The 57671-nt window shown below is 67.4% G+C and carries 41 protein-coding genes and 1 rRNA gene (1 of these 42 running past the window's edge); 14 read left to right on the forward strand and 28 right to left on the reverse strand.

Annotated elements, in window-relative coordinates:
- From DMC61_RS39480 to DMC61_RS39495, 4 genes are all read right to left on the reverse strand, one after another.
- A 16S ribosomal RNA gene (locus DMC61_RS39480) occupies window positions 1-123 on the reverse strand; the annotation flags it as partial.
- A 396-nt stretch (window positions 124-519) separates the two neighbouring features.
- Window positions 520-2082 carry an amidase gene (locus DMC61_RS39485; RefSeq protein WP_125695545.1) on the reverse strand — a complete coding sequence of 521 codons (1563 nt, stop codon included), beginning with the start codon at window positions 2080-2082 and terminating at the stop codon, window positions 520-522.
- Window positions 2083-2096: 14 nt separating this feature from the next.
- A complete protein-coding gene (glnA, locus tag DMC61_RS39490; RefSeq protein WP_016331613.1) occupies window positions 2097-3440 on the reverse strand; it encodes a type I glutamate--ammonia ligase in 1344 nt (447 codons plus the stop codon).
- Between the two features lie 68 nt (window positions 3441-3508).
- Window positions 3509-4774 (reverse strand): MFS transporter, encoded by a 1266-nt coding sequence (locus tag DMC61_RS39495; protein WP_125695599.1) that lies wholly within the window; start codon window positions 4772-4774, stop codon window positions 3509-3511.
- Between the two features lie 89 nt (window positions 4775-4863).
- On the opposite strand from DMC61_RS39495, the gene DMC61_RS39500 reads away from it, so the two are divergent.
- The gene (locus DMC61_RS39500) at window positions 4864-5532 is read left to right on the forward strand and encodes an LppX_LprAFG lipoprotein (protein WP_125695546.1); all 669 of its coding nucleotides are present in this window, start codon (window positions 4864-4866) and stop codon (window positions 5530-5532) included.
- Between the two features lie 21 nt (window positions 5533-5553).
- On the opposite strand, the gene DMC61_RS39505 is transcribed toward DMC61_RS39500, so the two are convergent.
- Window positions 5554-7098, reverse strand: a complete 1545-nt coding sequence (locus tag DMC61_RS39505; RefSeq protein ID WP_125695547.1) for an alpha/beta hydrolase — start codon at window positions 7096-7098, stop codon at window positions 5554-5556.
- A gap of 52 nt (window positions 7099-7150) precedes the next feature.
- Window positions 7151-8722 (reverse strand): alpha/beta hydrolase, encoded by a 1572-nt coding sequence (locus DMC61_RS39510; protein WP_199750220.1) that lies wholly within the window; start codon window positions 8720-8722, stop codon window positions 7151-7153.
- 149 nt (window positions 8723-8871) lie between these two features.
- On the opposite strand from DMC61_RS39510, the gene secA2 reads away from it, so the two are divergent.
- Window positions 8872-11199, forward strand: coding sequence for an accessory Sec system translocase SecA2 (gene secA2, locus DMC61_RS39515; protein WP_125695548.1), 2328 nt, complete (start codon window positions 8872-8874; stop codon window positions 11197-11199).
- Window positions 11200-11348: 149 nt separating this feature from the next.
- A complete protein-coding gene (locus DMC61_RS39520; RefSeq protein WP_125695549.1) occupies window positions 11349-13106 on the forward strand; it encodes an NAD+ synthase in 1758 nt (585 codons plus the stop codon).
- Here the strand turns inward: DMC61_RS39520 and DMC61_RS39525 are convergent.
- Entirely contained in the window at window positions 13077-13703 is a 627-nt protein-coding gene (locus DMC61_RS39525) for a VOC family protein (RefSeq protein WP_125695550.1), read from the reverse strand. The genes DMC61_RS39520 and DMC61_RS39525 overlap by 30 nt on opposite strands.
- A 90-nt stretch (window positions 13704-13793) precedes the next feature.
- On the opposite strand from DMC61_RS39525, the gene DMC61_RS39530 reads away from it, so the two are divergent.
- The gene (locus DMC61_RS39530) at window positions 13794-14330 is read left to right on the forward strand and encodes a methylated-DNA--[protein]-cysteine S-methyltransferase (RefSeq protein WP_125695551.1); all 537 of its coding nucleotides are present in this window, start codon (window positions 13794-13796) and stop codon (window positions 14328-14330) included.
- A gap of 12 nt (window positions 14331-14342) precedes the next feature.
- Here the strand turns inward: DMC61_RS39530 and DMC61_RS39535 are convergent, their stop codons facing one another.
- Together DMC61_RS39535 and lysX are read right to left on the reverse strand one after the other, a co-directional pair.
- A complete protein-coding gene (locus DMC61_RS39535) occupies window positions 14343-14930 on the reverse strand; it encodes a DinB family protein (protein WP_125695552.1) in 588 nt (195 codons plus the stop codon).
- A 94-nt stretch (window positions 14931-15024) separates the two neighbouring features.
- Entirely contained in the window at window positions 15025-18342 is a 3318-nt protein-coding gene (gene lysX, locus DMC61_RS39540; RefSeq protein WP_125695553.1) for a bifunctional lysylphosphatidylglycerol synthetase/lysine--tRNA ligase LysX, read from the reverse strand.
- 244 nt (window positions 18343-18586) lie between these two features.
- Here lysX and panB point away from each other — a divergent pair, with 244 nt between their 5' ends.
- Window positions 18587-19462 (forward strand): 3-methyl-2-oxobutanoate hydroxymethyltransferase, encoded by an 876-nt coding sequence (panB, locus tag DMC61_RS39545; RefSeq protein WP_063276161.1) that lies wholly within the window; start codon window positions 18587-18589, stop codon window positions 19460-19462.
- Window positions 19463-19564: 102 nt separating this feature from the next.
- On the opposite strand, the gene DMC61_RS39550 is transcribed toward panB, so the two are convergent.
- Window positions 19565-20104 carry a PadR family transcriptional regulator gene (locus DMC61_RS39550; RefSeq protein WP_125695554.1) on the reverse strand — a complete coding sequence of 180 codons (540 nt, stop codon included), beginning with the start codon at window positions 20102-20104 and terminating at the stop codon, window positions 19565-19567.
- Between the two features lie 77 nt (window positions 20105-20181).
- Between DMC61_RS39550 and DMC61_RS39555 the strand changes: the two genes are divergently transcribed.
- The 3 genes from DMC61_RS39555 (at window position 20182) to pip (ending at window position 23456) form a co-directional block, all read left to right on the forward strand.
- Window positions 20182-21306, forward strand: a complete 1125-nt coding sequence (locus tag DMC61_RS39555; RefSeq protein WP_125695555.1) for a serine hydrolase — start codon at window positions 20182-20184, stop codon at window positions 21304-21306.
- A gap of 126 nt (window positions 21307-21432) precedes the next feature.
- Window positions 21433-22407, forward strand: coding sequence for a right-handed parallel beta-helix repeat-containing protein (locus tag DMC61_RS39560; protein WP_125695556.1), 975 nt, complete (start codon window positions 21433-21435; stop codon window positions 22405-22407).
- A gap of 89 nt (window positions 22408-22496) precedes the next feature.
- Entirely contained in the window at window positions 22497-23456 is a 960-nt protein-coding gene (gene pip / locus DMC61_RS39565; protein WP_125695557.1) for a prolyl aminopeptidase, read from the forward strand.
- A 123-nt stretch (window positions 23457-23579) separates the two neighbouring features.
- Here the strand turns inward: pip and DMC61_RS39570 are convergent, their stop codons facing one another.
- From DMC61_RS39570 to DMC61_RS39590, 5 genes are all read right to left on the reverse strand, one after another.
- Entirely contained in the window at window positions 23580-23921 is a 342-nt protein-coding gene (locus tag DMC61_RS39570) for a hypothetical protein (protein ID WP_125695558.1), read from the reverse strand.
- A gap of 344 nt (window positions 23922-24265) precedes the next feature.
- Window positions 24266-24751, reverse strand: a complete 486-nt coding sequence (locus DMC61_RS39575) for a hypothetical protein (protein WP_125695559.1) — start codon at window positions 24749-24751, stop codon at window positions 24266-24268.
- Window positions 24752-24789: 38 nt separating this feature from the next.
- Entirely contained in the window at window positions 24790-25356 is a 567-nt protein-coding gene (locus DMC61_RS42180; protein WP_158634168.1) for a polymorphic toxin-type HINT domain-containing protein, read from the reverse strand.
- 315 nt (window positions 25357-25671) lie between these two features.
- Window positions 25672-25902 (reverse strand): hypothetical protein, encoded by a 231-nt coding sequence (locus DMC61_RS39585; protein ID WP_125695561.1) that lies wholly within the window; start codon window positions 25900-25902, stop codon window positions 25672-25674.
- A gap of 35 nt (window positions 25903-25937) precedes the next feature.
- Window positions 25938-35435, reverse strand: a complete 9498-nt coding sequence (locus DMC61_RS39590; protein WP_158634169.1) for a polymorphic toxin-type HINT domain-containing protein — start codon at window positions 35433-35435, stop codon at window positions 25938-25940.
- Between the two features lie 470 nt (window positions 35436-35905).
- Here DMC61_RS39590 and DMC61_RS39595 point away from each other — a divergent pair, with 470 nt between their 5' ends.
- Complete coding sequence (locus tag DMC61_RS39595) at window positions 35906-38893, forward strand: PQQ-dependent sugar dehydrogenase (RefSeq protein ID WP_125695563.1); 2988 nt, start codon at window positions 35906-35908, stop codon at window positions 38891-38893.
- Between the two features lie 55 nt (window positions 38894-38948).
- On the opposite strand, the gene DMC61_RS39600 is transcribed toward DMC61_RS39595, so the two are convergent.
- The 5 genes from DMC61_RS39600 to DMC61_RS39620 all read right to left on the reverse strand — a co-directional run bounded on the left by DMC61_RS39600 (window position 38949) and on the right by DMC61_RS39620 (window position 44493).
- A complete protein-coding gene (locus DMC61_RS39600) occupies window positions 38949-39755 on the reverse strand; it encodes an ABC transporter permease (RefSeq protein ID WP_016331598.1) in 807 nt (268 codons plus the stop codon).
- 9 nt (window positions 39756-39764) lie between these two features.
- Complete coding sequence (locus DMC61_RS39605) at window positions 39765-40649, reverse strand: ABC transporter permease (protein WP_125695564.1); 885 nt, start codon at window positions 40647-40649, stop codon at window positions 39765-39767.
- 73 nt (window positions 40650-40722) lie between these two features.
- Window positions 40723-41928: an ABC transporter substrate-binding protein gene (locus DMC61_RS39610; protein WP_016331596.1), complete on the reverse strand. Its 1206-nt coding sequence runs from the start codon at window positions 41926-41928 to the stop codon at window positions 40723-40725.
- Window positions 41929-41956: 28 nt separating this feature from the next.
- Complete coding sequence (locus tag DMC61_RS39615) at window positions 41957-43051, reverse strand: ABC transporter ATP-binding protein (protein WP_370456452.1); 1095 nt, start codon at window positions 43049-43051, stop codon at window positions 41957-41959.
- Between the two features lie 20 nt (window positions 43052-43071).
- Window positions 43072-44493, reverse strand: a complete 1422-nt coding sequence (locus tag DMC61_RS39620; RefSeq protein WP_125695566.1) for a gamma-aminobutyraldehyde dehydrogenase — start codon at window positions 44491-44493, stop codon at window positions 43072-43074.
- Window positions 44494-44651: 158 nt separating this feature from the next.
- On the opposite strand from DMC61_RS39620, the gene DMC61_RS39625 reads away from it, so the two are divergent.
- Both DMC61_RS39625 and DMC61_RS39630 read left to right on the forward strand, forming a co-directional pair.
- Window positions 44652-45395, forward strand: a complete 744-nt coding sequence (locus DMC61_RS39625) for a FadR/GntR family transcriptional regulator (protein ID WP_125695567.1) — start codon at window positions 44652-44654, stop codon at window positions 45393-45395.
- Window positions 45396-45427: 32 nt separating this feature from the next.
- Window positions 45428-46162: a cache domain-containing protein gene (locus tag DMC61_RS39630; RefSeq protein WP_125695568.1), complete on the forward strand. Its 735-nt coding sequence runs from the start codon at window positions 45428-45430 to the stop codon at window positions 46160-46162.
- Here the strand turns inward: DMC61_RS39630 and DMC61_RS39635 are convergent.
- Window positions 46146-47615: a PucR family transcriptional regulator gene (locus DMC61_RS39635; protein WP_199750216.1), complete on the reverse strand. Its 1470-nt coding sequence runs from the start codon at window positions 47613-47615 to the stop codon at window positions 46146-46148. The two genes, DMC61_RS39630 and DMC61_RS39635, sit on opposite strands and share 17 nt — an antisense overlap.
- A gap of 110 nt (window positions 47616-47725) precedes the next feature.
- Between DMC61_RS39635 and gabT the strand changes: the two genes are divergently transcribed.
- On the forward strand, window positions 47726-49057 hold the full coding sequence (gene gabT / locus DMC61_RS39640) for a 4-aminobutyrate--2-oxoglutarate transaminase (RefSeq protein ID WP_199750217.1): 1332 nt from the start codon (window positions 47726-47728) through the stop codon (window positions 49055-49057).
- Window positions 49054-50484 carry an aldehyde dehydrogenase family protein gene (locus DMC61_RS39645; RefSeq protein ID WP_125695571.1) on the forward strand — a complete coding sequence of 477 codons (1431 nt, stop codon included), beginning with the start codon at window positions 49054-49056 and terminating at the stop codon, window positions 50482-50484. Before gabT ends, DMC61_RS39645 begins: the two co-directional genes overlap by 4 nt.
- 40 nt (window positions 50485-50524) lie before the next feature.
- Here the strand turns inward: DMC61_RS39645 and DMC61_RS39650 are convergent, their stop codons facing one another.
- Window positions 50525-51286, reverse strand: a complete 762-nt coding sequence (locus DMC61_RS39650) for a helical backbone metal receptor (protein ID WP_125695572.1) — start codon at window positions 51284-51286, stop codon at window positions 50525-50527.
- Window positions 51283-52692 (reverse strand): RNB domain-containing ribonuclease, encoded by a 1410-nt coding sequence (locus DMC61_RS39655; protein WP_125695601.1) that lies wholly within the window; start codon window positions 52690-52692, stop codon window positions 51283-51285. Before DMC61_RS39655 ends, DMC61_RS39650 begins: the two co-directional genes overlap by 4 nt.
- A gap of 134 nt (window positions 52693-52826) precedes the next feature.
- Here DMC61_RS39655 and DMC61_RS39660 point away from each other — a divergent pair, with 134 nt between their 5' ends.
- On the forward strand, window positions 52827-53792 hold the full coding sequence (locus DMC61_RS39660; protein WP_125695573.1) for an AAA family ATPase: 966 nt from the start codon (window positions 52827-52829) through the stop codon (window positions 53790-53792).
- 109 nt (window positions 53793-53901) lie between these two features.
- Here the strand turns inward: DMC61_RS39660 and DMC61_RS39665 are convergent, their stop codons facing one another.
- The 5 genes from DMC61_RS39665 to DMC61_RS39685 all read right to left on the reverse strand — a co-directional run.
- Complete coding sequence (locus DMC61_RS39665; protein WP_016331585.1) at window positions 53902-54099, reverse strand: hypothetical protein; 198 nt, start codon at window positions 54097-54099, stop codon at window positions 53902-53904.
- 34 nt (window positions 54100-54133) lie between these two features.
- On the reverse strand, window positions 54134-55225 hold the full coding sequence (locus DMC61_RS39670) for a hypothetical protein (RefSeq protein ID WP_125695574.1): 1092 nt from the start codon (window positions 55223-55225) through the stop codon (window positions 54134-54136).
- Window positions 55226-55327: 102 nt separating this feature from the next.
- Window positions 55328-56326: a C40 family peptidase gene (locus tag DMC61_RS39675; protein ID WP_016331583.1), complete on the reverse strand. Its 999-nt coding sequence runs from the start codon at window positions 56324-56326 to the stop codon at window positions 55328-55330.
- Between the two features lie 4 nt (window positions 56327-56330).
- Window positions 56331-56927 carry a hypothetical protein gene (locus DMC61_RS39680; protein WP_016331582.1) on the reverse strand — a complete coding sequence of 199 codons (597 nt, stop codon included), beginning with the start codon at window positions 56925-56927 and terminating at the stop codon, window positions 56331-56333.
- 3 nt (window positions 56928-56930) lie between these two features.
- On the reverse strand, window positions 56931-57671 hold the end of the coding sequence (locus DMC61_RS39685; RefSeq protein ID WP_125695575.1) for a magnesium transporter. It continues 1425 nt past the right edge of the window; only the last 741 of its 2166 coding nucleotides appear in the window; its start codon lies off the right edge, out of view — the gene reads right to left on this strand; it ends in the stop codon at window positions 56931-56933.

Below are 57671 nucleotides of genomic sequence, written 5' to 3' on the forward strand. Positions count from 1 at the left end.
TTGCCCACGTGTTACTCACCCGTTCGCCACTAATCCCCGGCCGAAACCGGATCATCGTTCGACTTGCATGTGTTAAGCACGCCGCCAGCGTTCGTCCTGAGCCAGGATCAAACTCTCCAACAATGTCTTCGAATTCAATCGAGGCAATTTAATGCTCTCAAAGGAACCTCTTACGAGGTTTCAATACATAAGCTCTACTGGCTTAGTTCACTAGCACACTGTTGAGTTCTCAAGCAACACGCTTTGCTTCAAGCGATATTCACAAGCTTTTGGTCGAGCATGCCGAATCCTACGGTCTTAGTCGTAGGGGGTCGGCGGCCGCTCGTGGGCCGACGCTGAACGTTACCTGGTCCGGTTCGCGGTGTCAACCCGCTCGGCCCTGGTTCCTGACCTCGGGGCTTTCGGCCCCGGCGGCCCGGTGTTCCTGGCGACGAAGAGAAGATTACATGCCCCGGAACCCCCCGAAAACAGGGGGGTCACTTAACGACATCGCCGCAGGTCAGCCGGTACAAACCCCCGTCATCCGACGGTCTTCAGGTAGCGAGGCGGTTCGCGGGCGGGGACGACGCGTTCGAAGTCGGCCGCGTAGGCGAGCACTCGGGCGTCCGCCCACTGCCCCGCCATGAACGAAACCCCGACCGGGAGCTCGCCGACGAAACCGGCCGGCACGGTCACAGCGGGGTAGCCCGAGACCGCGGCCGGCGTCGACGACGGGATCACGTCGTTGTCGCCGGTCTTGCAATCGGTCTTCCAAGCGGGCGGGTTAGTGGGCGCGGCGATGGCGTCGAGGCGGTACTTCGCGAGGGTCTCGTCGATCGAGCGTTTCGCCAGATCGGTGAGCTCGCGGCGGTTGGCCTGATAGGTGGGATCGGACGGACTGGGCGCGACGAGTGCCTGTTCGAAGAGTTCCTGTCCGGCGAAGCAGGTCTGCTCCAGCGGGTCGGACCGGTTGTAGGCGATCAGCGCGGCGAGGTCGCGCGGGCCTTCGGGGCGCGTGGCCAGGTAGCGATCGATGTCGCGGTGGAACTCGGTGAGCAGGGCCGGGAACTCCAGTTCGCCGAGCCTCGCCTGGTACGGCGGCGTCACCTCGACGACTTCAGCCCCCGCCTTGGCCAGCGAGTTCTTGGTCTTCGTCATCACGGCTTCGACGTCCGGCCCGAGGACCGGCAGACGCCAGAGCCCGATCCGGGAGCCCTTCAGCACGCCGGGTCGGAGGTGCGCGGCGTAGTCGGTCGGCTGGTTCGGCGGGTACGTGCCGGTGACGGGGTCGCTCGGGTCGCGGCCCTGGAGCGCGGACAGCGTCAGCGCGACGTCGACGACGTGCCTGGCCATCGGGCCGGCGGTGTCCTGCTCGGCCGAGATCGGCACCACGCCGGTGCGGCTGACCAGGCCGAGGCTCGGTTTGTGCCCCACTGTCGCGGTCATCCCCGCCGGGCAGACGATCGAGCCGTCGGTCTCACTGCCGATCGCCACCTGGGCGAGTGAAGCGGCGACACCCGCGGCGGATCCGGCGGACGACCCACACGGGTTGCGGTCGAGCACGTACGGGTTGTTCGTCTGCCCACCTACGCCCGACCACCCGGAAGTGGGTTTGGCGGCGCGGAAGTTCGCCCACTCCGACAGGTTCGCCTTGCCGAGGACGACCGCGCCCGCGTCGCGCAGACGGCGGATCAGGGTCGCGTCCTTCGCGGGCTTGCTGCGCAGTGCGCGCGACCCCGCCGTCGTCTGCTGGGAGCGGGTGTCGACGTTGTCCTTCACGAGGACCGGGATGCCGTCCAGCGGTCCTCGGGTCTTGCCGGCACGGCGCCTGACGTCGCTCTCCGCGGCCTGCGCGATCGCGGCCGGGTTGACCGCGATGACCGCGTTCACCTTCCGGTCGACCTTGTGGATGCGGTCGAGATAAGCCGAGGTCAGGCCGACGGCGGTCAGCCGTCCGGAGGACATCCGGGCCTGGAGCGCGGGGATGTCGGCGGCGTCGAGATCGAGTGGTTTTCCGGCGGCCGACGCCGCTGGTGCGGCGCTTGCCACGAGGGTCGCGGCGACCAGCGCCGTCAGAACTCCGAACACCGGCCGCCGCACCATCAGGTCTCCTTCGTCTAGAGAACCGGAAGTAGGGTCCGCAGCTCGTACGGGGTCACCGCGCTGCGGTAGTTATCCCATTCAACACGTTTGTTGCGCAGGAAGAAGTCGTAAACGTGCTCTCCGAGCGCTTCGGGCAGAAGTTCCGATTTTTCCATCTCCGCCAGCGCCTCCCCGAGGTTCTGCGGGAGCTGGGCGTATCCGGCCGCGCGGCGCTCGGCGTCCGACAACTGCCAGATGTTGTCCTCGGCGGGCGGCGGGAGCTCGTAGCCCTTCTCGATGCCCTTGAGACCGGCGGCCAGGATGACCGAGTACGCCAGATAGGGGTTGCACGCGGAGTCAAGCGTGCGGATCTCTACGCGGCGTGACGACGCCTTGCCCGGCGAGTACATCGGCACCCTGACCAGCGCGGAGCGGTTGGCGCGGCCCCACGAAACAGTCGTCGGGGCCTCGCTGCCGCTGATCAGCCGCTTGTAGGAGTTCACCCACTGGTTGGTGACGGCCGAGATCTCCTTCGCGTGGTGCAGCAGCCCCGCAACGAAGGCCTTGCCCGTCGCGGACAACTCGTACGGGTCTTCCGCGTCGTAGAAGGCGTTGCGATCGCCCTCGAACAGGCTCACGTGCGTGTGCATGCCGGAACCCGGCTGGTCGGTGAAGGGTTTCGGCATGAAGGTCGCGCGGACCCCCTGGGTGAGGGCGACCTCCTTGACCACGTAACGGAAGGTCATCACGTTGTCGGCCATGGTCAGCGCGTCGGCGTACCGGAGGTCGATCTCCTGCTGGCCGGGCGCGCCCTCATGGTGGCTGAACTCGACCGAGATCCCCATCGCCTCGAGCGTCTCGATGGCGTGGCGGCGGAAGTGCGTCGCGGTCGCGTGGCTGGCCTGGTCGAAGTAGCCGCCGTTGTCCGCGGGCTCGGGCTCGCTGCCGTCGTCGGGCAGGTTGGAGAGCAGGAAGAACTCGATTTCGGGGTGGACATAACAGGTGAAGCCCGCTTCGCCCGCCTTCGAGAGCTGCCTGCGAAGGACGTGCCGGGGATCCGCCCAGGACGGGGAGCCGTCCGGCATCGCGATGTCGCAGAACATGCGCGCCGAGTACGGGCCGCCGTCAGGCGTCTCCCACGGCAGGACCTGGAACGTGGCCGGATCGGGCTTCGCGACCATGTCGGACTCGTAGACGCGTGCGAATCCTTCGATGGCCGATCCGTCGAAGCCGATGCCCTCGCTGAAGGCGCCCTCGAGTTCGGCGGGCGCCACCGCGACGGACTTGAGAAACCCCAGCACATCCGTGAACCAGAGCCTGACGAAACGGATGTCGCGCTCTTCCAAGGTACGGAGCACGAACTCCTGCTGGCGATCCATGGCCGCACCCTAACGAGAACGTGTTAACGACATGTTTCGCGACGCGCCGATCGACCGGAAGTGGTGGTTCACCCCACGAGGACCGGCTCGGGCTTGGCCGCCTTGGTGATCGACAGCGAGGCGACCGAAGCGATCACAGCGAGGCTCGCGGCGATGTACCAAGCGAGCGCGTAGCTGCCCGAGGAATCGCGGATCGCGCCCGCACCGAAGGCCGCGAGACCGGCGCCGAGCTGGTGGCTGGCGAAGACCCAGCCGAAGACGATCGGCCCGGCGGCGCCGTATTGCCGGACACAGAGCGCGACGGTGGGCGGAACCGTCGCCACCCAGTCGAGGCCGTAGAAGATGATGAACGCCCACATGCTCGGTTCCACCGTTCCGCTCAGCAGCTGTGGGAGCAGGGCGAGCGAAACGCCGCGAAGAGCGTAGTAGACGCCGAGCAGGATCCGGGGATCGACGCGGTCGGTGAGCCAGCCCGAGGCGATCGTGCCGACGACGTCGAAGATGCCGACGAGGGCGAGCAGGCCGGCGGCGGTCGTCTGCGGCATGCCGTGGTCGTGCGCCGCAGGCACGAAGTGCGTGCTGACCAGGCCGTTCGTCGTGGCGCCACAGATCGCGAAGCCGACGGCGAGCAGCCAGAACGTCCTCGTGCGGGCTGCCGAGCCCAAGACCGAAAGCGCGCGCCGGACGGAACCACCCGTGCGAGTGGCAGGGGCGACTTCGCCGGGCTCCGCGCCGTAAGCGGTCATTCCGATATCGGACGGGTGATCGCGGACCACCAGGAGGACGACGGGGACGACGGCCAGCTCGGCGATGGCGATGACGAGCGATGCCGTCCGCCAGCCCTCGTCGACGGCGAGGTTCGCCACGATCGGCAGGAAGATCAGCTGGCCGGTGGCGCCCGCCGCGGTGAGGACGCCGGTGACGACGCCGCGGCTGCGGACGAACCAGCGTGCGGCGACGGTGGCGGCGAAACTCATCGCCATCGAGCCGGTGCCGACGCCGACCAGGACTCCCCAGCAGAGGATAAGCTGCCAGCTCGCGTTCATGAACACCGTGCCGCCCGCGCCGATCGCGACGACGAACAACGCCGTCGAAGCGACGCGTCGCATGCCGAAGCGCTCCATGAGAGCCGCTGCGAAGGGCGAGAAGAGTCCGTAGAGGACGAGGTTCACGGAGACGGCCGAAGCGATCGTCGCGCGCGACCAGCCGAACTCGTTGTGAAGCGGGTCGATGAGCACGCCCGGGGCCGCGCGGAAACCGGCGGCGGCGAGCAGGGCGATGAACGCGGCGGCGGCGACGAACCACGCGCGGTGGAGACGGGTCTCGGTTTGCACGGGTACAGCGTCATCGGCGGCGGCGTCCGGCGAAAGCGGCCGGAAGGACACTATGCGCAAGATTCGGGCCATGGCCATAGGCTCTGCCCATGCGCTGCCGTCACCTCGTGCCGGCGCTGCTGCTCACGCTCGGGCTCATCGGCGGTTGCGCGGGGTCTCCCCCGCTGCCGCCTGCCCAGGACTACGTGAGCGCGGCGGCCGACTCCCTCGTCTCGTTGCGCAGCGTGCGGTTCACGCTCGGGGTGAACGGGGTCGTCACCGGGTTGCCGGTGCGCGCGCTCGATGGCGAGATCAGCCTCGACGGTGGCGCGGTCGGCAAGGCCGATCTGCAGGACGACTTCGAACGGGTGAAGGTCGACTACCGGCTGTCCGGCTCGGAGATCACGCTCCGTGGGCCTGGTGGGGAACGGGTGATTCCGGCTTCGGCGGCGTACACGCCTGAAGCGATGCTCGGACCTGAAGGCGGGCTTCGGCGGCTGCTGACCGGGGCGACCGAGTTGCGGGGCGAGCGGTGGGAGCGGGTGCAGGACACCGAGTCGTTCCGGATCGCCGCGAAGGTGCCAGCCGCGGTGATCGGCGGGATCGTGCCGGAGATCAAGTCGGACGTGTTCGTGAAGCTGTGGATTTCGAGGGACGAGCCGCGGCGGCTGGTGCGGGTGTGGTTGCAGGTGCCGCCGACGAAGCCGGAGGAGTTCGCGGTGATGTTGGAGCTGGCGTTGACCAGGCATAACGCGGTGGTCGTGGGGGCCGGGCGGTAGCAAAGGTCCCTTGCTCCCCCGCTAGGAGCAGCGGGTGTCGGGCGCGGGCAGGTCGCCCTCGATCAAGTAGGCGCGGCCGGCGCTGTCGACGCACTCGTTGCCGTCGAGGAAGACGGTGTGCTGCGCGCCCTCGAACGTGAGCAAAGCTCCCTTGAGGTCCCGCGCCAGGTTCACACCGGACGCGTACGGGGTCGCCGGATCGTCGGTGGTTGAGATGACCAGGGGCCGCGGCAGGCCGTCGACGTCCGGTTTGTGCACCTCCGACGTTGCGGGCACCGGCCACACCGAACAGATGTCCAGTTCGCTCATGTCCGGGGTGCCGCCGGTCAGGAACGGCGCGCCCTGCAGCATCCGCTGGTGAGCGTCGTCGATGACGCGTCTGTCGGCGATCCGCGTGCTGTCGACACAACGGACGGCGAAGTACACGTCGAGGATGCCGGTGTACCGGCCGTCCGACTCGCGGCCGTAGTAGTTGTCGGCCAGCGCGACCAGCGTCTTGCCACTTCCCCGCTTGAGCTCCGTGAACCCGTCGTTGAGGAATTTCCACGCGTCCTGCGAGTACAGCGCGGCGCTGGTGCCGGTGATGGCGTCCTCGAACGAGAGCTTGCGGGTCCCCGCGGGTACCGAGGCGGTGATCCTCGGCTGGACCAGGTCCTGGAACGCCTTCGTCATCGCACCCGCGTCACGGCCGAGCGCGCAGTCCGCGCGAGCGGCACACCACTTGCCGAATTCGGTGAACGTGTTCTGGAAGCCCGCCATCTGCGTGACCAGCGATTCGGCGGTGTCGAGTTCGGGATCGACCGCGCCGTCGAGGAGCAGCGCCCGCACCTTGTCCGGGTAGGCCTCGGCGTAGGCAGTCCCGATCTGCGTGCCGTACGAAAACCCCAGGTAGGTGAGCTTCTCGTCGCCCAAGGCCGAGCGGAGGACGTCGAGATCGCGGACGACGTCCCTGGTCCCGATGTTGGCGAGCAGGTCTTTGCCGTGCTTTGTGCGCTCGGCACACTTCGCGGCGTACGTCCTGGCGTCGGCGAGTTGCTTCGCGACCCCGGCGGGTGTCGAGTCGCTTTCCGAATCTTCCGCGCGATCCGCGTCGCGTTCGGCATCGGTGAGGCAGACGAGCTTCGGCTCGCTGGTCCCGACCCCACGCGGATCGAATCCGACGATGTCGAAGCGCTCGGCCAGCGCGGCCGCGGGCCGGGACTTCGCGATCCGCGCCGCGGCCGAGACGCCCGAGCCGCCGGGGCCACCCGGATTGAGCACGAGGGAGCCGATCCGTTTGCCGGCATTCTTCGTCTTGTGCCGGAGGACTCCGAGGGAGATCGTCTCGCCGTCCGGCTTCAGGTAGTTGAGCGGCACGGTGAGCTTCGCGCAGTCGAACGCCTTGTCCTCGAAGCACGCGCCCCACGCCAGCTTCTGCTCGGCGAACTTCTCGAGCGCCTTCGGGTCCGGAGCAGGCGACGCCGTGCTGGTCGGCGACACCGTCGGCGCGGGCTGTGGCTGCTGCGTCGTGCAGGAGGCGACCAGCACGGCGACGACGAGCACGGCCGGGACGCGGCGAAGGCTCATCTCGCGATCTTCGCAGCGTCCCGGCCGTTCATGGCCCTTCACGCCGAACTCGTTACTTGGCGGCGCAGCGCGTGCCCTCGTCCGGCAGGGCGCCGTTCACCAGGTAATCGATGCCGATCTGGTCGACACACGAGACGCCCTGGAGGAACACCGTGTGCTGATTGCCCTCGAATGTGAGCAAAGCTCCCTTGATCGCTTTCGCGAGGTTGACGCCCGCCTGATACGGGGTCGCCGGGTCATTCGTCGTCGAGATGACCAGCGTCTTCGGCAGGCCCTCGACGTTCGGCTGATGCGGCTCCGAGGTGTTCGGCACCGGCCAGAAGGCGCAGGAGTCGCGCGCGGCTCCGTCCGGCTTGCCGTCGTCGAGGAACGGCGCCGCCTGCGCGTACCGCTTCTGCGCGTCGAGGATCTTCGCCGGATCGGTGACCCGGGGGTCGTCGACGCAGCGGATCGCGACGAAGGCGTCCTGCGTCGTCCCGTAGCGGCCGTCGGCGCCGCGCTCGTTGTAGAGGTCGGCCAGTTTTTCCAGGCCGCCGCCGCGCTGGCGCTTCAGGTCGTTGAGCGCGGTGTTCAGCGGTTCCCAGAGATCTTCCTGGTAGAGGGCCTGTATCACGCCCGTCGTCGCGTCCTCGTACGACAGTTTCCGGCCGTCGCCGACCGGCACCGGGAAGTCGATCAGGGGCCGCACCAGGTCCTGGAACGCCTTCGTCGCGCCGGCGGCGTCGCGCCCCAGCGCGCAGTCCTCACGCGCGGCGCACCAGTTCGAGAACTCCCCGAACGCCTTGCCGAAGCCCTGCCCCTGCGCGACCAGCGACTCCACCGCGTCCTGCTCCGGGTCGACGGCCCCGTCGAGCACCAGCGCGCGGACGTTCGCCGGGAAGGCCTCGGCGTAGGCGGACCCGATCCGCGTCCCGTAGGAGTAGCCGAGGTAGCTCAGCTTCGGCTCGCCGAGGACCGAACGCAGGATGTCCATGTCCTTGACGACGTCACGCGTACCCAGGTTGGCGAGCATCGCGGCGCCGTGTTCGGTCCGTTCGGCACACTTCGCCGCGAAGTCCTGGGACTCGGTCTCCTGCTTTTTCACTCCCTCGGGTGACCCATCGGTCTCGCTGTCGTCCGCGCGGTCCGCGTCGCGTTCGGCGTCGGTCAGGCAACGGACCTGCGGCTGGCTCGCGCCGATGCCGCGCGGGTCGAAACCGACCATGTCGAAGCGTTTGCCCAGCTCGTTCGTCGCCGTCCGGGAGGCGAGACCGGCCGCGGCCTGCATGCCGGAGGCGCCGGGGCCACCGGGGTTGACCACGAGCGCCCCAATCCTTTCGTCGGTATCCAGCGCCTTCCGGCGCAGCAGGCCGAGCGTGATCGAGTCGCCTTCGGGCTTCGCGTAGTCGAGCGGGACGGTGAGCCGGGCGCACTGTGCGTCCTTCACCCGAAACGCCGCTTTCGCGTCATCGGATGTCGCGTAGGGTGCACAGTCGGCCCAGGTCAGGCTCTGTCCGTAGAACTTTTCGAGTCCGGCGGGCACCGGTCCGGTCGGAGCGTGCGACTCGGTGGCCGGAGGCGGCGGCTGGGTTCTACCCTCTCCCGACGAGCACGCGGCGACGGTGACCGCGAGCAGGCCGGACAGCGTGATCGCGGCGAATCGACGGGCACGGGACCTGGCGCTGACATGAGTGGACACGGTTGGATCGTGCCATCGGCCATGGAACTCGGCCGCACCACCACTGCGTTGGTGATACGGGTGCGGACGGCAGAAGAACAGACGGGAGCACAGGGGTGGCAGCACTGATCAGCCGGGTGAGCAAGAAGCTGCGCCGGATCATCCAGCGGCCGGGCAGCGTCGAACTGACCCGCTACGAGGCGCTGCTGCCGGCCATCGAGAAGCTCGAGCCCGAGTTGGAGAAGCTTTCCGACGAGGAGCTGACAGAGCGGGCCGGCAAGCTTCGGGACGCCGCTTCCTTCGGCAACGACCAGCTGATCGAGGTCTGCGCGCTCGGTCGCGAGGCCGCGCGGCGGGCGCTCGGCGAGCGTGCCTTCGACGTCCAGTTGCTGGGCACGATGGGCCTGCTCAGCGGGCATATCGTGCAGATGGAGACCGGTGAGGGCAAGACGCTGGCGGGTGCGCTGGCCGGCGCCGGGTACGCCCTGCGCGGGAAGCACGTCCACGTCGTCACGGTGAACGACTACCTCGCCCGGCGTGACGCGGAGTGGATGGGCCCGATCTACGCCCTGCTCGGTGTCTCCGTCGGCTGGGTCGAGCCCGCGCACTCCCGCGACGAGCGCCGCGAGGCGTACGCGAAGGAGGTCACGTACGGCGCCGTCAGCGAGATCGGCTTCGACGTGCTCCGCGACCGCCTGGTGACCCGCGAAGAGGACCTCGTCCAGCGCGAGCCCGAGGTGGCGATCGTCGACGAGGCGGACTCCGTGCTGGTCGACGAGGCCCGCGTGCCGCTGGTGATGGCCGGCTCGATCGACCACACCGACGCCGACGAAGAGGTCGCGAACATCGTCCGGCGGCTGCGGCTCGGGCTCCACTACGAGACCGACGCCGACGGCCGCAACGCCTGGCTGACCAAGGCCGGCGCTTCGGTGGTCGAGAAGGCCCTCGGCGACGACATCAACCTCTACGACGAGACGGGCTCGGACCGGCTGCCCGCGGTGAACGTGGCGCTGCACGCGCACGCGCTGCTCACCCGCGACGTCGACTACCTCGTGCGCGACGGCAAGGTGCAGCTGATCAACGCCGCGCGCGGCCGCGTCGCAGAACTTCAGCGCTGGCCGGACGGTCTCCAGGCCGCCGTCGAAGCGAAGGAGCAGGTCAAGGCGACCGACCGGGGCGAGATCCTCGACTCGATCACCGTGCAGGCGCTGCTCGCGCGCTACCCCGAGGTCGCGGGCATGACCGGTACCGCGGTCGCGGTCGCCGAGCAGCTGCGCGAGTTCTACAAGCTCGAGGTCGCGGTCATCCCGCCGAACACGCCGAACATCCGTGAAGACCAGGAAGACCGGATCTTCGGGTCGCCGTCGCAGAAGCTGCGCGCGATCGAGGAGGAGATCCGGCGGGTGCACGAGAGCGGGCGGCCGATCCTGGTCGGCACCCAGGACGTCGCCGAATCCGAGGAGCTGGCCGAGAAGCTGGCGAAGGTCGACCTCGAATGCGTCGTGCTCAACGCGCGCAACGACGCCGAGGAAGCCGCGATCATCGCCGACGCCGGCAAGAAGGGCGCGGTCACCGTCTCGACCCAGATGGCGGGCCGGGGTACCGACATCCGGCTGGGCGGCAAGGACGGCGACGGCCGCGACGAGGTCGTCGAGCTGGGTGGCCTGCACGTGATCGGCACCGCCCGGTACCCGTCGAGCAGGCTGGACGGCCAGCTGCGCGGCCGGTCCGGACGGCAGGGTGACCCGGGCAGCGCGGTGTTCTTCGCCAGCCTGAACGACGAGCTCGTGCTGTCGAACGCGCCGGACATCCCCGAGGGCATCAGCTCGGACGTGGGCAGCGGCGAGATCGTCGACCCGGCGGCGTTGCGGCAGATCAACCACGCGCAGCGCGTCGCCGAGGGTGTCGACCTGGAGATCCACCGGAACACCTGGCGCTACACGCGGCTGATCGAGCGGCAGCGCGGCGAGCTGCTGGAGCACCGGGACAAGGTGCTGCGGACGGCGCACGCGGCGGAGGTGCTGGAGAAGGCGCACCCGGAGAAGTTCAAGGAACTTTCGGAGAAGGTCGACGACGAGGCCCGCGTCGAGCAGCTGTGCCGCGAGGTGCTGTTGTTCCACATCGACCAGCTGTGGTCGGACCACCTGGCGTTCCTGACCGACGTGCGGGAGAGCATCCACCTGCGGGCGCTGGCGCGGGAGACGCCGATCGACGAGTTCCACCGCGCGGCGATCCCCGAGTTCCACAAGATCATCCCGGAGGCGGCCGAGCGGGCGGCGAAGACGCTCGAGGAGGCCGAGATCACCGACGACGGGATCGACCTCGGTGACGCTGGGGTGCGGCGGGCGAACACAACGTGGACCTACCTGGTGCACGACAACCCGTTCGACTCCGACTTCGAGCAGACCATCAAGAAGGTCCGGAGCATGATCAAGCGCAAGTAGCGCGCGGGGAGCGGGGGACCTTTGCTACCACTCTCTTCCGGCGAGTGGTAGCAAAGGTCCCCCGCTCTCTTTTCGCGACGGGCGCACCCGGGTGGGCGATTCGGCACATCCGGTCGTCCCCGCGGGCGCCGGTGGGTGAGAATGTCGGCATGCCGCAACTGCGCATCGCACTGGCCCAGGTCAACACCACCGTCGGCGACCTCGAAGGCAACGCCGAACTCACCGTCGAGTGGACTCGCAAGGCCGCCGAAGCAGGCGCCCACATCGTCGTCTTCCCGGAGATGTCCCTCACCGGTTACCCCGTCGAGGACCTCTCCCTCCGCCCGACCTTCGCCTCCGCCTCGAAGCAGATGGTCGAAGCCCTCGCCAAGCGGCTCGAAGACGCCGGCTGTGGCGAGGTGCTCACCTACATCGGCTACCTCGACCTGGACGAGACCGGCCCGCGCGACGCGGCCGCCGCGCTGTACCGCGGTGAAGTGGTCGCCCGCCAGTTCAAGCACCACCTGCCCAACTACGGCGTCTTCGACGAGCACCGCTGGTTCAAGCCGGGCCAGGAGCTCGAGGTCGTCCGCTTCCACGGTGTCGACGTCGGCATGGTGATCTGCGAGGACGTCTGGCAGGACGGCGGCCCGATCTCCGCGCTGGGCAAGGCCGGGGTCGACCTCGTGGTCGCGCCCAACGCTTCGCCTTACGAGCGCGCGAAGGACGACATCCGCCTGCCGCTCATCGCCCGCCGCGCGGCCGAGGCCGGGGCGCCGCTGGTGTACACGAACCAGATCGGCGGCCAGGACGACCTCGTCTTCGACGGCGACTCGATCGTGGTCGGCGCGGACGGCCGGTTGCTGGCGCGCGCGCCCCAGTTCGTCGAGCACCTGCTCGTCGTCGACACGGACCTCGTCGCCGGGGGGCACACCGCCGAGGGCGAGTTCGAAGGCCTGCGGGTCAAGCGCCGCGTGCTCAGCGAAGACACGGTCCCGGCGTACACCCCGAGCACCGAGTCCGCGATCAGCGAGCCGCTGTCGGACGAAGCCGAGGTGTGGCACGCGCTCGTCGTCGGTCTGCGCGACTACGTGCACAAGAACGGCTTCTCGTCGGTGACCTTCGGGTTCTCGGGCGGCATCGACTCGGCGGTGGTGGCGGCGCTGGCCGCCGACGCGTTGGGCGGCGACAACGTCTACGGCGTTTCGATGCCTTCGGAGTACTCCTCGGAGCACTCGAAGGGCGACGCCGAAGACCTCGCCCGCCGGATCGGCGCGCACTACCGCGTCGAACCGATCGCGGACATGGTCAAGGTCTACGTCGAGCAGCTTCAGCTGACCGGGCTCGCCGAGGAGAACATCCAAGCCCGTGTCCGCGGCATGCTGCTGATGGCGCTGTCCAACCAGGACGGTCACCTGGTGCTGGCGACCGGCAACAAGACCGAACTCGCCGTCGGCTACTCGACGATCTACGGCGACGCCGTCGGGGCCTTCGCGCCGATCAAGGACCTCTTCAAGACGCACGTCTGGCACTTGGCCAAGTGGCGCAACAAGGAAGCCGAGAAGAACGGCGAAACCCCGCCGATCCCGGAGAATTCGATCACCAAGCCGCCGTCGGCGGAGTTGCGCCCTGGCCAGCTGGACAGCGACTCGCTGCCCGACTACCTGATGCTCGACGACATCCTCGACGACTACATCGAGGGCGACCGCGGCTACGTCGACCTGGTCGACGCGGGCTTCGAGCCGGAGACCATCGACCGCGTGGTGCGGATGGTCGACAAGGCCGAATACAAGCGCCGCCAGTACCCGCCGGGCACCAAGATCACGTTCAAGGCGTTCGGGCGGGACCGGCGGCTGCCGATGACGAACGGCTGGCGGGAGGGCACCGTCGTGACCCGCTCAGCTCAGCGCGACCTGCTTCCCGGCTGAGTTCGTCAGCACGGCCACCAGGCCGGGCTTCGTGTCGCGCCGGACGAGCATGTCCATCCCGAGCGCGCGGACCGCGGCTTCGACCGCGGCCGGCTCGGGGTGGACACCGGTGACCATGAGCAGCGGGATCGACGGGAGCCCCCGCGTCGTCGGATGCGGGGTGCTCCCCCAGTCGATGAGGAAGGGCGCGAGCCCGTCGAGGCCGCCCGCACCGGTGAGGCGCCAGGCCAGCAGTTCGCCGTCGTCGGTGGTCCGTGACATCTCGGACGCTTCGCCCGGGTCGTAACCGCGTCGGCGTGCCTCCGCGATCGCCTCGTCGATGCCGTCCACACGCGCTGCCCAGGTGATCAGGGCGGGAGCGATCAGCTCGTCGATGCCGAACGGACGCGGCCCGATGTGCTCCGGCTGATCCGGGTCGGGACCGACCACCTCGAGGTAGGCACCGGCGCCCAGGTCGGCCAGGTAGTTGGCCGTACCGAAACCGACATGCCTTCCGCCGCGTACCGGCGTGACGCCGGTCAGCTCGGCGACGCGCTCGACGGCCTCTTCGAGGTCCGGCCCGGCGTAGACGAGGTGATCAAGCACGAGGTCGCTCATGTCCATACTCCTACCGCAGCGAAGGCTCCGGCGGCACCGCGGCCTGGCGATGGATCCGAAACTGTCGGACCGCTCTCGTACCCTGGGCTCATGACGGCACCGGGCTACTCCGTGTTCGGCACCGCGATCGGCGACTGCGGCATCGCGTGGAGCGAACGCGGGGTCGTCGCGGTTCAGCTCCCCGAGGGCAGTGAAGAGAAGACGAGGGCGCGACTGACCGCGCGCCTTCCCCACGCGACCGAATCCACACCGCCGGAGGAGATCCAGCGCGCGATCGACGGGATCGTCTCGTTGATGGACGGCAAGCGCACGGACCTCACCGGCGTCGAACTCGACTACGAAGGAGTACCGGACTTCCACCACCGCGTGTACGAATTCATCCGCACGATCCCCGCGGGCAAGACGCTGACCTACGGCGACATCGCGAACATCCTCGGCATGCCCGGCGGCGCGCAGGCCGTGGGGCAGGCGATGGGCCGGAACCCGGTCCCGATCATCGTGCCGTGCCATCGCGTGCTTGCTGCCGGCGGCAAGGACGGCGGCTTCTCCGCGCGCGGAGGGGTCGCCACCAAGCGCCGGATGCTGGTCATCGAAGGCGCTTTGGCGGACGAACCGACCTTGTTCTGATCGCTGTGGGCTCTAGTCGCTCTGACCCGGCGACCAGGGCTTGAGCCACGGCGTCTCCGGCCAGCCTTCCGCGGCGGCCATCAACGGGATCGCCGTCGCGCCGTCGATGTGCTCGCGGATGATGTCGGCGTGCCCGGCGTGCCGCGCGGTCTCCTCGATGAGGTGGAGCAGCACCCAGCGGACCGACCACGCGTCGACGTCCTTCGGGTACCAAGGCACGCCCTTCGGCACCGGGACCGGCTGGCCGAGGTCGGCGATGTCCGCGATGACGTCCGAGGTACGGCGGGCGACTTCGTCGTAACGCGCGAAGACGTCGTCGAGTGTCTCGCCGTCAGCCATCACGTAGCCGGCTTCGTACTCCTTCATGGCCTCGTCCATCGGCTTCGAGGGCTTCTGAAGGAGGATGTCGATCCAGCCGTCTTCGGTGAGCGCGGTGTGTTTGATCAGGCCGCCGACGCTCAGTGAGCTTCTGGTCGGGACGGCTCTGGCCTGTTCTTCGGTGAGGCCGTGCGCGGCGATGCGCAGGACGTGACGCTGCTGCTCGAGATACGCGAGGAGTCCTTCGCGCTCGTCGGCGACCGGGGGAACGTTTCCAGCCATGGTGGCTCCTTCCGTTGGAAGGGGATCATGACACCCGGCACCGGCTTCCTGGGGCGATTCGGCCAGGAAGGGAGCAAGGGACCTTTGCTACCACTTACCCCTGCGGACGCACGAACGGGAACAGCACCGTCTGCCGGATCGACGCCCCGGTCAGCATCATCAGCAGCCGGTCGACGCCGATGCCGAGCCCACCGGTCGGCGGCATGCCGTGTTCGAGCGCGAGCAGGAAGTCCTCGTCCAGCTCCATCGCCTCGACGTCGCCGCTCGCGGCGCGCAGCGACTGGGCCTCCAGCCGCCGTCGCTGCTCAAGCGGATCGGTCAGCTCGGTGTAGGCCGTGCCGACCTCGGAGCCGAACGCGATCAGGTCCCAGCGCTCGGCCAGCCGCGGGTCCACGCGATGTTGCCGGGTCAGCGGCGAAACGTCGGTCGGGTAGTCGGTGTAGAAGGTCGGCAGCACCGTCGCGCCTTCGACCAAGTGCTCGTGTGCCTTCAGCACGAGATCGCCGTGCCCGGCGTCCTCGTTCACCGGCACCCCGGCCGCGCGGCACAGCCGCTGGAGTTCGGCGACGGAGGTGCTCGCGTCGATCTTCTCCCCGAGCGCCGCCGAGACGGCTTCGTGCACCGGGATCACCGGCCAGTCACCGGAGATGTCGTACTCGACGACCTTCCCGTCCGGCCCCGGGCGGCGGACCACCTGCGCGCCGTACGCGGCCTCCGCGGCGCACTGCACGAGTTCGCGCGTCAAGGTCCGCATGGTGTTGTAGTCGGCATACGCCTGATATGCCTCCAGCATGGTGAATTCGGGGTTGTGCGTCGCGTCGACACCCTCGTTGCGGAAGTTCCGGTTCAGTTCGAAAACGCGCTCGACGCCCGCCACGCAAAGCCGCTTCAGGTAGAGCTCGGGCGCGATCCGCAGATACATCCGCATGTCGTAGGCGTTGATATGCGTGATGAACGGGCGCGCGTTGGCGCCGCCGTGCACGGTCTGCAGCATCGGCGTCTCGACTTCGAGGTAGTCGCCCTGATGCAGCCGCTCCCGCACCGCGCGCACGACGGTCGAGCGCATCCGCAGCATCGCCGTCGAGTCCGGGTTCACCGCGAGGTCCAGGTACCGCTGCCGCACCCGCGTCTCCGGGTCGGTGAGGCCTTTTCGCTTGTCCGGCAACGGATGCAGACTCTTGGCCGTCACGGTCCATTCGTCGACGAGCACGGAAAGCTCACCGCGCCGCGACGTCACGACCTGCCCGCTCACGCCGACATGGTCACCTAGGTCGATGCCTCGCCGCCAGCCGCCGAGGTCGAGAACGGAGGCGTCGAGCATCAGCTGGATCTCGCCACTGAAATCCTTGACCCGCGCGAAACAGAGCCCACCGAGGTTGCGCATCGCGAGCACCCGGCCCGCGACGCGGACCCGATGACCGGTGTGGGTATCCGGGCTCAGATCACCGAACTTCGAAACGACGTCACCGAGCAGATCCTCCCGGGCGAAACCGACCGGGTAGGGGTCGATTCCGGCTTCTCGCAAGCGGTCCAGCTTCGCCATCCGCACCCGGACCTGGTCGGGGCGTCGCACCTGTTTCGGTGCGGGAGTGGCCGCGTTCGCTTCGATGCGGTGGACTTCGGCGACGAATTCCTCGGTGACCGTCTCCAGTTTGAGCGCCCGCCCCGATCGTCCTGTCGGGACGAAACCTTCGAGCGCGCCGGCGACGATACCGACCCGCGGCAACCGCCGAGCCGAGGAATAGCACAGGAAGCGCGGCTCCCAGTCGGGCCCGTACTTGGCATTGGACCGGTAAAGCGATTCCAGCTGGAAGAACCGTGACGCCATGCTGAGCACGCCGCGCCAGGCGCGCAGCACCGGGCCCGCGCCGATCCGCTCCCCCTCGGAGAAGACCGCGCGGAACATCGCGAAGTTCAGCGAAATCCGTTGCGCGCCAAGGTGGGAACTCGCCGCGACGACCTCGGCGACCATGTACTCGTTGAGCCCGTTCTCGGCGTCGCGGTCGCGCCGCATCAGGTCGAGCGACAGGCCGCGACGGCCCCACGGCACGAACGACAGCATGCCGCGAAGCTCGCCCTTGGCGTCGTACGCCTCCACCATCACGCTGCGGCCGTCGCTCGGGTCACCGAGCCTGCCGAGCGCCATCGAGAACCCACGCTCGGTCTCCGCGCCGCGCCACTGCTGCGCGTGCAGCAACAGCCCGGCCATTTCGTCGGCCGGGATTTCGCTGTGCCGTCGGACTTTCGTGCTGTATCCGGCCCGTTCGATCCGTTTGACCGCTTGCCGGACCGAGCGACGTTCCGGCCCGGCGAGGCTGAAGTCGCGGACGTCGAGGACGGCTTCGTCGCCGATTTCCAGCGCGCGCAGACCCGCGTCGGCGTAGACCTTCGCACCGCGTTCGCTCGCGCCGAGCACGCCGGGCGTCCAGCCGTAGGTGCGTGCCTCGTTCAACCAGGCGCGGACCGCGTCGGGCCAGGAGTCGGGATCACCGATGGGATCCGCGCTGGCGACGCTGGTGCCCGCGAGCACACGGTAGGCCACGGCGGCGCGGCCGTTCGGCGAGAAGACGACGCTCTTCTCGCGCCTGGTGGCGAAATAGCCGAGAGAGTCGTCTTCGCCGTGTTCGGCCAGAAGACGGCGTACGCGCAGTTCTTCCTCGTCTGTCCTCAAGCGACGGCTGCGCACTCCGCGGAAGAGCGTGTACAACGCCGCCGTCGCGACGGCCGTCGCGCTGAGGTCGAGCACGAGGTCGAGCCACGCGGGCCCCTCGCCGATCCCGACCCGGCGCAGCTGGATGTTCTCCCCGGTCGTGTGGTTGACGACCCAGGCGAACCGCGCCCAGGTGTCGGCGAGACGGCCGGGGAAGGCTTCGCTCAAGCCCCAGCCGACGAGAATGACCGCGGCCAGGCCGCCGAAGAGCACCGTGAGACCGTCGCGCCAGGCTCCAGGCGCGAGCCGGGCGGGGAACGCGGGCCGCAGGATCCAGAGGAACGCGATCATCCCGATCGAGATCAGGTCGGCGATGGCCAGCACCCACACCTGGTGCGGAATGTGCCGGACCTGCCACGGGCCCAGTTTCAGCAATTCGGGCCACCAAAGCAGGGCTGCTTGGAAGGCCAGCGTCACCGCCAGGCCGCCGACCTGGAACAGCAGGAGCGTGTAGAGGGCCGCACGTTTGCGGCGGCGGAGCGCGGCGCCGAGGACGACGAGCAGCAGGACGATCACGAGACTCGCGTTCGTCGGGATGCTCAAGGCCGAGAAGGCGATGTCACCCGTCCTGAGCACCGGCCCCTTCACGCCGCCGGCGAGCAGGAGGATCACCGAGAACACGGCCGCGAGCTGCACGAGGGTGGCGACGATCCCGCCCGCCCTCGCCTTCCACGGCGCGACTCGGCCCACTGGGTTTGCCATTCTGGTCCTTCGCGGTACACACAGGAGATCGACAGCTGTACTTACTTGACGTCACACAACCCTGTGTGGTTGTCAACGATCATCATCCTCTGGTCTGAATTTCCCCATCCGCGGGTGTGACGCCGCCGTGTGAAGCTGGTCGCAGGGCCTTGGGAGCGGTATCCGGGCATGTCACGCTTTGTCTTGTTCAGCTCCACGACCCGGGGACCTCTTCGAGGCCTCGAGGGAAGGACGGTCGACAAGGATGTCTGCCACCGAAAAGGATTCCGGCGAGCTCACCGCGCCGTACGGGACCGGCGCGGCGCCCCAGGCCACATCTGGGAAGAAGGTCCGCGTACATCACCTTCGCGACATGAAGGAGCGCGGCGAAGCCTGGCCGATGCTCACCGCCTACGACATGTACACCGCCGCACTGTTCGACGAAGTGGGCATTCCCGTGCTGCTCGTCGGGGATTCCGCGGCGAACAACGTCTTCGGCTACGACACTTCACTTCCGGTGACCGTGGACGAGTTGCTTCCGTTGGTCCGCGCGGTCACCCGATCGGTGAAGCGGGCCCTGGTCGTGGCCGATCTGCCGTTCGGTTCGTATCAGCTTTCACCGCAGCAGGCGCTGGAGACGTCCGTACGGTTCATGAAGGAAGGCCGCGCGCACGCGGTGAAACTCGAAGGCGGGCGGAAATTCGCTCCGCACGTCGAGGCGCTGACGTCGGCCGGTGTCCCCGTGATGGGACATATCGGATTCACGCCGCAGAGTGAACACAATCTGGGCGGCTACCGCGTCCAGGGGCGCGGCGAAGCGGCCGAAGCGCTGCTCGCCGACGCGCTCGCCCTGGAGGAGGCCGGCGCCTTCGCGGTCGTCATGGAGATGGTGCCCGCCGAAGCCGCGAAGCGGATCACGCACGAACTGAAGATTCCGACCGTCGGCATCGGCGCCGGGCCGGACTGCGACGCGCAGGTGCTCGTCTGGCAGGACATGGCCGGGCTGCGGCGCGGCAAGACCCCTCGCTTCGTGAAGAAGTACGCCGACCTCGCCGGCGTGCTGGCCGGGGCCGCGTCCGCGTTCGCGGAGGACGTCCGGCGAGGCGAGTTCCCGGCTCCGGAGCACTCGTTCCACGACTGACCCACCTCTGACCTGCGAAAAGAGAGCAAGGGACCTTTGCTACCACTCCCGACCGGGGAGCGTGGTAGCAAAGGTCCCTTGCTCCCCGCGCAGGTGTGAGGGCTACTCGCGCTCCGGCTCGTGATGGGCGATGTAGTCGCGAAACCAGCTGAGCGCGAACTGGAGCGAAGCGACGCCGTAGTCGAGCGTGGCGCGCTGATGGGCGGCGACATCGCCGAGTCCTTCGGGGATGTCCACGGTGTCGAGTCGTTCGTCGAGCCGCGTGAACCTGGCGAGGTCGCTTTCGACGCGAGCCTCGATGCGGCGGAGGACGGGCACACGTTCCGAAGGATCCATCAGGCCGAGGAAGTAGAGCCGGGGCAGCGCCGCGCTCTCCAGGTCCGATCCGCCCAGCTCGCCGGTCATCCAGCGGCGGAACTCTTGCCGACCGGCATCGGTCACCCGGTACATCTTCTTGCCACGGCCACCTTTCTCGGTGCTGGCGAGCTCGATGAGCCCTTCGGCGAGCAGCTTGTCGAGCGCGCGTTTGATGCTGCCGGAACTGGCGCTGTAGAAGAGCGTGACGCCGGACTCGAACCCTTTGACGAGGCCGTAATAGGTCTGCGGGGCGATCAACAGCAGCCCGAGGATGACATGCGCCATGCGGCGAGCCTAGTCGGTTGACTCTCTTAGATATGTCCAGTAGACCTGTCTAAGAGACTTATTCAGAGGGAGCCGACATGACACCTCCGCTCACGACGACTCCGGCGCCCGACAACACCGTCTCCCCCGACGTGGACACTCGGCTGACGCGCCTGGCGGAAAACCTCGTCACCCGGCGCCGGCTGCACCACGCCATCGCCGCGATCGAGACAGGCGACCGAAAGCTCCGCTGGTCAGCCGCTTGCTCCACGGCCGAATCGCCACATTCACGCAGCCCGTTCTTCATCGCGAGCATCACCAAGCGCTTCATCATCACGCTCGTACTGCAGGCGCACGAACGCGGCGAACTCGAACTGTCCGCACCGATCACCGGCTATCTTCCCGCCGAGTCGATCGCCGGCCTTCATGTCCTCCACGGCGTCGACCGGACGTCCGCGATCACCGTTCGCCACCTGGCGAGCCACACCTCCGGCTTGCCCGACTACTTCGAGAAGCGCCGCTCGGGTCCCAGCCTGAACGAACACCTCCGCACCGGGCGGGATCAGGGGTGGAGCTTCGAGGACGCGCTTCGGATCGTCCGGGAGCAGCAGCGCCCGCATTTCGTGCCGCAGGACCTGGCGGCCACCCGGCAGAAGGCCCGCTACTCCGACACCGGCTTCCAATTGCTCATCCGCATCGCGGAAGCGGCGACCGGGAAGTCCTTCGCCGATCTGCTGGCCGAGCGGATCACCACCCCGCTCGGCCTCGGCCACACCCGGCTTCCCGGTCCCGAGACCGCGGCACCCCTGCCACTCCACACCGGAGAGCGCCGTGTCGAACTGCCCTCGTTGATCGAGTCCAGCAACGATCTGATCAGCACCACCGACGATCTCCTGACCTTCCAGCGCGCCCTGCTCGCCGGCGAAGTCTTCGACAACACCCGAACGGTGGACCTCCTCACCGAGCGACGGAACAGGCTCCGCAACATCCCGATCCTTCGCTATGGACTCGGCACCATGTACTTCACCGTCGGCCGCCTCATGTCGCCTGGCCGGCGCCCGCTCACGCTCGTAGGCCACTCCGGCGTCACCGGAACATGGCTGTTCCACTGCCCGGAGCTCGATCTGCATCTGACCGGCACCGTCGACCACACCAGGGGCCAGGCCATTCCCTTCCGCCTCATGGCGCGGATGCTTCACATCTGGGAGGCCGGTGCGGAGTGACCATCCTTTAGTTGTTCACGTATATGAACTTCAATCATGTCCTTGACTCTCATTCGTAAAGAGGCTTAACGTCTAGCCCGTCGCCGCCACGACCGAGTTTCGATCCCTCGACGAGGAGGACCACGGATGCGTGTTCGTGAGCGGATTCTGGCCGTTGCGGCCGGTGCGGCCCTGCTGTCGACGCTGGCGGCGTACCCGGCACAGGCCGCGACGGTCCGCGTCGGGACTTCGGAGCAGCTCACGGCGGCGCTCGCTTCGGTCACTCCAGGAACCGTCATCGAACTCGCGGCCGACACGACTTTCACGGGCAACTTCAAGGCGGCGAAGAGCGGCACGTCCAGCAGCCGCATCACGCTGAAGGGTCCGCGAAGCGCCGTCATCAAGGCATCGGCCGGGCGCACGCTCGAACTGACCGGCAGCTACTGGAACCTGACCGGCTTCACTCTCACTGGTGGCCAGAAGGGCCTGATGGCGACAGGCGTCAAGAACACCGTCGTCGACGGCATCAAGGTCGCCGGCGTCGGCCACGAGGGCATCCATTTCCAGTACACGAGCACCGACAACGTCGTGAAGAACTCAGAGGTGACCGACACCGGCCGTGAGTACGCGGGCTACGGCGAAGGCATCTACTTCGGTTCCGCGAAGGGCAACTGGCCCGGCGGCACGCCCGACCGGAGCGACCGCAACAAGGCGCTGAACAACAAGATCGGCCCGAATGTGCGAGCCGAGTCGATCGACATCAAGGAAGGCACCACCGGCGGCGAACTGCGCGGCAACGTCTTCGACGGGACCGGGCAGAGCGGCGAGCACTTCGCCGACAGCTGGGTGGACATGAAGGGCAACAACTACGTGGTCGCGGACAACCGGGGCAGCAAGGTCTTCGTGCACGACGCGACCTACGGCGGCTTCGAGGTCCATGTCCAGCTCGACGGTTGGGGCCGCGGCAACACCTTCTCCGGCAACATCGCGGACGTGCAGTCCAGCTACGCGTACGGCTTCTATCTCGTGAAGGCCGCGACGGGCAACAAGGTCTGCGCGAGCAACAAGGTGACCGGTGCCGAGAAGGGATTCGCGAACGTGGCCGCCACGGCGGGCTGCTGACGCGATCGAAGACCGGGGGCCCGCTCAGCCCGGCGGCGGGGGCGGGCCCCCACCCTTCGGACACTCGCCGATTCGGGCAGAGTGTTCTTATGGATGACCTGTACCCGCCGATCCAGGTGCGCGCCGAGGGCATGCTCGACGTCGGCGACGGGCACCGGATCTACTGCCAGGAAGCCGGGAACCCGGACGGTAAACCCGTGGTCGTACTGCACGGAGGCCCTGGTAGCGGCATCTCCCCCATGGCCAGGCGGCATTTCGACCCCGAGGCCTACCGGATCATCCTGTTCGACCAGCGCGGCGCCGGCCGCAGCACCCCGCATATCGGCACGCCGGACGTCGACCTGTCGGCCAACACCCTCTGGCACCTCGTCGCGGACATGGAAAAGCTGCGCGAACGGCTGAATCTCGACCAGTGGCAGCTCTTCGGCGGCTCGTGGGGTGCGACCCTCGCCCTCGCCTATGCCGAAACCCACCCGAGCCGCGTCAGCGAGATCATCCTGCGCGGCGTGTTCACCGTCCGCCGTGGCGAACTCGACTGGATCTACAACGGCGGTGCCGCGAACCTCTTCCCCCGCGAGTGGGAAGACTTCCTCGCGCCGATCCCCGAAGACCGCCGCGACGACCCGCTGTCGGCGTACCGCGAGCTCGTCTATCACCCCGATCGGGCGATCCGGGAACGTGCGGCCATCGCCTGGAGCACTTGGGAAGGCGCGATCGTCTGCCTGCGCCCGGATCCCGCTTTCCACAACCAGTACGCGTCGCCGGAGTTCGCGGTCACGTTCGCCCGGCTGGCGCTGCACTACTTCTGCCATGGGGCGTGGCTTGAGGAAGGGCAGTTGATCCGGGAGGCCGGGAAGCTTTCGGGGATTCCTGGCGTGATCGTGCAGGGGCGGTACGACGCGGTGTGCCCGCCGGCGACGGCTTACGAGCTGCACCGGGCTTGGCCGGACTCGAAGCTGGACCTCGTTGAAGCTGCGGGGCACGCGGTGACGGATCCGGGGATGCTGGCGGCACTTCGGGCCGCGACGGATTCCTTCCGGCCGGCTTGACCAAGACCCCTGAGTTGAGTTCGCCCGCGCCTGCCAGGCAGCGAAACCTGGAACTCATGCGACCGTCACGGCACTGCAAAGGCCCCGCCAGCCCAGCTGGGCGGAGCCTTTCCTTCGCCCTCGTTATCTAGGTAATCGAGACAACATCCGCGCGAGTTCGTCTGGGAACTCCACCATGTGCGGTTCGGCGCAAAACCTCACAGCGCAGGCCGCTGAGACAAACTCCATCGCCGAATATTCTCCACTCGACAGCATCTTCGCAGACATTCCCAAAGGGACCACGAAGTTCGCTTGGGCCTCGTCTGTCATCGAATCAAGAAATTCGGTTTCTTCCGAGAAGACGAATTCCACGATTGAACCCAAAACCTCGACCAGATCGGAAATGTTCACTTGACGAGAGAGTTCACTCATGTCTTCGTATTCGGCAAATCCGAAACGGTTTATACGAAGATGCTGCCTGCTCACATCATTTCCCTCGGTAACTGATTCCCTGGCGATCCGGTCCGGACTGATAGACTAACGCGCATGATCTGGCAAGGGTGCCACGTTCAAGCCTATCACCCTCACCTCCACTCGAAATCTCTTAATCGGATGCCGGCACCACCTCAGCTTTGATGCGACACATGATCTCTGCGTATCCCGGATAGCAGCCCGCCGTCCTACGGCCGCATATTCCCGCATGAGGGAATCTTGCTCCCGAGAACTGGAGTGCGGGGAGACTGTCAGCGCAGGCCACAAGGTCGGCAGCCGCGAGAACCTTGCTGCACCAGCCCGGACGCCCGCACAGTGACCACACATCGCCGCCCCTGCTACACCCGCGGCACCAGAAACAAATTTCGACTTTCTACACCAGAGAGCCATTCTTCTGATTCATGAAACTCTACAAGCTGACGCATGCCATTTCGCAGACCTGAGTCAGTGACCCCAAGTTCCTCATTGAAGCTATTCACCGCGATAGGGTCGGAGCGCGTCAAGATCATCAGAACATTGCCACTATTGTCTTTCGGGATAGCGAGCATGTCCGAAGCCGCCTGCGCCACTCCTTTCCCAAGATCTTCAGCTGGAAAGCGCCGCAAAGCCGCGTGCGCCGATTGATAGGCGCCGTAATCTTCTTCAGCCCGAAAGGAAGCAACGATTGCTGCGACCCCAGCTGAACCTTCATTGCCAATCACTGAATCAGCCAGCTCGACGTACCGATTCCAGCGACGCTCAGCCTCATCTTGAGGAGTAACGTCGTCATCGTCTTGAACGAGGTCACCACACTCGACAATCTCAATTTTCCAGTCTGCGACCACCGGCTTATTCTCTCTTTCTGCACGACGACACTTAAGGATCAGCGGGGCAGCCGCGCATCCTTCCTCACTGAGGCGTCCACCCACCCAACGAAATTGGTCGAATCCCAGCCCTCATCATCGAGATCTCTGTCAAAACTTGAGATGGCCGGAATGCCGTCGAGATTGGCGGCGCGCCGATTGCTCGCACCCGGTCGATCGATAGTGACCATTAGGCCGTCGCCACCTTGTTCAGCTCCGTGAATCGAACTGCCTGGGTGATCGACTGCATCGAGTCGCCAGGTTGTTGGACGACGACTCGGACATGCGCACTTTGCTCCCGATGCGTCCTTGCCGCCACCGCAGTTGTGGGTGAGGACTGGTGTCTGACCTGCGACAACGAAGTACGTGTGGTCGCTGTCGACGGTCAGGTTGTAGACCCGCCGCACCTCAGACCACGACCGCGTCCCAGTAACCGTGACATCCCGATGATCACCGGTCTCCAACCGATGACCAGCCCTCAGATCAACAGCGTGAGACCACCGCTTCTCCGACTCCGCCCAGAACGGATGCTCATCCGTCGCCACCACAGACCCACGACCGGCCCCACTCGCGACACCGACCTCCACCAACGTCCGCTTACTCGCATACGAACGGGTATCCGTAAACTTGAATTCGGAAGATCACAAAAAAGTCACTAGTCAGCCTTGCCCTCAAACGAGCAGGACCAAGCAAAGAGGAACTCATCCAAAATTGCATGTTCCCACACAGCAGGCCAAGGTCAAACATCCCGTAATTAAGAAGTGCACGGCACGCCACCAGGGAGAACCATGCGAGCACCTGCGTCTTCCAAGTGCACCTCCGACCTTCGGGCGCCAGGGTTGTCGATAATCTACACTCGAATTCGTCCGACGATTCATTGTGTCACTGCTGACAGAAATTAATCACGCGGAGGAATCGATATCTTCTGCTGAAATCAGCTTAGCAGCGTCTTCGAGCACTTCATCCCACACTTCGATTCCCTCCGATTCGAAGCCCTCTCTCAACGCTTGGCGCACTTCACTGATAGGACGACCTTGACGGGACGACCGCACCTGCTCCAGGACTTTTCGGTAGTCGTGTAGGTAGTCTGCAACTTGCGACATCTTGTCGTCGTAGCCGCCTGCACCCGACATCGCCACGCTCCTATTCACCCAAACGGACCGATCCATCAGAAGTCCCTCCGGTAGATCCTCTCCAGGTACGGCATCGCCGCCGGACCGAAGATGTGCTCAGTCCTGTTGCTGACTTCGTCCGTGACGCGGGTCCGGATGTGCCCAGCTTCTTTCAACCGATCATAGTCGCACTGGCACATCTGGAAGATGAGAATCGACGGCCGTTCCCCGGTCTCGGTACGCGTCGCACCGAACGACGCTGCGGCGCTCAGTGTTTCACTATCAGTAGAGTTCACCTGGTAAGTGAACAAGCTTCCCGGCTGGTTCAAGAGGCCTCCATGGGCGTTCGCCCGCGCTGCCTGACCGCTCAGACCATTGGCGTCAATGTTGTCCGCGTGTGTTGATGTCGTCCCATGCACGAAGTCAAGCTTCTTGTCACAGTTGTGGGTGAGGACAGGTGTCCGACCTGCGACGACGTAGTACGTGTGGTCGGTGTCGACGGTCAGGTTGTAGACCCGCCGCACCTCAGACCACGACCGCGTCCCCGTGACCGTCGCATCTCGATGATCACCGGTCTCCAGCCGATGACCGGCCTTCAGATCACCAGCGTGAGACCACCGCTTCTCCGACTCCACCCAGAACGGATGCTCATCCGTCGCCACCACAGACCCACGACCGGCCCCACTCGCGACACCGACCTCCACCAACGTCCGCTTACTCGCATGCGAACGGGTATCCGTCACCACCCGAACCGCAGAACGCCCCGTCGTCGGATCCTTCGCCAGAACCTTGTCCCCGACCCTCACATCCTTGATCGGCTTACGAGACCCGTCACCCATCACCACCAGCGTGTTCGGATCAAAACTGTTGTTCGACACACAGCTCGTATCCGCGCCACCAGACGACTCGTCGTGATGCTTACCCCGACTCTTGTTCCGCCCAGCCAAACCACCCAAAGCAGACAGAATCTCATCAGGAGAAGCCCCCGGCTGAGCAACCTCCGACACCGCCGTCACAGTCTCCGCGACGTTCTGGACGACAGCCCCGTCCCCCACCACCTGCTTCTTGAAGAAGTCGAAAACCCGACCCGAATCCTGCACATCCGCCTTGAACGCCTGCACCACCCGAGCCGGCATCAACGGAGACGACGACACCAGATCCGTCCCCTTGAACACCGGCTTCAACGCAGCCTTCAACGTCGGAATCGGATTTCGCTTCGCCGTCCGCTCCGCAGCACCCCGCGCAGCAGCCGCAGCAGCCTTCTTCTTCGCCAAAATCGCCGCAGCACGCCGAGCCGCGGCTGCGGCGGCCGCCGCAGCCGCCTTACGGGCAGCCGCCACCGCCGAAGCCTTCCGAGCAGCAGCCGACGCGGCATCGTCGACACCCCGCCGAGCAGCACCGGCGACATCATCGCCATATCGACGGCCCAGACCGATCGCATCATCAGCGTGACGACCCGCCCGCCGGCCATTGCCGATGAAGTCGCCTGCCTTCCGCGCCCACTTGGCCGCGGTCGCGGCGTTCCCACCGAACGGGATCGCGCCGGCAGCCGACCACGCCGCGTTCTCCCAGTCACCTTCCACCGCGTAGATCGCGGCGTTGGCCAGGTCGGCGATCTCACCGATCCCGGGGATCATGCCCGCCACGTCCAGGGCGGTGTGCACGATGCCGCCCGCCTTGTCCCACAGATCACTGAACCAACCGTGACCATCGGGGTCGAAGTAGTTCAGCGGCGAACCCAAGACGTACGAGTAGCGATTCGCGCTGATCGACGGCGAGAACGGGAGCTCGATGCTGTCGCGCGAGGCGAAGGTGCCGGACCCCGGCTGATACCACCGGGCTCCCATGTTGACGTTCCCGTTGTCGGGATCCGTCCAGTCACCTTGGAAGCCGACGGTTCGCGAAGCACCGGTCGACGCGATCCGCTTGCCGTACGGGTCGTACGCCGTCGAGTCGACGACTCCACCCGCCGCGGGCGCCAAGGCACCGACGACGTCACCATGCCGGTCGGAAAGCGTGAGCCGGGAGTCGGTTCCCTGCGAAAGCGACACCAGTGAGCCATCGGGCCCGCGGCCGAAGCGCGAGACCCCGTCGCTGACAGCGTCCCGTTCCATCCCCGCGTAGGAGAACTTCTGTCCGCCTCGGGTCGCGAGCCGGTCGAAGTCGTCATACGTGTATTCGGTCGTGCCGAACTTGACCAGCCTGTCGAAGGCGTCGAAGGAGTACTTCTCCTCCATGCCGGACGACGTGCGTGAACTCAGCGAACCACGCGGCGAGTACGCGTACGTGTAATCGCCATCGGCGAGCACACGGTTCCGTTCGTCATAGGTGGCGTTCTTGTCACCCGCCTTGACGCGGTTGCCCGCGTCGTCCCAGCCGTACTCGGTCGCTTTGCCTGCCGGGTCGGTCCAGGAGAGCATCCGCCCCTGGTGGTCGTATGAGTAACTGTTCTGCCCGGAGCCGGCCAATCCCGCGGTCGTCTTCGTCTTGACCCGGTCGTTCGGGTCGTATGTGTAGGCGATGGACGAGAGAACCGTCCCGTTCGCTTCCTTCAGGACGTCGGACTTCGGCCGCGCGAGGTTGTCGTAGTCGTAGGTGCGGACACGCCCTGCGCCGTAATCGACCGTCTTGACCTTGCCGGCTTCGTTGTAGCCATAGGTGAGCACGCCACCGGTAGCACCGTCGGTGACGGTGTCCAGGCGCCCCTTGAGGTAGCCGTATCGGGTCGTGCCCGCGGCATCCGTCCGGGTGATGACCCGTCCGGCGGTGTCGTACTCGAAGGACGATGCGCCGGAACTACCGGTCGCGGTCAGCAGACCACCGCGATCGTTGTAGGTGTACGCGTTGCTCCCCGCCACCCGCAGACGACCGTCGGCGTCGTAGGTCCGTGTCTTGTCGGCGGTTTGCGTCTCGGCGCCCGAGCCGGTCTCCGTCACCATCCTGTTCAAGGCATCGAAGGTCCGATCACGGTTCACGTTCCCTGGCGCGGTCAGACGAGTCGCGTTGCCCGCCGCGTCATAGGACTGTGTCCATGTCCGGTCCGCAGCCGCGGGATGCGCGGCGGTGGACGGCTCGATCACCGATTCCGGCAGGTTCAGGCTGTTGTAGGTGAAGACGGTCTTGTTCGTCCGGCCGTCGGTGAATCTGGTGCGGTTCCCGGCGGCGTCATAGCCGAACGACGTCGTGATCGTCTTACCGTCCGCGACCGGCTCGACTTGGCTGGACAGCCGGTTCGCCGAGTCGTAGGAGAAGGTCGTGACGCGTTTCTCCCAGTCCTCTGCCGTCTTCACATTTCCGGCCGGGTCGTAGGTGAACTTGCGCTCCCGCAGTACCGGCTGCGAGCCCGTCCACTGTCCATCGACATCGAACTCGGAGACTTTGCGGCCCGCCAAGTCGTAGTTGAGCCGCTTCGTGACGCCCGCGCCATCACTGGCCCGGACGAGACGTCCCTGCCGGTCGTAGCCACGCTGGGTGGTGACCCCGGCCGGATCGACCGCGGTGATCAGCTGATTCAGCTTGTCGTAGGTGCTCAGGATCTTCTCGCCGGCCGGGTTCTCGACTGAAATGACGTTGCCCGCGTCATCGTGCCGGTACCGCGTGGTGTGCGAAGTCGGGTTGGGGAACCGCTCCACCGCGGTCGATGTCACCTTGCGACCCAGTTCGTCATAGGTCGCTTCGACACGGGCGCCTGTCGGCGAAGTCGCGGACAGAGGCAGACCGGTCATCGTGTACGAGTACTTCCAGACCCCCGCGGCCGTGCCGCCGTCCTGCGGGTCGTGCCGTTCCAGCAGCCTGCCGAGCTGGTCGTATCGGAGCTCGGTCGCGTGCTGACGCGCGTCGATCTGCTTGATCACCCGCCCCATAGCGTCGTAACGGATCTCCTTGGTCGGTGTGATCGGCGCCGTGGCACCGGGTGGCGTGTACGACGGCATACTCGCCTTCACGAGCTGCCCGAGCTTGTCGTACTCCGCCGTGGTGACCCGGCCGAGCGGATCCTTCGTATGCGTGACCGAGCCGAAGGTGTCGTATCCGGTGACCATCGTCGCCCGGGTGTCGGCCGGCGCACCGCCGTTCGACTCGGTGCGGACTCGCGGCCCGGTGGCCTGGATGGGCCTGGCCAGTTCGTCGTACTTCATCGTCGTGGTGTAGTCGGGCAACGACGGGTTCCCGCGGGGATCCGTCACCGCCGTCGGCATGCCACGCTCGTCGTAGGCCCACTGGGTGACCAGCCGTTCCAGACCATTGTGGACGGTTTGCTTGATCCGCTGGCCGGAGGCGTTGTATTCGAATTCGGTGACCTCGGCGGTGTTCACCTGCCCGCCACCGGCGTTCGAGGGGTTGCCGGACTTCTCGGTGCGGATCACGTTGCCGCTGCGGTCGTAGGTCAGCCTCGTGCTGCGGTCGAGCCTGCCGGGATCTTCCCTGGTCTGGATGAGCCTGCTCACGACGTCGTACTCGTAGGTCGTGGTCCGGTTGCCCGCGGTGGTCTGCTTGGTCAGGTTCCCGGCACCGTCGTAGCTGTTGTTCTCCAGCACGAGGTCGCGAACGTATCCGGTGACCGGATCCTTGTAGCCCTCCGCCACGACCTGGGCGACGAGATCGTTGGCGTAGTAGTTGTTCCGTGTCGTGCGGCCCATCGCGTCGACGTGCAGAATCTGCCGCCCGGACTCGTCGTACCGGAAGGACTCGAGCACCGTCGGCTTCGAGTTCGCCGGATCGGTGTCGCCCTCACCGTCACCGGGGCGACCGTCGCCCCCGGCCGGGTCGACCACGCCACCGTGCCAATCGTGCAGCCGTACTTCGGCGACCTCGTTGCGAGCCGTGTAGGCGTAGGACCGCTTCACCCCACTGGCATCGATCTCGAACATCCGGTTGCCGAAGACGTCGAAGCCGTATCGCGTCTCTTTGCCCTCGGGGTTGACGAGGTTCACGAGACGCCCGTGGTCGTCGTACTCGCGCGCGGTGACCCGGGCCGGGTCGCCACCGAGGACGTCGGTGGTCTCCTCCCGCTTGACGTTGCCGTCCTCGTCGTAGGCGGTGACAGTCCGGGCCTGGTGCTTGACACCGGTGACGCTGTTCGTGGTCGCGGGTCCCGTCTCCGCGATCACTCTCGAAAGCGCGTCGTACTCATAGGTGGTCTTGATGCCGTCAGGGAACGCGTCCACGTAGATCGTGGATGACGTCCGCCTCCCTCCGACGTCGTAAACGAAGCGCGTGCGCATACCGGACTGCTGATGGATCTCGCCGAGATCGCCTGACTTGTAATACCGGTAGTTGGTGTTTTCACCCGTGGCGCCGACGGTGTTCAGGAGCAGGTCCGCGGGGACGGGCGACTGCGCGTCGTCGAGCGACTGCTCGGTGCCTGTCGTGTAAGTGTGCGTGACCTTCCCACCGTCGGGCATCTCCTGCGTGAGGAGGTCGCCCTTCGCGTTATAGGAGTACGTCGTCAGGTACCGGTTGTCGCTCGCGTTCGTCGACCTGCCGTCCCGGCTCCACAAGACCTTGTCGTTGACGGGATCGAGCGGGTTCGTGGAGTTGAGGTAATAGCCGAAGTACTCGGTCTGGCACTGCCCGACCATCAAGCAGGTCTGCTTGCTGATCACGTTGCCGCGTTGGTCGAAGCCGAGTGTGACCTTGTTGAGGTTCTCGGAGACGATGGTGTTCTGGTTGCCTTCGTCGTCGTAGTCGTAGGTCCGGATCCCGTAGCCGACCTCGCCGGCGGGCTGGCCGGTCTGATCCTCCGGGCGTACGCCGAGCCCCAGCGGAGTGACCGTCCGCAGGATCCGGCCACGGACCGGGTCGTAGTCGAAGGTGTGGTTGCGGTTCGCCGGGTCGGCGAACTGGACGGTGCGAATCAGGTTGCTTTCTTCACCGGTGACCACCGGGACGCCCAGCCGCCACTTCCCGCCGTTGCGGTCGGTGTAGGTCTTGACCCGCTCACTGACCGTGTCGTACTCCACCTCCGCGGCGATCCTGCCACTGGGCAGGACGATCTTGCTCAGCCCATCCGAAGGCTGAGCGGCCTGGAAATGTTCACGCACCGCGTTGTCCCCGAGGGGTTTCGTGAACAGCGCGACTTCGTCGATCGCCCCGGCGAAGTAGCCATGATCGTTAGCGGGCTTGGCGGGCCAGTTACCCGAGACGAAACCCGCTCCCACGTATGCCTTGGTCTGGTTGCCGTGGTCGATCACCCCCTGCTTCGACGCGACCTGGACGCCGTCCAGGTAGAGCCACTGGGTCGCCAGCGAGCCGGAAAGCACTACGTGGTGCCACTTGTTGTCGTTGACCACGCCCGGGGTGACCATCGGAGCGGTCGTACCGTCGGCGAACTGACCATGGAGTTTGCCGTTCGTGCCGACGTACAGCGCCGGTGTGTAGGCGTTCTGGACCGTCCCGGCGAGATCGTTCTGCTGATAGCCGAGCAGCACGCCGGAACCGCTGGTCTTGAACCACAGTTCGACCGCGAGGTCCCTGCTCTTCTTGACGGCACCGTCCGGCAACTGGATCGACGAAGACGAACCGTTGAACGTCGCGGCGCTGTCCGCCGACCCCGGGACCGCGCCCGGTGCCCCGAGTACGACGTTCCGGTACTTGCCGTTGTCCTTGCCCCGGTTGAGCGCGACCTGGCTGACCGCGACATCCCCGGTCTGATCACCGAGCCGCCAGTACCCGTCCGGCGTCGTGTCGTTGACGACCGTGCGGAAGCGGGACTGATCGACATAGTCGTAACGAGTACTGTTCCCCATCGGGTCTTCGACCCGCCGCAGCCGATTTCCTTCGTAGAAGTACTTCCACTGCCGGATCTGTCCGTTGACCTCGGTGGCGAACACATTGCTGACCTTGCGATCCTGGATCTGGAAGACGATCTGGCGCTTGCTGGCGATGTCCAGCGCACGAACAGGGTTCTCCCCTTCCCAGAACAGGAGCACGCCACGTCCGACGCCGTCTGTGTATCCGGTGAGCTTGCCCGCCGCGTCGAACCGGTACGTGGTCGCCGACTTGTCGGTCAGGGTCCACCCACCCTCCGGGACGGACTTGAACGCGGCGAATCGGCCTTGCGGTGGCGCATAGGTGCCGTCCGGGTTGAGCCCGAACCGCATCTGCTGGCCGTCGGGATAGGTGACGAGGACGTTCCCCACGTAGTCCCGGACCACCCGCATGTCGTACTTCGTCGCCCAACCGGTGCCGAACCAGTGGTCGCGGCGAGGGTCCAGCGTGTTGTAGGTCCGGATGACACTGAGATCGGGGCCCGCGGTGGGGATCTGGACGTCGACCGCGCTGGAGTAGTAGTTGCCGACCATCGGGTCGAAGTCACGATCGGAGCCGCTGTGCGGCGTCATGGCCATATGCGAGGTGATCGCGGGCTGCGGAACAGCGCTCAAGATGGCGCTGAAGGGCAACGCTTCGCTCTCGCTGTTGCCGTCGAACGCGAACGAGCGCCAGAGATAGATCTTGTTCCAGAACAGCTTCTTGTCCGGGACGGTCCAAGTAGGACTCGTCTGATGCGCTGAACTGAAGCAGTTGACCGGGTTGTCGTCCGCGCCCTTCTCACACACCTCGAACCGGTACTTCAGGGTGCTGCCGGCGGGTGGGTCGACGTCGATCCCGTTCGCCCACAACTGCGGCGTCAGTGTCTGAACAGAGGCGCCGTTGGGCGGGTACTGCTGTTTGATGAACGGCGGCACGTCGTACACGTCGAGCCCGATCCGCGCCGGCGCGACCTGATGATCGGTGAAGTAGTCGCCCGGTTTGCGCAGCATGCTGAAGTCGAGCAGGTAGCTACCGACACCGATGGCTTTGATCTCGGCGTCGAGTGTGACGGACGCGCCTCTCGCCACATCACCGGGAAGCTCCGCGGCCACGTGAGAATCGCGCAGCGTCCCACTTCGGTCATAAGCGCGGTAGCCCAGCGCGAAGTCGTTGCGCGACCACGCTTGCGCCCCGCGGTTGGTCACGGTGATCTTGACCTTGCCAGGAGTGGCCCGGGTGACCGGGGGTTCCGGGGTGGCACGGTCGATGCGGTAATCGGCGTTGTACGGCGAATGCGTCACGTACAGCCGCGGCGGGTTGGCCGTTCCGAACCCGGTGAAGCGCTTCCATGCCGCGGGGTCGGTCGGCGCCTGAAGCGCGAGACCGTGGTTGGGCGAGCCGCTCGCCCACTGCTGGACGAGGTCACGGCCTCCGACGCCGAGGTCGATCAGCTCGTGCGCCGTCGGGCAGTTGGATCGGGTCGCCAAAGGCGCCATGTACCCGTGCGAGAAGACTCCTCCGCCGAGCGCCGCGCCGGTCGGAGGTGTCCCTGAAGAACCCCAGTCCGCGGTAACGGGGTGCACCGACATCGGGCGAGGCGTACAGGAACCGGACCAGAAGTTGGTGACCTGCAGCTGGGCGCCGAAGATCCGGTTGTCCTTCAGGTCGCCGCCGATCCCGCCGAACCTCAGGAAGCTCGATGCGGTCTTGCCCCCGCTGCGGCCGATACGCAGCTCGTGGTGGTTCGTGTAGCGCGCACCGTTCTCGACCACCATGTTGCCGGTGCTGACCGACTCCTTGACCACGGTCGGATCCACCCGCACTGGGTAGACCCGGGCCGGGTCGCGCAGCCATCCGGAATCGAGCTCCACCCGGAGGACCTGCTTACCGTCACGGTTTCCGAGCCGGTAGGTGAGGCCGTGGGAGGTGGCGGGCTCACCGGTTTCCTGCCGACTGGAGTCGATCATGTAGCCGGCCGGCACGCGCAGGACGACCGCACCCGCTTGGTCTGCGAAGACGATCTGACCGTCGGCGATCTTCGCCTCGAGCCCCTTCAAGTCGAGGGCGAACTCCCATGCATGAGGCGCGTCGGGGCTCTTGAGTACGAACCATTCCTTGGCCGCACCCGCGGTGAACTCGACCCGCATGTCGGCGTTCGGCAGCACGTCGGGGTAGCCGACCGCGTTGCCTTCCGCGCGTCCGGCTACCGCCCGCGCGCCGAGCAGGGTGAATGCGACCTCGTGCCCCGAGGCATCACTGACCCGCATCGAGCCGCTCGTCTGGCCCATGTGGACCTGGAGTTCGTCGCCCGCTTTGCGCCATCCACCCGCTTGATCGGGAACCGCGGTGGTGTCGACGGGGCCGTAGCCACCGCCGGGCAGCGGAAAGTTCAACGGGTCCTGGCCGTACACGGTGGTCTGCGTACCGTCGGGATTGGCGTAGACACTGCTGTACGTGGTGCGCTGCTGAGGCAGTTCCTTACTGGCTTGTGCGTCGAAACCACGGACCTGGGGGGCGGGCGGCGGTACGGCCTTCGCACTGCTGCGCTTGTCCGCGGCGGGCTCGGGGAAGGTCAGCGGCGGATACTTCGACTGAAGTGAAACGGCCGTCGCCCTGTTGACCGCAGGCGCTGCCGGGCTGTCGGTTGTGGGCCGGTCCGGAACACCCTCGGCGGATCCCGATTGCTGTTTCGGTGCGTCCGCCGCGGCGGCGGCCCCTGCTTCGTCCGACGACGGGAAACGCTGCGAAGCCGCCGGCCCCAGCGTCGCGACCAAGGCGACGATCAGCAGCAACGCGAGAGTCACCCGAAGTCTTGCGCGCAGGACAGGTCTACGACGGATCCGCTTCATGACTTCCCCCCTTGGGATGCCCACCCAGGACAGCCCTCGGCTCCTTCAGATCAGGTCGGCGAGTCGATATTGCTGGCCCCCGAGAAGTCCGGCAAGACCTTTTGTCGATTTTGGGCCGAATGGCCGTGCCTGAATGAACACCCGGACTTGTCCACCAAGGCATCGAACGCCCGTTCGACGCGGCGATTTCAGCGTTAGCCGAAGATGAGGTTTATCACAGGCCGTCTTGGGGCGCACGGGATCACACTTTCAGCCGAATGACGTGACCCCGACCAGGCGCTAGCGTCCGGCATGCTCATAGCCAGAAACGAGGGCGCTGGGGGCGGAACGTCTCGTCGCGTTGCAGAATGAGCAACTCGCGATTTTGTGCGTTCGTGAGCACTTTCCGCACATGGCACTCTCCGTATTCGGAGAAAGAAGGTCCAATGCGGACTCGAAGATCCCTGGTCGTCTCCGCGGCCGCCACCGCCCTGTTGGGCACCGTGGTCGTCACGGCACCCGCGGCTCACGCCGCGCCGGTGCTACCCGAAGACTTCGCACTGATCGACACGCCCACCGGCCAGCAGGCTGGAGAACTCACCGACGCCGCCTTCCTTCCGGACGGAAGTGTCCTGAGCACCGGTCGTCTGGGAACCGTCCATCTGACACCACAGGGCGGCCAGCCGACCCAGATCGCGTCACTCCCGGTGTTCACCTCCGGTTCGCTCGGCCTCACCGGAATCGCGGTGGCACCGGATTTCACCACCAGCCGAACGGTCTATACCACCAGGGCGATGTCGACCGGTACGTCCACTCAGGTGTTCCGCCTCAGCAAGTGGCAGGCGGACGGCACGGGCGCACCGACCGGCCTGGGGCAGGAAACCCCGCTCCTCGAGCTCCCGGTGAACGCCGATAACAAGGGCATCCAGGATGTCGTGGTCGAGCCGTCGGGCGACACTCTCTGGGTCGCGGTGGGTGACAACGCCACCGTCCAGCCGGCAGGCGGTGCGACCAAGGACAACGTGGACAAGTTCGCCCTGCGTGCTTTGGATCCGGCCCAGCCGACCGGGAAAGTGCTGCGGATCGACACCAACGGCCACGGCTTGTCCACGAATCCGTACTACGAGGCGGGATCTTCCAGTTCCTGGCGAAGCCGCAACTACGTCAGCGGGCTGCGTGATCCGCGAATCACCCTGGACCCCCGGGGCGGGGTGGTCGTCACGGACACCGGCTGGGCCGCGCGTCACGAGGTCAACCTCGCTTTCGCCGGGCAGAACCTCAAATGGCCGTGCTGGGAAGGAACCACCAGGGCGCCTGGCTATCGCGACCTACCGGAATGCGCCAATGTCGCCAACGCCGGGCCACTCGCCGAATCCGTGCACGGAACCGCGGATACCTTGGTCGGCGGAGTCGCTTACACCGGAACCTCCTATCCCGCCATGTACCGGGGAATTCATTTCGTAGCCAACAAGGGTGCACATTCGCTTTCGACCCTTGCCTTCGATTCGAGCGGCCGGGCGACGCAGCAGATCACCGCCCTCGCCACCGATATCGGTGACCCTGTCGCCGTATTGACGGCACCGAACGGCGACATAGTGGTGGCCGACGCCGCTTCCGCCAAGATGCGCAGGCTGAGCTACAAGCCTGCCAACAAGGCCCCGGTCGCCGCCTTCAACGCGACAGTCGCTCCGGCGACGAAAACAGTCTCGTTCGACGCGAGCGGATCGCATGACCCGGACCTCGAGCCCCTCGGCTATCAGTGGGCTTTCGGCGACGGCACCACCGGCAGCGGTCGCACCACGGAACACACGTACTCGGCTACGGAGCCGGTGACGGTCACACTGACGGTGAGCGATTCCCACGGCGCTGTGGCGAACTACAGTCAGACCTTCTTGCCCGGTGAGGCCGGTCCTACCGTCTCACTGACGACTCCCGGCGACGCGACCGTCTTCTCCGCGGGGGAGTCGGTGCACCTCGCCGCGTCGGCGAACGATGACACGGATGGGCCGCTCACTGTCGCCTGGCGAGCCGACCGGCTGCACTGCCCCCGCAGCAGCACGTGTGAAGTCAACTCTCTGCGAACGGGTACCGGCCCGACCTTCTCGTTCCTCTTCCCCTCGGAGACCGACACCCAGGTCGTGGTGACGGCGACGGCGGTGAACGGCCGCAACGTGGCCGCAGGAAAGCGGTACGTCGTGAACCCGAGGACCGCCCGGTTCAGTGTCGCGGGCAGTCGTTCGGCGCGGATCAAGATCGGGGCGCACGAAGACACGAACCGGCTGGTGACCGTGGGTTCCCCCGTCCAGGTATCCGCCCCGGCGACATCGCTCGACCGAGCGAACTTCACCAAGTGGGCCGACAATCAGAGCACGGACCCGACGCGGCAGATCATCATGCCCGCGAGCGGACTCGCGCTCCGTGCGGACTACCAGACCCCCATCCAAAAACGTTACGCGGACGAAGCCCCTCTCCGGACGCTCGTGGGCACTCCGGTGGGGCTGGAGCTCATCGAAGGTGACGGGCACTGGCAGCTGTACACCTCGGGACGTCTGTATTGGACGGAGCAGTACGGCGTCAAAACCGTCGCCGGAGAGATCCTGACCAAGTACGTCACGCTAGGCGCGCACGCGTTCCTCGGGTCGCCGAAGACCGACGAACTCGTGGCCAGAGCGAACAACGGCCGTTACAACGACTTCGTGGGTGGCCCGCTCACCGGTGACGCGTCGATCTACTGGACCTCGAGCATCGGGGCCATGGCGATCCACGGCGAGATCCGGGCGAAGTGGCAGGCGACCAACGGCGAGGCCGGGCCGCTCGGCTTCCCGACCACCGATCAGCTCACGACACCGGACGGGATCGGCCGCGTCAACCACTTCAACAACAACAACGCCTCGATCTACTGGACCGCGGCGACCGGCGCGCACTACGTGATGGGCCGGATCTGGCAGAAGTGGCGTTCACTGGGCTGGGAAAAGTTCTTCGGCTACCCGACCACCGACGAAGTGGCCACGCCGGACAACGTCGGTCGGTACACCCACTTCAGCGGCAACGGCTCGATCTACTGGTCCCCGTCAACGGACGCCTTCGAAGTGCACGGAACGATCCGTGACCGGTTCGCCGCGACCGGCTGGCAAACCGGTGTCGGCTACCCCATCACCGACGAGACGTGGACGCCGGGCAGCAAGGGGAAGTACAACCACTTCCGCCAGGGCAGTTTCGATCACTCGATCTACTGGCGTGCGGGAACGAACGTCGCCTGGGAGGTCAAGGGGATGATCCGTCTTCGCTGGCGCGACCTCGGCTGGGAGACCTCGTACCTCGGCTTCCCCACCAGCGGCGAGTACAACATCCCGACCGGCAAGCGCAGTGACTTCCAGTACGGCTACATCACCTACAACGGATCGACGGGAGCGATCGAAGACCGTCGTTACTGAGTGAACAGTGAGACGCCGGTGCGGCCCGCAAAGGGTCGCACCGGCGTTTCGCCGTCTACAGCCGTCCGCCCGACGTCGTGTCGCCGGAAAGCCGTTGCGCCAGATAGACCGGCACCGTCGAGGCCAGGATCAGCACCGCCGCCACGACGTTGACGATCGGGGCCTGGTTCGGCCGGAACAGGTTGTTCAGGATCCAGATCGGCAGGGTCTCCAGCCCGGTCCCGAGGGTGAACGTCGTGACGATGATTTCGTCGAACGACAGGGCGAAGGCGAGCAGGCCGCCGGCCAGCAGGGCCGAACGCAGCATCGGGAAGGTCACCAGCCGGAACGTCGTGAGCCCGTCGGCGCCGAGGTCCATCGACGCCTCTTCGAGGTTGCCGCCCATGCGCCGCAGGCGGGCGACGACGTTGTTGAACACCACCACGATGCAGAACGTCGCGTGCGCGACGATGGCGGTGAACAGGCCGAGGTCGATACCGAGGATCGTGCGAAAGGCGTTGTTCAGCGCGATACCGGTGACGATACCGGGCAGCGCGATCGGCAGGATGATCAGCAGCGACACCTGGTTGCGGCCGAAGAAGCGGTACTTCTGCAGTGCGAAGGCCGCCATTGTGCCCAGTACCAAGGCGATCGCGGTGGCCGCGAGTCCTGCTTGGACACTCGTCCACAGTGCGTTCAGCGCGCCTTCGTTCTCCGCGGCCCGGCCCCACCATTCGAGGGTGAAGCTCGACGGCGGCCAGCCGAAGGTGGTGTCCGCGTTGAAGGAATTGAGCAGGACCACCAGTAGCGGGAAGTAGATGACGCCGAGGCCGAGCACCAGCGCCGCCAGCAGCAGGTATTTGGTCGTCCGGGAAAGCCGCATCGCGCGCTCCTACAGGTTGTCCAGCGCGCCCGTGCGGCGCACGGCGGCGAGGTAGGCGAGCATGATCACCACGGGCACGGTCGCGACGGTCGCCGCGAACGGCAGGTTGTTGGCCGCGCCGATGTTGTCGTAGACGACGTTGCCGAGCATCTGCGACGTGCCGCCGACGATCTTCACCGCGATGTAGTCGCCCAGCGACAACGAGAACGTGAAGATCGAGCCGGCGACGACGGCCGGGAAGGTCACCGGCAGCACCACCGAGCGGAACGTCCGGAACGGCCGGGCACCGAGGTCGCTCGCGGCGTCCACCAACGAGTTCGGCAGCCGTTCCAGGCCCGCGTAGATCGGCAGGATCATGTACGGCAGCCACAGGTACGACAGCGTGATCACGGTCGCGAGCACGCCGTAGCCCGGGGTGTCGAGGCCGAACGGGTTCAGCAACCAGTGCAGGACCCCGTTGCCGGACAACATGGTCCGCCATGCGTAGGCCTTCACCAGGTAGCTCGCCCACAGCGGCGTCATGACGGCGATCACCAGGAGCCGCCGGGCCCTCGGTGACGCGAATTTGGCCATGTAGAACGCCATCGGGAAGGCGATGATCGCGGTGACCACCGTAACCAGCGCAGCGATCCCGACCGTCCGGAGGGTGATCGTGCGATACACCGCGTCGCTGAACAGGGTGACGAAGTTGTTCAGCGACCACTCGGTCACGACCTGGCCGGTGAAGACGTCGGTGCTCCAGAACGCGGTCACGAACAACGCGGCCAGCGCGCCGAGGTAGGCGAGGCCGAGCCACAGCATCGGCGCGGAGAGCAGGATTCCCAGGCGCAGCTTGGGTTTGCGGTACAGGAAGGCGGAGGTTTTCCGCCGTGGCGAGTCGAGGGTGGTCGTCATCATCTTCCGCCTTGAGATGGGACCGGGAGCGGCCGGCGTGGGGGGCCCACCGGCCGCTCCCGGAGTCGGGAGGTCAGCCCTTGATCTCGGTCCAGGCGCGGGTCCACTCGCCGTAGTCCTTGCACTTGACGTCGGTGCGGCCGTCGAGGCACTGCGTGATCGGCGTCGTCCAGTACTGGATCTTCGAGGCGTACGCGGCGTCACCGGCGTGGAAGGTCTCGCAGTGCGCCTTGTTCTTGGTTTCGGCGCACGCCTTCGGGTTCGAGGGCGATTCACCGAAGTACTCGGCGACCTGGGCGTTCGCCTTCGGGCTGACGATGTGGTTCAGCCACTTGTAGGAACACGTCTTGTGCGGTGACTTCGCGCCCACCATCCAGGTGTCCGACCAGCCGGTCGCGCCTTCGGACGGCAGCACGGACTCGACCGGCGCGCCCTCGCTCTTGGTCAGGTTCACCGTCACCTGCCAGGCGGTGCCGACCACGGCGTCGCCGCTCTTGAGCGCCTGGCTTTCCTTCAGGTAGTCCGACCAGTACTCCGCGACCATCGGCCGCTGCTGCTTGAGCAGGTCGACGGCGGCCTGGAACTGCTTGTCGTCCAAGGCGTACGGGTTCTTGATGCCGAGTTCGGGTTTGTGCGTCTGCAGGTACAGCGCAGCGTCGGCGATGTAGATCGGCGAGTCGTAGGCGGTGATCTTGCCCTTGTACGGGCTGTTCGCGTCGAACATGACCGACCACGACGTCGGCGCCGGGGTCACCTTGTCGGTGCGCCAGGTGAGCAGGTTCGCGCCCCAGCCGTGGGGCACGCCGTAGGAAACGTTGTTGACGCTGTTCCACGGCCGGTTCTTGAGGAAGTCGAAGACGTCGGCGTAGTTCGGCACGAGCGCGGTGTTCACCGGTTCGACGTCGCCGGACGCGATAAGCCGCAGCGACGCGTCACCGGAAGCGGAGATGACGTCGTACTGCCCGGTCTTCATCAGGCTCACGGCCTCGTCGGAGGTGCCGAACGCCTTGACGTTTACCTTGCAGCCGGTCTCCTTCTCGAAGCCGGTGACCCAGTCGACGGCCGGGTCGTTGGAGCCGTTCTCCGCGTAGCCGGGCCAGGCCAGCACGTTGACCTGGCCTTCCGGCTGGCCGAGCTGCGCGAGCGCGTCGAGCTTCGGCGGGGTGAAACCCTGTCCGCCGGGCGCGGCGGCGGTCGAACTGGATCCGGAGGTTCCGCAGGCGGCCACGAGCAGGCCGGCGCCGAGCAGGCCGGCGAGCGCGAGTTTCCTGTTCTTCATTGAACAACCTTTCGGTACAGGGGGAGAACTAACCGGCTTCGGGGACGCGGAAGCTGTGTTCGTGCCGCCAGCTCAGGCGGACGCGGCCGCCTTCGAAGTCCGCGGGTTCGGCGGTGTTCTGCCGGACCACGGCGAGCTGGCCGCCGGCGTCGAGGGTGACCTCGTAGCGCACGGTCGCGCCGGCGTAGACGGTGTCGGTGACCGTGCCGGTGGCGCTGGTCTCGCCGACTCCGGCGGATTTCGAGAGATCGGCGTCGATGCGGATCTTCTCGGGGCGGATGCTGAACACACCGGGTTCGCCGATGATGTTCTCGGCACCGCCGCCGCTGAGCAGGTTCGAGGTGCCGACGAAGCCGGCGACGAACGCCGTCGCGGGCCGCTCGTAGACCTCGACCGGTGAGCCGACCTGTTCGATGCGGCCGGCGTTGAACACCGCGATGCGGTCGCTCATCGTCAACGCCTCGTCCTGGTCGTGGGTGACGAAGATGAAGGTGATGCCGACCTCGCGCTGGATCTGTTTCAGCTCGGTCTGCATGGTGTGGCGCAGTTTCAGGTCGAGCGCGCCGAGTGGTTCGTCGAGCAGGAGCACCTTGGGCCGGTTGACCAGTGCCCTGGCGAGGGCGACCCGTTGCCGCTGGCCGCCGGAGAGCTGGTCGGGTTTGCGCTCCCCGAACTCTCCGAGCCGGACGGTGTCGAGAGCCTCCTTCGCGCGTTGGCGGCGCTCCGCGCGGGGGACGCGTTTCACCCGAAGGCCGTACTCGACGTTCTGCTGCACCGTCATGTGCGGGAAGAGCGCGTAGTCCTGGAAGACGGTGTTGACGTCGCGGTCGAACGGCGCGAGGCGGCTGACATCGCGGCCGTGGAGTTCGATCGTGCCCGCCGTCGGCAGTTCGAAGCCGGCGATCATGCGGAGCACGGTCGTCTTGCCGGAGCCGGACGGGCCGAGCATCGAGAAGAACTCGCCGGGCGGGATGTCGAGATCGACGCCGTCGACCGCGTGGACCTGGCCGAACTCCTTGCGCAGCCCGCGCAGCCGGATGGCCGGAATGTCGCCTCCACCTGCGGAAGTGGTAGCAAAGGTCCCTTGCTCCCCCGCGGCGGCGGTGGGCGCTTGATGAGGCATGGCGTGCCTTTCGGTGGTCGTCACAGCGCGCTCATCACGTGCTTGACGCGGGTGTAGTCCTCGAGGCCGTAGAGCGAGAGGTCCTTGCCGTAGCCGGACTTCTTGAAGCCGCCGTGCGGCATTTCGGCGACCAGCGGGATATGCGTGTTGATCCACACGCAGCCGAAATCGAGCTTCCCGGCCAGCCGCATCGCCCGCTGGTGGTCGGTGGTCCACACCGACGACGCGAGCGCGTACTCGACGCCGTTGGCCGCGGCGAGCGCTTCGGCTTCGGTCTCGAAGCGCTGCACGGTGATGACCGGACCGAAGATCTCCGTCTGGCTGATCTCGTCGTCCTGACGGACCCCGGAGATCACCGTCGGTTCGTAGAAGTAACCCTCGTTCCCATGCCGCTTACCTCCACAGTGGACTATCGCGTGCGCGGGCAGCCGATCGACGAAACCGGCGACCCGGTCGAGCTGGGCGGCGTTGTTGAGCGGGCCATAGGTGACCGACGTGTCGTCGGGCTTGCCGGTGGTGGTCGCCAGCGCCTGCCTGGTGAGAGCCGCGACGAAGGTGTCGTGGACCTCGTCGGCGACCAGGACGCGCGTCGCCGCCGTACAGTCCTGGCCCGCGTTGAAGTACCCGGCCGCGGCGATGCCTTCTGCGGCCGCTTCGATGTCGGCGTCCGCGAAGACGACTACGGGCGCTTTACCGCCGAGTTCGAGGTGTACGCGCTTCACGTCCTTCGCGGCCGAAGCGGCGACTTCGATCCCTGCCCGCACGGAGCCGGTGATGGACACCATCGCGGGGATCTCGTGCTCGACGAGCGCCCGCCCGGTTTCGCGGTCGCCGCAGATCACGTTGAGCACGCCGGGCGGCAGGAATTCGGCGCAGATTTCGGCGAGGAGCAGGGTCGACGCGGGCGTCGTGTCGGCCGGTTTGAGCACCACGGTGTTCCCCGCGGCGAGCGCGGGCGCGATCTTCCAGACCGCCATGAGGAGCGGATAGTTCCACGGCGTAACCTGCGCGCACACGCCGATCGGTTCTCGGCGGACGAAAGAGGTATGCCCTTCCATGTACTCGCCCGCCGACCGTCCTTCGAGGACACGCGCGGCCCCCGCGAAGAACCGCAACTGGTCGACGATCATCGGCAGTTCTTCGGCCGCGGTGAGCGCGACCGGCTTGCCGGTGTTCGCCGATTCGACGAGGACGAGGCCGTCCGCGCGGGCTTCGACGGCGTCCGCGATCTTCAGCAGCGCGAGCTGGCGCTGCGCGGGCGTGGTCTCACGCCAGGTTTCGAACGCGGCGGCCGCGATCTTGAGCGCGCGATCGACGTCTTCGGGGCCGGCGACGGCGGCGGTGCAATACGGGCGGCCGGTGACGGGATCGACGATGTCGGCGACCTTGCCCGACGCGGATCCGGTGTACTCACCGCCGATGAAGTGCTTCAACTGCTGCACGAGACCTCCAGGGGCCTGGGGGCGTGAGGTGGTAGCAAAGGTCCCTTGCTCCCTCGTGGGGTTGCGCGGGAGCTAAAACATATAAGTCCATAGGTTAAATGACAAGACGATGGTGCAAGATTGCTTCCATCGGGTAGCGGTACGGGCGAAGGGCCACCATGCGTAAGGGGATGTCGCACAGCGCGCGATCAGCGATGTTCGCTCCGCTCGACCAGATCGGCCGGGCGGAAGCGGTCACCGCGCGGCTGGTCGACGCCATCACGCTCGGCTTGCTGGCCGATTCGGAACAGCTCCCGAGCGAAGCCGAGCTGGCCGCCCAGTTCGGCGTCTCCACCGTGACGGTCCGCGAAGCGCTCGTGGCCTTGCGACAGCAGGGCCTTGTCGAGACGCGACGCGGCCGAGGCGGCGGAAGCTTCGTGAAGACGCCTGCCAACCCTTCGGCCGCTTCGTGGCGAGAGCGCCTTCGCACGGTCTCGCTTTCCGAGCTTCGCGACGTCGGCGATCACTACCTCGCCATCGCGGGTGCCGCCGCCAAACTCGCCGCCGAGCGGAGTTCGCCCGAGGACATCGAGCGGCTCGAACTGGCGACCGAGGACATCCGCACCGCCACCGGCGCGGAAGCGTCGCGCGCCGAGCGCCAGTTCCATCTCGAAGTCGCCGCGGCCGCCCAATCGCCGCGGTTGACCCGGGAAGAAGTGCAGTTGCAGAGCGAACGCGGGGGACTGCTGTGGCTGCCGCTCGAGCCGCACGGCACCCGCGAGAACGCCTACGCCGAACACCGTGCGATCGCCGCCGCCATCGCACAGGGCGACGGCGAGCTGGCCAGGAAGCTCACCGAGGAGCACATCCTCGAAGCGATAGACCGGCTGGCGGGCGTGCATTTAGACCTTCTGGCCCCTTAAGCTGCGGCATCCGCGCATCCGAGGTGAGCATCGTGAACGACACACCGTCCGCCGGTTCCGAGGTCGTGGAACAGGTATCCGCCCTGGTCGAGGACGTCTTCGGCCGGCTGAAGCCGGTACTGGCCGGCGCTGAAGGACTCCTGGCCGCATCCGCCGATGTCACCGCGGAAGACCTGACCCGTCTCCGGCCGCAGGTCTTCGAGGTCCTCGGTGGCCTGGTCGTCGGTGCCGGGTTCATCAGCGCGCCGAATCTGCTGTCCGATCAGGAATTCGGCTTCGAGTGGTGGACCGAGACCGGCGATGCCGAACCGGTGCAACTGGTCATCAGCCTCGATCCGGACAGCGAGAACTTCCTCGACTACACCCGGCAGTCGTGGTTCACCGTCCCGCGCGACACGGGCCGCCGCCACATCAACGGCCCGTACGTCGACTACCTTTGCACCGACGAGTACACGCTGACCTTCACCGTCCCTGTCCAGCGCGATGGGGCTTTCGCGGGCGTCGTCGGCGCGGACATCTACGTGCGCGAGGTCGAGCGCCTGCTGCAGCCGAAGCTGCGCGCCCTGGGCGGCCGCGCGGCCCTGGTCAACGCGCAGGGCCGGGTGATCGTGTCGAACAACGCGCGGCAGGCGACGGGCTCGCTGGTCCGCGAGGTCGACGTCCCGGCGTGGTGGTCCGCCGGTGCGGAGCCGGTCACGACCGAGACCGGCACGCAACTGCGGCGGTGCGGGGACTCGCCGATCGCCTTGGTCAGGTCCGAGCGCTGACCTGCAGCGCGAGCCAGAATTCGGCGCGCACCCCTGGGGAATCGAGGTCACGGCCGGTCAGTTCGGCGACCTTGCGCATGCGGTTGCGCAGGGTGTGCCGGTGGACGCCGAGCCGCGCGGACGCCAGATCCCAGTGACCGTGGTGTTCGAGCCAGCAGGTCAGCGAGGCGACCAGTTCTCCCCTGCCGGTTTCGTCATGGTGCCGCAGCGGCGCCAGCAGACTGTCCGAAAACGCTTGCGCCGCTTGGGAATCGACCAGGCTGAGAAAGCCGCGTCCGGCGTGTTCGGCGAACCGGACCAGTGGGGACCGCTCGGCCTTCGCCGCTTCCGCCGCCTGTTTCGCCTGCCGTAACCCCGCCGGGAAGTCCACTATGGACACCGGCTCCGACAGCCCGGCGTGCAATCCACCGATCCGGGAAGCGTGCCGGACGACCGCCTCCACGTCACCGAGGGCGAGCACGAACGCCCCGGACTCGCCGAAGAACACCGTCTCCCCCGCCAGTTCGGCGTCGAGCACATCGGCGAGCGATCGGCGCGCACTCGCGGGACCGGCGACGGCCAGCACGGACCATGGCGCTTCCGGGACACCGCCCCAGAGCGACTTCATCGTCCGCGTGGCGACTTCGCCGTGTCCCGCGGCGAGCAGGTCACACAGCCCCGACCTCAGCCGCCGCAGGGCTCCGCTGTGCTCACGGTTCTGTTCCAGGGCAAGGGAAAGCAACGACACCGCGGTGTTGACGATGTGCTGTCCGGCGGCGTCGAGCGGCTCGCGCGTGCCGACGGCGAGTACGCCCCGGGCGCGCGTGTCGAGTGTCTGCAGTACCACCTCGTACTCCCCCGCCACCGTCACCAGCGTGCCCGCGCGCAGCCGCGCGAAGTCGTCCTGGAGTTCGTCGGCGAAGGGCCGCGCGGAGGGCGAAGCCTCGGTGACCGCGCCTGACGAATCGAGCAGGAGGACCCAGCCGTCGATCAGCTTCGCCAGCTTCCGCACGACCCCGCCGGGGCCGCCCTTGCCGACGGCGGTCCTTGTCAGTTCCTGCTGCCCCTTGCCGGTGCGCACGAGCGAGGCATATTCGTCGGCGGCGACCGCGCGAGACACCGCGCGAGTGATCGCGATGAACGGCGTCTTCCTCGGCACCTCCAGCACCGGGAGCCCGATCTCTTCGGCGGTGTCCACAAGAGACCGAGGGATGCTCTCGTGGCTGAGGCCGACCCCGAAACCGAGCCCCGCCACGCCCGCGTCGACCAGTCGCCGGATGTACCCGGGTGAGGTGGTCTCATCGAGGGCGAGGCCGGTGGTCAGCAGCAGTTCGCCGCCTTCGAGGAAGGCCTGCGGATCGGTCAGTTCGGTGGGATGGACCCAGCCGATCGGCCGGTCGAGCACCGCCTCGGCCGCGCGCACCCGCAGGCCGAGTGAACGTTCGGCCACGAGGGCGGCGAGGGTCAGTGCCATGTTGTCCAACTCTACGCCTCGATATCGACAAGATGTCGAGCTGACGGCGCCGGGCGCGGCTCCCATCCTGGAGGGCGACCACCGTCCCTCGCGTCCGCAGGAGTTTGGCCGTGACCGCCACCACCGAAACACAGCGCAGGCTGCGCACCGAGATCCCCGGCCCCGCCTCGCGCGCCCTGCAGCAACGGCGCGCGGCCGTAGTCGCTGCGGGCGTGAGCTCGGTGCTGCCCGTCTACGTCACCTCGGCCGAAGGCGGCCTGCTCACCGACGCCGATGGCAACGTCCTGATCGACTTCGGCTCCGGTATCGCGGTGACCAACGTCGGCCACGCCGCGCCCGCCGTCGTGGACCGCGTCCGCGAGCAGGCCGGCCGGTTCACGCACACGTGTTTCATGGTCACGCCGTACGAGGGCTACGTCGAGGTGTGCGAAGCACTCGACAAGCTGACGCCGGGTACGCACGAGAAGCGTTCGGTGCTGTTCAACTCCGGCGCCGAAGCCGTCGAGAACGCGGTGAAGATCGCCCGCGCCGCGACCGGCCGCCAGGCGGTCGTCGTGTTCGACCACGCCTATCACGGCCGCACCAACCTGACGATGGCGCTGACCGCGAAGTCCATCCCCTACAAGCACGGTTTCGGTCCGTTCGCGCCCGAGGTCTACCGGGTGCCGGGGTCGTACCCGTACCGCGACGGCCTGTCCGGTCCCGAGGCCGCGCGCATCGCCATCGACCGCATCGAGAAGCAGATCGGCGGCGCCGAGGTCGCGGCCGTCGTGCTGGAGCCGGTGCAGGGTGAAGGCGGTTTCATCGAGCCCGCTCCCGGTTTCCTGTCCGCGCTTTCCCGCTGGTGCACCGAAAACGGTGTCGTCTTCGTCGCCGACGAGGTGCAGACCGGCTTCTGCCGCACCGGCGAGTGGTTCGCGTCCACGCACGAGGACGTCGTGCCCGATCTGATCGCCACCGCCAAGGGCATCGCGGGCGGGCTGCCGCTCGCCGCCGTCACCGGCCGCGCGGAACTGCTCGACGCCGTCGGTCCGGGTGGCCTCGGTGGCACCTACGGCGGTAACCCGATCGCGTGTGCCGCGGCGCTCGGCTCGATCGAGATCATGCGGCAGGAGAACCTCGCGGCGTCGGCGAAGCGCATCGAGGCCACGGTGCTGCCGCGGCTGCGCGCACTGGCCGAGGAGACCGGCGTGATCGGCGACGTCCGCGGCCGCGGCGCGATGCTGGCCGCCGAGTTCGTGAAGCCGGGCACCACCGAACCCGACGCCGACCTGACCAAGCGGATCGCGCAGGCCTGCCACCAGGCGGGCGTCGTCGTCCTCACCTGCGGCACCTACGGCAACGTCGTCCGACTGCTGCCGCCGCTGTCCCTGTCCACCGAACTGCTCGAAGAGGGCCTGTCGGTCCTGGAGCACGCTGTCCGTACGGAGGCCTCCAAGTGACCACGTTCCCTTACTGGGTAGCCGGAAAGCCGGTCACCAGCGACGAGACCGTCGTCGTCCGGCACTCCTTCGACGGGAGCGAGGCCGGGTCACACCACGTTCCGTCCACTTCGGACATCGAAGCCGCGGTCCAGGCCGCGCACGACGTCCAGGACGAGTTCGCGACGCTGCCCGCACATGTCCGGGCGGGCGCGTTGGACCACGTGTCCCGAGTTTTGGGTGAGCGGTCCGAAGAGATCGCACAGCTGATCACCGCCGAGTCGGGCAAGCCGCTGAAGTGGGCGCGCGGCGAGGTCGGGCGGGCGGCGTCGACGTTCCGCTGGGCCGCCGAGGAGGCCCGCCGGTTCTCCGGTGAGCTGCAGCGGCTCGACACCGACCCCGGCGGCACCGGACGGCTCGCGCTCGTGCGCCGTGTGCCGAAGGGCCCGGTGCTCGGCATCACGCCGTTCAACTTCCCGCTGAACCTGGTGGCGCACAAGGTGGCGCCGGCGATCGCGGTCGGCGCGCCGATCGTGCTCAAGCCCGCGCCCGCGACGCCGCTGACCGCGTTGCTGCTCGGCGAGATCCTCGCCGAGACCCAGCTGCCCGCCGGCAGCTGGTCGATCCTCCCGGTGAGCAACGAGGAATCGGCCAAGCTGGTGGCCGACCCGCGGCTGCCGGTCGTGTCGTTCACCGGATCCGTGCCGGTGGGCTGGGGTATCCGCGACAGCGTGCCGCGCAAGCACGTCGCGCTCGAACTCGGCGGCAACGCCGCGGTGCTCGTCTGTCCTGATTGGACGGATCTGGACTTCGCGGCGCAGCGGATCGCGACGTTCGCGATGTACCAGGCCGGTCAGTCCTGCATCTCGGTGCAGCGCGTGTACGCGCACGCCGACGTCTACGACGAGCTTCAGGCGAAGGTGCTGGAGCAGGTGCGCGCGCTCGGGACCGGCAACCCGCGGACGGACGGTGTGGACGTCGGGCCGCTGATCAACACCGACGCCGCTTCCCGGGTGGAATCGTGGATCACGGCGGCGGTCGAGGCGGGCGGCGAGCTGCTGACCGGCGGAAAGCGTGACGGCGCCACCGTCGAGCCGACGGTGCTCGCGAACGTGCCGGAGGACGCGTCGGTGATGGCCGACGAGGTCTTCGGGCCGGTCGTGTCGATCACGCGGGTCGACTCGGTGGACGACGGCGTGCGCCGGATCAACGACTCGCGCTTCGGTCTCCAGGCCGGCGTTTTCACGCGTGACCTGCCGACGGCGTTCGACGTGTCCGCGAAGTTGCGTGTCGGCGGTGTGCTCGTCGGCGACGTCCCGAGCTTCCGGGCCGACCAGATGCCCTACGGCGGCGTGAAGGACTCCGGCGTCGGCCGCGAAGGCCCGGCGTCGGCGATGGCGGACTTCACCGAGGAACGCGTCACCGTCCTGACCGGCCTGACCCTCTGACCTGCCCGCATTTAGTCCTCTGGATGCGCTACGGCCGCATTCAGAGGACTAAATGCGTGAGGTGGGAGTGAGCCTCGACGAGCGAAGGGCCGTACCAGGTCAGGTAGCGGCCGGAGACCAGGACGTGCTTCGCGCCGGGGAACGCTTCGGGGCCGTCGTCGGCAGTGAACTCGTAAGGCTCGTCGGGCAACACGAGCAGGTTCGCGTCTTCGGTCGCGAAGCGCGCTTGGAGCTCGTCGAGCTTCGGGCGGGGGTAACGCTCTTCGTCGTCGGCGTAGACGTTGCCGATTCCGACGCGACGCAGCACGTCGCCGCCGAAGGTGTCCCTGCCGAGCACGATCCACGGCTTCCGCCAAACCGGCACGACCGCGCGGAAGCGCTCCGGCGACGTCTCCCGCCAGATCTCCTCTGCCTCGACCAGCCACTCGGGTTCGGCGAGGTCGTAGGCCTGCGTCAGGATCCGCCGGATCGAGGCGAGCGCGCTGGGCACGGTCGCCGACGCCTCCATCACCCAGACCGGGATCCCGTTGGCGCGTAAGCGTTCCACGTCCTCCGGCCGGTTCTCCTCGGAGTTGGCCAGCACCAGATCCGGTTCGAGTTCGAGCACCTTGTCCACGTTCGGGTACTTCGAGCCGCCCACCCTCGGGACGTCCAGATCCACCGGATGGGTGCAGTAGTCCGTGGCGCCCGCGAGCCTTCCCGGCGCGCTCACCTCGACGGCCTCGGTCAGCGACGGCACGAGCGAGACCACCCGCGACGCCGGTTCGCGCAGCGGGACCACTTCGCCGAGGTCGTCGATCATGCCCGCTCGAACGACAGTTTCCGCTTGTCGACGTCCACCGCGGTGAGCCGGACCCGGATCCGCTCGCCTTCCGGCGGCTTCTCGCCCGCGCATTTGCCTATGACCGGGGGATTCTCGATCAGGATCTCCGACTTGGCTTCGTCGGCCCGCAGCACGATCGCGTCGAACTCCTCGCCGATGTGCTCGGCCATGACCCAGGCCTCGACCTGATCGATGCACGCGCGTTCGACCTTGGCCGCCAGCGTGTCGGACGCCGACATCTGTTCCGGCACCTCCGAAAGCGCCGCGCGGACCCATTCGGGCACCTCGCGGCCCGCGCTCACCGCGAGACAGATCTCGGTGGCGAACCGGTCGACCAGCCGCCGGATCGGCGCGGTGACATGGGCATACGCGCCGCCGATCCCGGCGTGGGTCGTCAGCTCCGGCAGTTCGCCGTCGAACGCGGTGTACCCGGCGCCGCGCAAAAGCCTTGTCGTGTCGGCGAAAAGGGCCATGGACGCGGGCTGGCCGGGATCGAGCGCGGCCAGGAACTCCGACACGCTCTTGCCTTCGGGCCACTCGATGTTCAGCGCCTGCGCGGACCGGCCCAGCCATTCGACCGCCTCGGGATCGGGCTGCGGCAACGTGCGCAGGACACCGATCTTCGCGTCGATCATGATCTTGGCCGCGGCCATGCCGGTGAGCAGCGAGATCTCGGCGTTCCACGCGTCGACGTCGTTGCGCGGCCGCTGGATCAGCGCCCAGCCGCCGTCGGGGTCGCCGTTGATCTCCTGCTCCGGCAGTTGCAGTTCGACCGCGCCGCGCCGGATCGCGAGTTCGCGGCGCAGGCGGCCGAGCTCCGGCAGCGCGGCGACCGAAGGATGCGGGTCGCCCGCGTCGATCGAGGCCTGGACGGTCTCGTAGTCGAACTGCTCGATCGACCGGACCAGCGCCCGGCGGACCTTGGTCGCCGTCGGCTCGCCGTTCGCGTCGACGTCGATGGTCCACAGCACGGCGGGCCGGGTCTCCCCCGGCAGCAGGCTCGCCGCGCCCTCGGACAGCACCGGCGGGTGCAGCGGGACGTTCCCGTCGGGCAGGTAGAGCGTCTGGCCGCGGCGGCGCGCCTCCTTGTCGAGCGCGCCACCCGGCGGGATGAACGCGGCCAGATCGGCGATCGCGTAGTGGACCCGGAACCCGCCACCGTCGGCGCATTCGATCAGCACCGCCTGGTCGAGGTCCTTGGCTCCGGGTGGGTCGATGGTGACGAAGGGCAGGCCGGTGGCGTCTTCACGGTCCCCGGCCGACTCGAGCGGGTCGACGACGGCCGCCTCCGCCTCGGCGAGCACGTCGGGCCCGAACGACTCCGGCAGCGCGAACTCGGCGCGCAGGTGACCGAAGTCCCCTCCCGCCGCAGGTGTCCTGATCACGAGTGGAGGCACCACCCAACCCTATCCCGATCCGGCGCCGTTGATCGCCCGTTCGGGCGCGGGCCGGTCGGGTGTACGTTACGGATCGAAATGAAAACCGATACCCTTTTCAAAACGACAGGAAGGGCCGTGGCGTGAAGATCGCGTTCGTCGGGAAGGGCGGCAGCGGCAAGACCACGCTGGCGTCGCTGTTCACCGCGTACCTGGCAGGCGACGGGAAACCGGTGCTGGCGATCGACGCGGACATCAACCAGCACCTCGCCGTCGCCCTCGGCGCGAGCGAGGAAGAGGCCATCGCGTGGCCGACGCTGGGCGACAACATGGGCCTGATCAAGGAGTACCTGCGCGGCGACAACCCGCGGATCGCCGACGCGGCCTCGATGATCAAGACGACGCCGCCGGGGCGGGGGTCACGGCTGGTCCGGCCGTTCGAAGACAACCCGATCTTCGAGGCGTGCTTCCGCGACTTCGGCGGCGTGCGGCTCGGCGTCACCGGGCAGTTCGACGAGGACGACCTCGGCGTCGCCTGCTACCACTCGAAGGTCGGCGCGGCGGAACTGCTGCTGAACCACATGATCGACGACGCGGGCGAATACGTGGTCATGGACATGACCGCGGGCGCCGACGCGTTCGCGTCCGGGCTGTTCACGCGGTTCGACGTGACGTTCCTGGTGTGCGAGCCGACCGTGCGCAGCGTCGGCGTGTACCGGCAGTACGCCGACTACGCGCGGGACTTCGGGGTGCGGCTGGTCGTCGTGGGCAACAAGGTGACCGAGGACGAGGACATCGAGTTCCTGCGCGAAGAGGTCGGCGACGCCCTGCTGGGCTGGATGGAGAACTCGCGGCACGTCCGCGCCGCCGAACGCGGCCGCGCGCGCCCGATCGGCGAACTCGAGGCGCACAACCTCGGGACGCTGGGCTCGATGCTCGCGACCGTCGACGGCGAGCGGCGAGACTGGGCGCGTTATCAGCGTCAGGGCGTCGAGTTCCACCTGCGCAACGCGCGGGCTTGGGGCAGCGGGCGGGCCGGGGAAGATCTCACGGCCCAGGTGGATCCGGAGTTCGTGCTGGGGCCGGCGCTCGCCGGGCAGGACGCCTGACCTGCCGGGCGCGGCACGCTGCGAGGGCAGGCGAGCGATCGGCCCGGGTGGTCGTGAGTGGCGTTTCGGGTTCTAACCCTTATCGCCACTCACGACGTCCTGACCCGGGTCAGTCGCCGTTCCACTTGGCGTCTTCGGCGTCGGCCTGCCTCGTGCGTTCCTTGGCGATCTCCAGGGCGCGCCTGGCCGTCGCCTCGTCCGGGTACGGGCCGAGGAGGTCGATGCTCCGGCCGCGTTCCAGGTGCTCGACCTGGTTCGTCTTGGTGTTGAAGTACCAGCCCTGATCCGGGTTCGGGTCGCTCGACATACGTCAAGCCTGACATCACCCGGACGTCCTGTCATCACTTGCGATAGCGGTAGGGGATCTCCGTGGGATCACCGGTCGGGCCGAACTCGCCGCCCTCGGGCGGATCCACCTTCGAGCTTTCCGGCACGTTCTCGGCGAGTTCGTCGAACCAGCCGCGGTGCATCGGCACGCCACGCGGCGGGGTCGCCGGTTCCGGCGCGACGGGGATGCCCTGCGGAGGCGACGCCGGCCTCGCGACCGACGGCGGAGCCGTGACAGGCGGGTCCGGAGGGCTCACGGGCGGCTCCGGTTCGGCCTGGCTGGCTGCCGCGGGTTGCACCTCCGGAGTGGCCGGAGGGGCGCTGACCGGCGGCGGCTGCATCCGACTGGGCTGAGGCAGCGGAGGCGGCGCCTGGGACACCGGTGGCTGGGTCGGAGGCGCCTGGGACACAGGCGGCTGAGGCGCGGGCGCCTGAGTGGCTGGAGGCTGCGGTGCGGGCGCCTGCGGAGCCCCGTGATTGCCCGGCAACGGCGGCGCGGGCGGGCCGGCAGGCGGCGTGACCGTGCGCCACACCGGCGCGGGTCCGATGTTCATCGGCGCCGGAGCACGCGGCGGCTGCCCGGTCGCCGGCGGCGCGGTCTGCGAAGGCGGCGGAGGTGCCTGACGCTGCGAAGGCTTCGGGATCGGGTCAAGGCACGAGACGAGCACCGTGGTGTTCGCCGGATCCTCGACCTTCCGGCCGCTTCGCTCGCGGTAGATCATCTCGCCTTCGGTGTCCATCTCGACCAGGTAGCCGGCCTCCGCCAGCTGCTCTTCGTCGAGATCGACGAGCTTCTCGTAACGCGACGGGACGACCCGGTAGATCGGCCAGGCGAGCCTGCCGTTCTCCTGGTGGAACTGGGCCAGCAGCGCGGCCATCTGCTGCTGCCACGGCAGCGACATCCCCTCGGCCAGCGAACGCGGCAGCACGACGTAACCGGGATCGACGCCCGGCCAGCCCTGGTTCAGCTGGTCGGCCAGCGGCGTGCTCGACGCCGGACGCGCCGCCTGCCGTGCGGGCTGGGCGGTGCCGAAAAGATCGCGGGGGTCGACCTCCTGGCCGGCGCCCGCCGCGGGCTTGCCTCGCCTTCCGAATTTCCGTGCCACGTTCTTCATCCTCTGCCAGTGTGCGGCCGCTCGCCGGTGGACAGGCCGCCACTTCGGGTGAATCCGATGGTCCCGCGGTCGCGATACCACGCTTTCACCATGCTAAACGCCAGGACGGACCGCCTGCGCGACCACTTCGGCCTCGTCGAAGGAGAAATCGCGGATGTGCACCGGCACCCCGGTCTGCTGCGCTTCGACGATCTTGCCGTCACCCAGGTACATCATCACGTGGTGGATGGTCGCCGGGTTCGACGGCACGGTGGCGAGGAACAGCAGGTCACCCGGCTGCGCCTGCCGCACCGGCAGCATCGCGCCGCCCTTGTACTGGTCACGCGAAACCCGCGGGATGATGATCCCCGCCGACTCGTAGGCCCGCAGCATCAGCCCGGAACAGTCGTAGCTGTTCGGTCCGGTGGCGCCCCAGACGTACGGCTTGCCCTGCTCGGCGAGGGCGAACTTGATGGCCTGCGCGGCCGCCTGGCTCGGCGGCACGACACTGCCGACGCTCGTCCCGCAGCCGACGACGTCGACGACCTGGCCCTCGTTCTGCACGAGGAGCGCCGCCATCGGCTCCCAGTTGTGGTACCGGTCGGGGAAGCCGGAGCGCTCGACGCGCTGGGCGGCGTCGCCGGGCCGCATGTTCTCCCAGTCCGGCACCGCGAGCAGGACGTCGTAGAACTTGTTGACCTGGTACGGCGGGTCGGTGACCTGGGCGACGGTGCCCCAGCCCATCGACGGGCGCATCTGGAAGATGCCGAGCGAGTCGCGGTCGCCGTAGGTCAGGTTCCGCAGTTTGGACTCGGTCATCCCGGCCTGGATCGCCACCTGCCACGCGCGCGGGGACAGCGTGCGCTGCTTGCCGATCGAGATGATCAGCGCGACGATCCCCTTCTGTTCCTCGTCCAGCTTGTTGACGTCCGAAGAACCGCGATCGGTCTGCCCTGGCAGGGTCGGCCCGATCGACGCGTCGCAGGAGGTCTTGACGACCCCGCCCGACTGCGCCTCGACATGATCGGTCACCACCTTGGTGACCGTGCTCGTGGTGACGACCGCGGCGAAGACCGCGGCGATCAGCACGCCGACGATGATCCCGATCTTCATCGGGTCAGCCCGCTTGCGTGTACTTGGTGACCCGCCATCCCGGGTTCGTCTTGACGACGGTGACCCGGACCTTGGGCCCGTCCGTCGGGACGTCGACCTCCATCGACCCGACCACCGAGGACGCGACCTGCGGCTCCCCGGAAACCCTGGTCGCGGTGATGTTCGCGGGATCCACCGAGGTCATTTCCCCGGCCAGGTACTCCTCGGTGGTGTACGGCCGCAAGCCGTTCAGCCACTGCTCGGTCGTCGTGCCGTCGGGATGATTCGCCCATGCCGTCACCCACTCCTTGGCGACCCGGACCCCGTCCTGGTCAGGTGGCGCGGAAGACGGCGGCGGCTGGGTGGTGAGCCTCGGCGGCAAGGTCGACGTCACGGTCACCGGCGCCGCGACGCCGGTTCGCGAGGTGGTCGTCGCCGAAGCACCCGGCCCGTTCGCCGTCTGTCCCGGTTTTCCGATGGCCTTGGGCAACAGGATGCCCAAGGCGGTGAGCACGACCGCGAGGATCACCAGCGTGCCGACGAGGTGGCGGGGCGAGCGAAGCGGCCAGCCCCACAGTCTGCGGTAGACCGCGGTACGCCCGCGGTTGGTCCGGATCGGCATGGGTCACCGGCCCACTGCGTGGTCTGTGTCCCGGACTTCCTCGCGGACCTCCAGCCCGCGCGAAGGCCGGTACAGCACGAAGACCGGCTTGCCCGCGACGACTTCGGGGTCGACGCGGCGCGGGCGCGGCGTCGACGGCCCCGCCTGCACCGGCACGGCACCCGAGTAGTCGGGAGTGGTGTAACCGCCGCCCGTGGCGTTCATCCGCGACGGCACCACGACCGGCTCCGGTTCGTCGCTCCAGCGGCGGTCGGCGACCGGCGAGGTGTCGACCCGGCGGCTCGGGACCTGGATCGGGCTCCGCCCGCCCGAGGTGAACATGGAGTCGCCGGGGTTGCCCGCTGACGGGTTGTACTGGCCGAACACGGGCACGCCGCCACCGCCACCGGCGGGCAGCGCGGGCAGCCCGCCGCCACCGCCGACGGCACCCGGCCACGGCGCTCCCGACCACGCCGCCGCGGGGCGGATGGCGCCGGAACCGTTGTCGAGCCGATGGGAGCTGGCGAAGATCGTCGCCTCGGGCCGGAACCGCCCACCGCCGACCGTCGCGCCGACGGGACCGCGGAGGTCCCCGTCGACGACGTCGTCGGTGTCGCGGACGTTCTGCCAGAAGGCGTCCTGCGGGGTCGGTTCGTTGTTCTTCTTGCGGAAGCGGGAGAAAAGCCCGCCGCGCGGCGACGGCATCGCGCCGCCGACCATGCCGACGGACATCTCGACCATCTGCCACAGCCGCCGCACCGGACG

The sequence above is a fragment of the Amycolatopsis sp. WAC 04169 genome, assembly GCF_003947535.1.
Lineage (GTDB): Bacteria > Actinomycetota > Actinomycetes > Mycobacteriales > Pseudonocardiaceae > Amycolatopsis > Amycolatopsis keratiniphila.

Excerpts from the sequence above, each read along its gene's own strand:
- DMC61_RS39530 (WP_125695551.1), top strand. The coding sequence starts at position 13,794 with ATGACGGCACCGGGCTACTCCGTGTTCGGCACCGCGATCGGCGACTGC.
- DMC61_RS39595 (WP_125695563.1), top strand. The coding sequence starts at position 35,906 with ATGCGGACTCGAAGATCCCTGGTCGTCTCCGCGGCCGCCACCGCCCTG.
- DMC61_RS39535 (WP_125695552.1), bottom strand. The coding sequence starts at position 14,930 with ATGGCTGGAAACGTTCCCCCGGTCGCCGACGAGCGCGAAGGACTCCTC.
- DMC61_RS39680 (WP_016331582.1), bottom strand. The coding sequence starts at position 56,927 with ATGCCGATCCGGACCAACCGCGGGCGTACCGCGGTCTACCGCAGACTG.
- lysX (WP_125695553.1), bottom strand. The coding sequence starts at position 18,342 with ATGGCAAACCCAGTGGGCCGAGTCGCGCCGTGGAAGGCGAGGGCGGGC.
- DMC61_RS39500 (WP_125695546.1), top strand. The coding sequence starts at position 4,864 with ATGCGCTGCCGTCACCTCGTGCCGGCGCTGCTGCTCACGCTCGGGCTC.
- DMC61_RS39520 (WP_125695549.1), top strand. The coding sequence starts at position 11,349 with ATGCCGCAACTGCGCATCGCACTGGCCCAGGTCAACACCACCGTCGGC.
- DMC61_RS39485 (WP_125695545.1), bottom strand. The coding sequence starts at position 2,082 with ATGGTGCGGCGGCCGGTGTTCGGAGTTCTGACGGCGCTGGTCGCCGCG.
- DMC61_RS39605 (WP_125695564.1), bottom strand. The coding sequence starts at position 40,649 with ATGACGACCACCCTCGACTCGCCACGGCGGAAAACCTCCGCCTTCCTG.
- DMC61_RS39600 (WP_016331598.1), bottom strand. The coding sequence starts at position 39,755 with ATGCGGCTTTCCCGGACGACCAAATACCTGCTGCTGGCGGCGCTGGTG.
- DMC61_RS39525 (WP_125695550.1), bottom strand. The coding sequence starts at position 13,703 with ATGAGCGACCTCGTGCTTGATCACCTCGTCTACGCCGGGCCGGACCTC.
- DMC61_RS39560 (WP_125695556.1), top strand. The coding sequence starts at position 21,433 with ATGCGTGTTCGTGAGCGGATTCTGGCCGTTGCGGCCGGTGCGGCCCTG.
- DMC61_RS39665 (WP_016331585.1), bottom strand. The coding sequence starts at position 54,099 with ATGTCGAGCGACCCGAACCCGGATCAGGGCTGGTACTTCAACACCAAG.
- DMC61_RS39585 (WP_125695561.1), bottom strand. The coding sequence starts at position 25,902 with ATGTCGGGTGCAGGCGGCTACGACGACAAGATGTCGCAAGTTGCAGAC.
- DMC61_RS39555 (WP_125695555.1), top strand. The coding sequence starts at position 20,182 with ATGACACCTCCGCTCACGACGACTCCGGCGCCCGACAACACCGTCTCC.
- pip (WP_125695557.1), top strand. The coding sequence starts at position 22,497 with ATGGATGACCTGTACCCGCCGATCCAGGTGCGCGCCGAGGGCATGCTC.
- DMC61_RS39610 (WP_016331596.1), bottom strand. The coding sequence starts at position 41,928 with ATGAAGAACAGGAAACTCGCGCTCGCCGGCCTGCTCGGCGCCGGCCTG.
- DMC61_RS39675 (WP_016331583.1), bottom strand. The coding sequence starts at position 56,326 with ATGAAGATCGGGATCATCGTCGGCGTGCTGATCGCCGCGGTCTTCGCC.
- panB (WP_063276161.1), top strand. The coding sequence starts at position 18,587 with ATGTCTGCCACCGAAAAGGATTCCGGCGAGCTCACCGCGCCGTACGGG.
- DMC61_RS39650 (WP_125695572.1), bottom strand. The coding sequence starts at position 51,286 with ATGATCGACGACCTCGGCGAAGTGGTCCCGCTGCGCGAACCGGCGTCG.
- glnA (WP_016331613.1), bottom strand. The coding sequence starts at position 3,440 with ATGGATCGCCAGCAGGAGTTCGTGCTCCGTACCTTGGAAGAGCGCGAC.
- DMC61_RS39635 (WP_199750216.1), bottom strand. The coding sequence starts at position 47,615 with ATGGCACTGACCCTCGCCGCCCTCGTGGCCGAACGTTCACTCGGCCTG.
- DMC61_RS39550 (WP_125695554.1), bottom strand. The coding sequence starts at position 20,104 with ATGGCGCATGTCATCCTCGGGCTGCTGTTGATCGCCCCGCAGACCTAT.
- DMC61_RS39505 (WP_125695547.1), bottom strand. The coding sequence starts at position 7,098 with ATGAGCCTTCGCCGCGTCCCGGCCGTGCTCGTCGTCGCCGTGCTGGTC.
- DMC61_RS39615 (WP_370456452.1), bottom strand. The coding sequence starts at position 43,051 with ATGCCTCATCAAGCGCCCACCGCCGCCGCGGGGGAGCAAGGGACCTTT.
- DMC61_RS39625 (WP_125695567.1), top strand. The coding sequence starts at position 44,652 with ATGCGTAAGGGGATGTCGCACAGCGCGCGATCAGCGATGTTCGCTCCG.